The 50,884-nt window shown below is 40.9% G+C and carries 56 protein-coding genes; 12 read left to right on the plus strand and 44 right to left on the minus strand.

The features are described from left to right. Both R2S57_RS25040 and R2S57_RS25045 read left to right on the plus strand, forming a co-directional pair. Window positions 1-255, plus strand: a 255-nt coding sequence (locus R2S57_RS25040; protein ID WP_316847656.1) for a tyrosine-type recombinase/integrase, incomplete at its 5' end; no start/stop codon positions are given. After that, window positions 239-781: an ORF6N domain-containing protein gene (locus R2S57_RS25045; protein ID WP_316847657.1), complete on the plus strand. Its 543-nt coding sequence runs from the start codon at window positions 239-241 to the stop codon at window positions 779-781. The genes R2S57_RS25040 and R2S57_RS25045, both read left to right, overlap by 17 nt. A 230-nt stretch (window positions 782-1,011) precedes the next feature. Here R2S57_RS25045 and R2S57_RS25050 read toward each other — a convergent pair whose 3' ends face one another. The 23 genes from R2S57_RS25050 to R2S57_RS25160 form a co-directional block, all read right to left on the minus strand. After that, the gene (locus R2S57_RS25050; RefSeq protein ID WP_316847658.1) at window positions 1,012-1,716 is read right to left on the minus strand and encodes a nucleotidyl transferase AbiEii/AbiGii toxin family protein; all 705 of its coding nucleotides are present in this window, start codon (window positions 1,714-1,716) and stop codon (window positions 1,012-1,014) included. Further along, entirely contained in the window at window positions 1,674-2,174 is a 501-nt protein-coding gene (locus R2S57_RS25055) for a DUF6922 domain-containing protein (RefSeq protein ID WP_316847659.1), read from the minus strand. Before R2S57_RS25055 ends, R2S57_RS25050 begins: the two co-directional genes overlap by 43 nt. Before the next feature lie 266 nt (window positions 2,175-2,440). Continuing rightward, window positions 2,441-3,415 (minus strand): DUF5712 family protein, encoded by a 975-nt coding sequence (locus tag R2S57_RS25060; protein WP_316847660.1) that lies wholly within the window; start codon window positions 3,413-3,415, stop codon window positions 2,441-2,443. A 1-nt stretch (window position 3,416) separates the two neighbouring features. Beyond that, window positions 3,417-3,965: a BfmA/BtgA family mobilization protein gene (locus tag R2S57_RS25065; protein ID WP_316847661.1), complete on the minus strand. Its 549-nt coding sequence runs from the start codon at window positions 3,963-3,965 to the stop codon at window positions 3,417-3,419. 391 nt (window positions 3,966-4,356) lie between these two features. Beyond that, entirely contained in the window at window positions 4,357-4,545 is a 189-nt protein-coding gene (locus tag R2S57_RS25070) for a hypothetical protein (RefSeq protein ID WP_316847662.1), read from the minus strand. Between the two features lie 107 nt (window positions 4,546-4,652). Continuing rightward, window positions 4,653-4,925: a helix-turn-helix domain-containing protein gene (locus R2S57_RS25075; protein ID WP_316847663.1), complete on the minus strand. Its 273-nt coding sequence runs from the start codon at window positions 4,923-4,925 to the stop codon at window positions 4,653-4,655. Window positions 4,926-5,038: 113 nt separating this feature from the next. Continuing rightward, window positions 5,039-5,785, minus strand: a complete 747-nt coding sequence (locus R2S57_RS25080; protein ID WP_316847664.1) for a hypothetical protein — start codon at window positions 5,783-5,785, stop codon at window positions 5,039-5,041. A 167-nt stretch (window positions 5,786-5,952) separates the two neighbouring features. Next, on the minus strand, window positions 5,953-6,654 hold the full coding sequence (locus R2S57_RS25085; protein ID WP_316847665.1) for a sulfite exporter TauE/SafE family protein: 702 nt from the start codon (window positions 6,652-6,654) through the stop codon (window positions 5,953-5,955). Next, window positions 6,651-7,079: a FixH family protein gene (locus tag R2S57_RS25090; RefSeq protein ID WP_316847666.1), complete on the minus strand. Its 429-nt coding sequence runs from the start codon at window positions 7,077-7,079 to the stop codon at window positions 6,651-6,653. Before R2S57_RS25090 ends, R2S57_RS25085 begins: the two co-directional genes overlap by 4 nt. Window positions 7,080-7,212: 133 nt before the next feature. Then, window positions 7,213-8,586: a cytochrome c oxidase accessory protein CcoG gene (gene ccoG, locus R2S57_RS25095; protein ID WP_316847667.1), complete on the minus strand. Its 1,374-nt coding sequence runs from the start codon at window positions 8,584-8,586 to the stop codon at window positions 7,213-7,215. Next, a complete protein-coding gene (locus R2S57_RS25100) occupies window positions 8,570-9,538 on the minus strand; it encodes a cbb3-type cytochrome c oxidase N-terminal domain-containing protein (protein ID WP_316847668.1) in 969 nt (322 codons plus the stop codon). Before R2S57_RS25100 ends, ccoG begins: the two co-directional genes overlap by 17 nt. Beyond that, window positions 9,525-9,707: a hypothetical protein gene (locus tag R2S57_RS25105; RefSeq protein ID WP_316847669.1), complete on the minus strand. Its 183-nt coding sequence runs from the start codon at window positions 9,705-9,707 to the stop codon at window positions 9,525-9,527. Before R2S57_RS25105 ends, R2S57_RS25100 begins: the two co-directional genes overlap by 14 nt. Window positions 9,708-9,710: 3 nt before the next feature. Next, window positions 9,711-11,852 (minus strand): cytochrome-c oxidase, cbb3-type subunit I, encoded by a 2,142-nt coding sequence (gene ccoN, locus R2S57_RS25110; RefSeq protein ID WP_316847670.1) that lies wholly within the window; start codon window positions 11,850-11,852, stop codon window positions 9,711-9,713. 72 nt (window positions 11,853-11,924) lie between these two features. Further along, on the minus strand, window positions 11,925-12,104 hold the full coding sequence (ccoS, locus tag R2S57_RS25115) for a cbb3-type cytochrome oxidase assembly protein CcoS (RefSeq protein WP_316847671.1): 180 nt from the start codon (window positions 12,102-12,104) through the stop codon (window positions 11,925-11,927). Continuing rightward, window positions 12,101-14,485 carry a heavy metal translocating P-type ATPase gene (locus R2S57_RS25120; RefSeq protein WP_316847672.1) on the minus strand — a complete coding sequence of 795 codons (2,385 nt, stop codon included), beginning with the start codon at window positions 14,483-14,485 and terminating at the stop codon, window positions 12,101-12,103. Before R2S57_RS25120 ends, ccoS begins: the two co-directional genes overlap by 4 nt. Window positions 14,486-14,497: 12 nt before the next feature. Beyond that, window positions 14,498-15,844, minus strand: coding sequence for an oxygen-independent coproporphyrinogen III oxidase (hemN, locus tag R2S57_RS25125; protein ID WP_316847673.1), 1,347 nt, complete (start codon window positions 15,842-15,844; stop codon window positions 14,498-14,500). After that, window positions 15,844-16,272 (minus strand): lactate dehydrogenase, encoded by a 429-nt coding sequence (locus tag R2S57_RS25130; RefSeq protein WP_316847674.1) that lies wholly within the window; start codon window positions 16,270-16,272, stop codon window positions 15,844-15,846. Before R2S57_RS25130 ends, hemN begins: the two co-directional genes overlap by 1 nt. Window positions 16,273-16,600: 328 nt before the next feature. After that, a complete protein-coding gene (locus R2S57_RS25135) occupies window positions 16,601-17,632 on the minus strand; it encodes a response regulator (protein ID WP_316847675.1) in 1,032 nt (343 codons plus the stop codon). A gap of 5 nt (window positions 17,633-17,637) precedes the next feature. Next, window positions 17,638-18,840: a PAS domain-containing sensor histidine kinase gene (locus R2S57_RS25140; protein ID WP_316847676.1), complete on the minus strand. Its 1,203-nt coding sequence runs from the start codon at window positions 18,838-18,840 to the stop codon at window positions 17,638-17,640. Window positions 18,841-18,895: 55 nt separating this feature from the next. After that, window positions 18,896-20,677, minus strand: coding sequence for a hypothetical protein (locus R2S57_RS25145; RefSeq protein WP_316847677.1), 1,782 nt, complete (start codon window positions 20,675-20,677; stop codon window positions 18,896-18,898). 176 nt (window positions 20,678-20,853) lie between these two features. Further along, window positions 20,854-21,309, minus strand: a complete 456-nt coding sequence (locus tag R2S57_RS25150) for a pyridoxamine 5'-phosphate oxidase family protein (protein WP_316847678.1) — start codon at window positions 21,307-21,309, stop codon at window positions 20,854-20,856. A 30-nt stretch (window positions 21,310-21,339) separates the two neighbouring features. Next, window positions 21,340-22,359, minus strand: a complete 1,020-nt coding sequence (gene adhP / locus R2S57_RS25155) for an alcohol dehydrogenase AdhP (protein WP_316847679.1) — start codon at window positions 22,357-22,359, stop codon at window positions 21,340-21,342. 56 nt (window positions 22,360-22,415) lie between these two features. Continuing rightward, on the minus strand, window positions 22,416-23,291 hold the full coding sequence (locus R2S57_RS25160; RefSeq protein ID WP_316847680.1) for a universal stress protein: 876 nt from the start codon (window positions 23,289-23,291) through the stop codon (window positions 22,416-22,418). Window positions 23,292-23,494: 203 nt separating this feature from the next. Between R2S57_RS25160 and R2S57_RS25165 the strand changes: the two genes are divergently transcribed. Further along, a complete protein-coding gene (locus R2S57_RS25165; protein WP_316847681.1) occupies window positions 23,495-23,860 on the plus strand; it encodes a helix-turn-helix domain-containing protein in 366 nt (121 codons plus the stop codon). A 62-nt stretch (window positions 23,861-23,922) separates the two neighbouring features. Here the strand turns inward: R2S57_RS25165 and R2S57_RS25170 are convergent, their stop codons facing one another. From R2S57_RS25170 to R2S57_RS25220, 11 genes are all read right to left on the minus strand, one after another. Beyond that, window positions 23,923-25,134 carry a DUF3570 domain-containing protein gene (locus tag R2S57_RS25170; RefSeq protein WP_316847682.1) on the minus strand — a complete coding sequence of 404 codons (1,212 nt, stop codon included), beginning with the start codon at window positions 25,132-25,134 and terminating at the stop codon, window positions 23,923-23,925. A gap of 14 nt (window positions 25,135-25,148) precedes the next feature. Next, window positions 25,149-25,379 (minus strand): DUF4266 domain-containing protein, encoded by a 231-nt coding sequence (locus R2S57_RS25175; RefSeq protein ID WP_316847683.1) that lies wholly within the window; start codon window positions 25,377-25,379, stop codon window positions 25,149-25,151. Between the two features lie 2 nt (window positions 25,380-25,381). Then, window positions 25,382-26,314 carry an FAD:protein FMN transferase gene (locus R2S57_RS25180; RefSeq protein WP_316847684.1) on the minus strand — a complete coding sequence of 311 codons (933 nt, stop codon included), beginning with the start codon at window positions 26,312-26,314 and terminating at the stop codon, window positions 25,382-25,384. Between the two features lie 6 nt (window positions 26,315-26,320). Continuing rightward, entirely contained in the window at window positions 26,321-26,749 is a 429-nt protein-coding gene (locus R2S57_RS25185) for a thioredoxin family protein (protein ID WP_316847685.1), read from the minus strand. A 6-nt stretch (window positions 26,750-26,755) separates the two neighbouring features. Then, on the minus strand, window positions 26,756-27,181 hold the full coding sequence (locus R2S57_RS25190) for a ubiquinol-cytochrome c reductase iron-sulfur subunit (RefSeq protein WP_316847686.1): 426 nt from the start codon (window positions 27,179-27,181) through the stop codon (window positions 26,756-26,758). Window positions 27,182-27,473: 292 nt separating this feature from the next. After that, window positions 27,474-28,145, minus strand: a complete 672-nt coding sequence (locus R2S57_RS25195; RefSeq protein ID WP_316847687.1) for a cytochrome b/b6 domain-containing protein — start codon at window positions 28,143-28,145, stop codon at window positions 27,474-27,476. Between the two features lie 8 nt (window positions 28,146-28,153). Continuing rightward, window positions 28,154-29,407 (minus strand): sensor histidine kinase, encoded by a 1,254-nt coding sequence (locus tag R2S57_RS25200; RefSeq protein ID WP_316847688.1) that lies wholly within the window; start codon window positions 29,405-29,407, stop codon window positions 28,154-28,156. After that, window positions 29,404-30,081, minus strand: a complete 678-nt coding sequence (locus tag R2S57_RS25205; protein ID WP_316847689.1) for a response regulator transcription factor — start codon at window positions 30,079-30,081, stop codon at window positions 29,404-29,406. Before R2S57_RS25205 ends, R2S57_RS25200 begins: the two co-directional genes overlap by 4 nt. A gap of 241 nt (window positions 30,082-30,322) precedes the next feature. Then, window positions 30,323-30,910 (minus strand): YceI family protein, encoded by a 588-nt coding sequence (locus tag R2S57_RS25210; RefSeq protein ID WP_316847690.1) that lies wholly within the window; start codon window positions 30,908-30,910, stop codon window positions 30,323-30,325. A gap of 58 nt (window positions 30,911-30,968) precedes the next feature. Beyond that, window positions 30,969-32,285, minus strand: a complete 1,317-nt coding sequence (locus tag R2S57_RS25215; RefSeq protein WP_316847691.1) for a hypothetical protein — start codon at window positions 32,283-32,285, stop codon at window positions 30,969-30,971. Window positions 32,286-32,308: 23 nt separating this feature from the next. Further along, window positions 32,309-32,926, minus strand: coding sequence for a YceI family protein (locus R2S57_RS25220; protein WP_316847692.1), 618 nt, complete (start codon window positions 32,924-32,926; stop codon window positions 32,309-32,311). A 520-nt stretch (window positions 32,927-33,446) separates the two neighbouring features. Between R2S57_RS25220 and R2S57_RS25225 the strand changes: the two genes are divergently transcribed. The 3 genes from R2S57_RS25225 (at window position 33,447) to R2S57_RS25235 (ending at window position 36,749) form a co-directional block, all read left to right on the plus strand. Beyond that, window positions 33,447-35,381 (plus strand): hypothetical protein, encoded by a 1,935-nt coding sequence (locus tag R2S57_RS25225; protein ID WP_316847693.1) that lies wholly within the window; start codon window positions 33,447-33,449, stop codon window positions 35,379-35,381. 333 nt (window positions 35,382-35,714) lie between these two features. Beyond that, window positions 35,715-35,960 carry a hypothetical protein gene (locus tag R2S57_RS25230; protein WP_316847694.1) on the plus strand — a complete coding sequence of 82 codons (246 nt, stop codon included), beginning with the start codon at window positions 35,715-35,717 and terminating at the stop codon, window positions 35,958-35,960. A gap of 57 nt (window positions 35,961-36,017) precedes the next feature. Next, a complete protein-coding gene (locus R2S57_RS25235; protein WP_316847695.1) occupies window positions 36,018-36,749 on the plus strand; it encodes a DUF6261 family protein in 732 nt (243 codons plus the stop codon). A 461-nt stretch (window positions 36,750-37,210) separates the two neighbouring features. Here the strand turns inward: R2S57_RS25235 and R2S57_RS25240 are convergent, their stop codons facing one another. From R2S57_RS25240 to R2S57_RS25250, 3 genes are all read right to left on the minus strand, one after another. Next, window positions 37,211-37,984: a carbonic anhydrase family protein gene (locus R2S57_RS25240; RefSeq protein WP_316847696.1), complete on the minus strand. Its 774-nt coding sequence runs from the start codon at window positions 37,982-37,984 to the stop codon at window positions 37,211-37,213. A gap of 521 nt (window positions 37,985-38,505) precedes the next feature. Beyond that, entirely contained in the window at window positions 38,506-38,949 is a 444-nt protein-coding gene (locus R2S57_RS25245) for an SRPBCC domain-containing protein (protein ID WP_316847697.1), read from the minus strand. 71 nt (window positions 38,950-39,020) lie between these two features. Continuing rightward, window positions 39,021-39,515, minus strand: coding sequence for an SRPBCC domain-containing protein (locus R2S57_RS25250; protein WP_316847698.1), 495 nt, complete (start codon window positions 39,513-39,515; stop codon window positions 39,021-39,023). 276 nt (window positions 39,516-39,791) lie between these two features. Here R2S57_RS25250 and R2S57_RS25255 point away from each other — a divergent pair, with 276 nt between their 5' ends. Next, window positions 39,792-40,784 (plus strand): GlxA family transcriptional regulator, encoded by a 993-nt coding sequence (locus tag R2S57_RS25255; protein ID WP_316847699.1) that lies wholly within the window; start codon window positions 39,792-39,794, stop codon window positions 40,782-40,784. 262 nt (window positions 40,785-41,046) lie between these two features. Here the strand turns inward: R2S57_RS25255 and R2S57_RS25260 are convergent, their stop codons facing one another. Both R2S57_RS25260 and R2S57_RS25265 read right to left on the minus strand, forming a co-directional pair. Next, on the minus strand, window positions 41,047-41,739 hold the full coding sequence (locus tag R2S57_RS25260; RefSeq protein ID WP_316847700.1) for a response regulator transcription factor: 693 nt from the start codon (window positions 41,737-41,739) through the stop codon (window positions 41,047-41,049). After that, entirely contained in the window at window positions 41,726-43,180 is a 1,455-nt protein-coding gene (locus tag R2S57_RS25265) for a HAMP domain-containing sensor histidine kinase (RefSeq protein WP_316847701.1), read from the minus strand. The genes R2S57_RS25260 and R2S57_RS25265 overlap by 14 nt, the downstream gene beginning before the upstream one ends. Window positions 43,181-43,289: 109 nt before the next feature. On the opposite strand from R2S57_RS25265, the gene R2S57_RS25270 reads away from it, so the two are divergent. Continuing rightward, window positions 43,290-45,674 carry a TonB-dependent receptor gene (locus R2S57_RS25270; RefSeq protein ID WP_316847702.1) on the plus strand — a complete coding sequence of 795 codons (2,385 nt, stop codon included), beginning with the start codon at window positions 43,290-43,292 and terminating at the stop codon, window positions 45,672-45,674. Window positions 45,675-45,709: 35 nt separating this feature from the next. On the opposite strand, the gene R2S57_RS25275 is transcribed toward R2S57_RS25270, so the two are convergent. Both R2S57_RS25275 and R2S57_RS25280 read right to left on the minus strand, forming a co-directional pair. Beyond that, window positions 45,710-45,898 (minus strand): hypothetical protein, encoded by a 189-nt coding sequence (locus tag R2S57_RS25275; protein WP_316847703.1) that lies wholly within the window; start codon window positions 45,896-45,898, stop codon window positions 45,710-45,712. 193 nt (window positions 45,899-46,091) lie between these two features. Beyond that, window positions 46,092-46,409: an LCP family protein gene (locus tag R2S57_RS25280; protein ID WP_316847704.1), complete on the minus strand. Its 318-nt coding sequence runs from the start codon at window positions 46,407-46,409 to the stop codon at window positions 46,092-46,094. Between the two features lie 291 nt (window positions 46,410-46,700). On the opposite strand from R2S57_RS25280, the gene R2S57_RS25285 reads away from it, so the two are divergent. The 3 genes from R2S57_RS25285 (at window position 46,701) to R2S57_RS25295 (ending at window position 47,901) form a co-directional block, all read left to right on the plus strand. Further along, window positions 46,701-47,192, plus strand: a complete 492-nt coding sequence (locus R2S57_RS25285; protein ID WP_316847705.1) for a glycosyltransferase — start codon at window positions 46,701-46,703, stop codon at window positions 47,190-47,192. Between the two features lie 15 nt (window positions 47,193-47,207). After that, entirely contained in the window at window positions 47,208-47,384 is a 177-nt protein-coding gene (locus tag R2S57_RS25290) for a hypothetical protein (protein ID WP_316847706.1), read from the plus strand. A 271-nt stretch (window positions 47,385-47,655) separates the two neighbouring features. Further along, window positions 47,656-47,901: a hypothetical protein gene (locus R2S57_RS25295; RefSeq protein WP_316847707.1), complete on the plus strand. Its 246-nt coding sequence runs from the start codon at window positions 47,656-47,658 to the stop codon at window positions 47,899-47,901. A 361-nt stretch (window positions 47,902-48,262) separates the two neighbouring features. On the opposite strand, the gene R2S57_RS25300 is transcribed toward R2S57_RS25295, so the two are convergent. From R2S57_RS25300 to R2S57_RS25305, 3 genes are all read right to left on the minus strand, one after another. After that, the gene (locus tag R2S57_RS25300; protein ID WP_316847708.1) at window positions 48,263-48,469 is read right to left on the minus strand and encodes a hypothetical protein; all 207 of its coding nucleotides are present in this window, start codon (window positions 48,467-48,469) and stop codon (window positions 48,263-48,265) included. Window positions 48,470-48,848: 379 nt separating this feature from the next. Beyond that, window positions 48,849-49,130, minus strand: a complete 282-nt coding sequence (locus R2S57_RS30605) for a helix-turn-helix domain-containing protein (protein ID WP_410479112.1) — start codon at window positions 49,128-49,130, stop codon at window positions 48,849-48,851. Between the two features lie 48 nt (window positions 49,131-49,178). Beyond that, entirely contained in the window at window positions 49,179-49,487 is a 309-nt protein-coding gene (locus R2S57_RS25305; RefSeq protein WP_316847709.1) for a hypothetical protein, read from the minus strand. 324 nt (window positions 49,488-49,811) lie between these two features. On the opposite strand from R2S57_RS25305, the gene R2S57_RS25310 reads away from it, so the two are divergent. Further along, on the plus strand, window positions 49,812-50,825 hold the full coding sequence (locus tag R2S57_RS25310; protein ID WP_316847710.1) for a zinc-binding alcohol dehydrogenase family protein: 1,014 nt from the start codon (window positions 49,812-49,814) through the stop codon (window positions 50,823-50,825). Window positions 50,826-50,884: the final 59 nt, after the last annotated feature.

Consider the following 50,884-nt stretch of genomic DNA (forward strand, 5'->3'; position numbering starts at 1 on the left):
TTATCCAAACGTTTGGATAACGCCAGACATACTTTCGCAACAACCGTTACAATGTTAAAGGGAGTACCCATAGAAACCGTATCAAAGATGCTCGGTCATACCAATATCCGAACTACACAGCACTATGCCAAGATCTTAGACATCAAAGTGGGCGCCGATATGGCCAAGTTGAAAGCAGAGACCGAATATGAGCCGATCAACTTCAACCAAAAGATTGTTCGGACCAAATTACATGGCCATGAAAGACAGTTATAATAAGATCAATATAGCTGATGAACTGATCATCAATCAGATCTATATCATCAAGGGTCAGAAGGTGATGCTGGATGAAGACCTCGCAGAACTCTACATGGTAACTACAGGAAATTTGAATAAGGCAGTAGCCAGGAACATAAAAAGGTTCTCGGAGAATTTTATGTTCAGGCTGAATGAAGATGAATTCAAGAACTTGCTCTTCCAAAATGGAACAGCAAGCTGGGGAGGAAGGCGCCAGGCACCAAATGTTTTTACGGAAGCAGGTGTCGCAATGCTTTCAGGTATCCTTTCCAGTGATCTGGCCATTAATGTAAACATCCAGATCATGCGAATTTTCACCAGAATGCGCCAATTGCTTTCTGACAACATGGAGTTTCGCATAGAAGTGGAAAAAATCAAGAAAAAGATTGACAATAAGGATAAAAACATGGAAATCGTGTTTCGCTACCTCGACGAGTTGCTGGACAACAAAGGAAAACCCAATCCTCCGAGAAAGCGTATTGGATTTAAATCGGATGACCTATAAGTCATTTCTTCTAAGAATTCAAGGTGCTATAACGGCACCTTGAATTCTTAAGTAAAAACAAAATATTCAGTTTTGACAAATAAAATCCTAAAATTACGGGGTCTTAAGGTCGGGGGATTTCATTTACAATACGACACCCTGAAAATTATTGCGTATATGCGAGAAGCGGGAACAGCTAGGGATTCGAGCGCTGGGGTTCCGCAGGCCGCAATGCGCGATGGGATTTCTCATTAGCGACCCATTCCACGGCCACGGTCATTTTCCTTTTTATTTTTTGCTTCCCTTAATTTACTAAAAAGTTCTCTGCTCTCCAGCAACCGGCCATGGTCTTCAACAGCTTTCAGTATACCCTGTTTAACCTCCTGCCATTTTAACTTTCCATCGGTCAACATTACCGGGACATTAAAGTCGATATCCTGATGATACAAAAGCGAAGATTTTGCTGTTTTGTGATCAACATTGGGATACTTCTGGCTATAATAATTTAGGATCTTATCAAGTGACATTTCCTTCAATAGGTAATGTATATCAATAAAATCTTTGATCCGTTGTCCACTATTGACAATCGCATTGATCTTCATAGCAGAAATATCCTCATTCGACATCATCCTTATCCCATCAATGGTTTCAATTGGTTTTATAGATGGGTATTTGTGCGATATGAAGTCAAAATCTACTTCACCGATGCTACCACTTGTATAGTTACTTTTGTGACGCTTTACATCTGCATCGTAATTATTTCTTAAATGAGCGGCAAGATTGTCGCCATCAAAATCAGAAGAATTGAATAGATCAATATCGATCGATTGCCTGTGACCAATCCTTAGGGATAATGCCGTTCCACCTACGAGGTAAAAGGAATTAAGTCGCTGATCGCTCATCAGCTTTTTGATCAAATCCAGTGTCCCTTCTTTAACTGTTTCTTTGTATAACATTTGAGTTCTTCTTTACCAAACTGAAAATATTTGCAAACGGCATCCATGGTCATGTCAGAAAGATAAGTAATTTCATTCCTAAGCGCAGATATTACATTTTCCCTTCCGTAAAATCTGATCATTTCATCCCAATCCTTGGAAGCTCCCTTATCAAAAACCCTTTCCATTATAGTCCTGTAGCTCCTGCCCCAATCTATTTTATCAAAATCAAAATCCCAGAACAATACCCTGGGTAGGTCGGGTCTGCGAACCTTGTGTATTAGCGGTTGGCGCTCAATTTTGATTTCATCGTTTTCAAACGGAACTTTTTTTTTGGATAGATAATTGGTCAACGTGTGATAGTTATAGATAGGATAGCTGTCACAAAACCCCTTAAGACTTGAGAACACGTCAATATCCGTTCCTGCAAATCTTTTCCAGTGTACAACTACTACTCTTTTATTGATATGTTTTAACATATACAAATTTAACTAAAACACCAACAAATGCCTAATATTTTAAAATATTTGTCAATTGGTGATAAATAAATTGAGTTACTTAAATTGATTTATTAGATGAATTACTTCATCCAAATCGGTAATATTTTCAAAATCCGAGTGTTTTCACAGGGGGAGCTCGTGATTCCTGCGCCCTAAATTTTTCACGCAGGCCCCTCTCGTCTACGTTAATTTGGATAGTCTGTTCTTTTTGCATTTTCATATAATTTATTTCGATAATTTAAACTTTACAGCCCCCTTTGATGTGATTGGGTCTGCTTCTGTCCTTTCTTTTTCTTTCGTCTTGGTTCATCCGGCGCTAATGATATTGCTGGCCCATAAGTAGGTTCAAGCATGATGTCCAAAAAACTTCCAACTGTTGAGCCTATTTTTACAAGCATATCTGAACTTGTTCGAAACAGCCCCTTGGAGATATCCTGTGCGAGTTCTAAAATGATCCCTTTTTGTGATTGACCAAGTTTAATTCCCTCATCTAAAGTATCCAGCTGCTTTCTTTGCTCTAGTGTGCCGTTACTCTTGATGTGAGAATAGGCTAAGGTATCTCTTAGTCCACGGTCAAAACTGAACTGCCTGTCGAAAAGAGTTTCCCCACACTGCTTGAAAGCCAGGCGGTCAAACTGTCCCATTTTTTTTGAATGTTCGATATTCTTGCCCCGGGAGCTATTCATCGGACTTAACTTGATCTTATTGGTAAGATCTTTTCTACTTACAATGACCTGAATATGCCGCTGGTCTCCCTGCTTCAATTCTCCACGCTTTTTCAGTCCATCCTTCACCTCCCTGTCATGGTGGGTGTAATATCTATGATTTTCAACCTTTGCGAACCAGACCAGATCCCGGCTGCTGATAACTCCTGCTCTATTAAAGTTTCTGGCATATCCATCCATAATCTTGACTGCATATTCTTTCAACCTCAGGGGGATTTGTTGCTCACCATAAATTTCATTCAAGTGTTTGAGCTCCTTTTGGCTGGGACTGATATTGATCAGGAAAAATTTAGCATCATCTTTTCCGAGTTTCGCAATATTGCCATCAATGGTGGTCCGAACCTCATACGGCTCATAGGACTGACCTAAATGGTTGAACCATTTTTCGGGTTCCTGAGCAGGATTTAACCTATTTTCCTTTTCGAGATAGTTCACCAATTGCCCACTACTCCTCTTGTTGTCAGCGGTTTTGCTGTCAGTTATATTGATATACATATTACAATAACATTATCTGGTTCCTTGTAGCAGCCAGCAACTGCAACTTATCTTTCTTTGATCCAATGGCAGGAAGATTGTCCCTGGCAATAGCGAATCCATCAAGGATATTCAGAAAGAGCTGCTTGAAGCTTTGCTTATCCTGTAGCTTTGCAAAAATCAATTTATAGTCTTTTTCAAGCTGATATAAAAAATGGGTCTGTTTTTCCATCAACACAGGCACCATTTCGTTTTGTTTTAAAAGTCCGTTAAAGCCTGTGATCAACCTTTTTTGTGCTTCAGACAACTGTGCAACCTCCCGCTTGGTCGGAATAAGCAGATCATTTTCCTGGGTTTTGATAAATCCGATGTAGTCTTTGTGGTTACGGACCATGGTGGTTTTTAGCAGGTCATCATTGATGTCCAGCGGATCTTTTTTCGTTCTGTAGAAATACTCTGTCATCTGAAGGAAAACCAGCCGCTTTGATCTCCCCAGCTTTAGGGCTATCTTATCTAACTTAATACCTTCTGCCTCTGAATATTTAATCGATCTTAATACTTCATTCTTCATCCATTTTTTGTTTTTAAAAGAATATTAATTAATGGGATATATCTCAATATATAAGCAGCTATATGTATAGCTAACCTGATTACCAGATCTCTATATATCGAGGTATATTGCACCCCTGATAGGGTGCCGATTTCCTAACCTATTGCTTCTTATTGAGATCAAAGCACCCCTGGAGGGTGCTTCAAACCCCAATAGCGATAGCTTGGGGCGAGAAAGGTAGGGCTTTGCCCAACCTCCGCTCGCTCCTTTTTCTGGAAATGAAAAAGGACCTTTCTGCATAGCGTATAACCTTTCCATTGCCTCACAGAAAAATAAAATCGGGAACACAAAAGGAAAAATATCCGATCCAATTGTCATGATGGCTGTACGGCTATTTTAATTAAATTGTTAACTATATCGGCGGAGATGGATTAAAACTCACCTGGCTTGCAATAACCGTATTGTAGCTTGGCCTGTAATCAATCCAGCCCTCCTCGACCAGTTGCCTTAAACATTTGTGATAAGTATTGAAGGAACGGATTGCAGACAGCCTCATCAGATCCTTACGGGTCACCCTAAAAGGTACTTTCTGACCTTGCATTTCACAGCAGATTATTAAAGCTGCAAAAAGACTGATGTGGCTTGGTAGAATATTTCTTCTGGTTCCCGATAATTTTAGAAAATCGCGTTGAATCTTCGAAGTATCGATCATATCTCTCCCCCTTGTCCCATCAGTTTTGAGATGTCGGCGTAAGCATAATAGAAAATACTTCCAACCTTCTTGAACGGCAGCGTCCCATTGACGCGCAGGTTCTGGAGTGTACCTGCAGAGATATTTAGTAGCTGCCGGACCTCGGCACTACGCAACCATTTTCGTTGATCGAAAATAGCTGAACTACCTACATTCATTTTTTTTAGTTCATCGAAAAGTTCTGTTTTAAACTTTTGAAGATCTGCCTCTGTTAAGATTTCTAACTGCATAAATTGCCTCCATTTTAATTTATCTTAGGCAAAGATCTGAAGTCAAAAAGGCAATACGATGACCAGCGGACTGCTCTGGTCATGTCCAAAATATGTATACGAGGCGATTTCCTCTATTTTTTCCCTATTATCTCAAATAGCTGTTGGTCTGGATAAATAGAGGTTCCCTTTGTTGGGATGTCACCATCTTTTTCAACGAAATAGTTTCGGACAGTTTCTACCGGAATATCCTTTTCGCCGTGGCTAAAATATTTCGAAATCATTTTTGCGTAGGTTATCTTGTGGTCGCACCTGAGTAGTAGTCTATCAGATGGCAGTCTCAGATTGCGCATCTGCTGCATTAGGTCGATAAAAGTTGGCAAATGCTCATCTTCAATGCTGATTTTTTGCTTCACTTCGTATTGAGTCAACTGAATTATCTGCTGCTTTAATTTCTCAATCTCATTGATATATTGCTGTATAATTTTATCTTTTTCTTCGATAACTAACAGCGCCGGCCTAGCATTCCATCTATCGACTCCCATTAGAAACTTTTGAAATTGTTTTAGTTTCTCAATTCTAATTAAATTTTGCTCGTGGTCACTTCCATGGGGATTCTTATTCCGAAAGTGTTTGATTCTGGTTTCTATGAGTTCCCACAACTGTTTGAAAAACTCTTCTTCTGGGCTGATTTTATTTTTTAGCGTATGGTTAAGGTGATGCGCGTAATAATCCTGGTACTCTCGCGCATCTAATTTATAGAGTTTTAACACAAAGTGACTATCCGCATTTCGTTTCCAAGGACCGAAAAGATTGCCGATGTCATAAGGGTGTGGAAAGAAGTCAAAGCGTTTACGTGCTTTAAAAAAATCAGCTTTCATAGGCGTAATTAATCAAGTGAATCTCAAAGAGTTTAGATAAATTTAAGATGAAAAAATTACATGCCTTCTTATTTTCTCAATTCTATTTGGACAATCACGATCCTTATGCTTCAAAACTAAAACAAACTACACAAGGCTAATCTAAACAAAGCATATCATAGATATTTTTACCGACAATCTAAAATATGTCCATAAGCACTCGTATTTCTTGGCGATATAAAGGGAATCCCTAAATCTGCAGCGCGCAAGATGAGCAAAGCGCCCATAAAAAACATAAACCATGGGATAAGTTTATTGGTATTAAATCGGATGTATTTTTTGAGGAAGATCCCACCTAGCGAAATCATGAGCATCAGCGGCGTGGTACCCAGTCCGAACAGAAACATAAACATTCCGCCAGATTGTATGCTTCCACTATTCAAAGCAGTTGCGAGGGCCAGGTAAACCATTCCGCAGGGAATAATGCCATTCAGCATCCCGGCAAATAATCCCCAAAAGGGCAAATTGAATACTTTTCCCATCAACCTGCTTATAGGATTAAGTAGCCATGACTGAAACCTGGAAAACCTATTTCTATAAGCAGTATTAAACTGTAGTGCTGTAAATAAAACCAGTATTAAACCAATAAAGATACTCAGCGTTTTTTGATCGCTAAATGTGCGGATACTGCTTCCTAAGGTCCCTACTAATAAACCCAAAACAGTATATACCGCAATTCTGCCAAATTGGTAGAGCAAAAGCGGAAATGCGCTTTGCAAGAAATCCTGTTTTCTAAATGGCATGCCCAACATGATTGGTCCGCACATTACCGCACAGTGGAGGCTACCGAATAGCCCCATCAAAAATGCAAGTGGTAAAAAGTCCATCATAGAGTGATATTATTTTTAAATAAATAATTTTTACCAGACGAACGCCAGCTGAGATTTAAAAACCACATTCCACTCGGCATTTTAGTTTTATCAACCAAAATAAGATTGGAAGTTCCTGAAGTGTTTCCTTTTAATTTAACATCATCATCGCTGTTGGCAGGCCGCAATAAAACCAGTTCGTATGCTGCAGGGTCTTTTATCTGGATGATGATCTGGGTTTTGGTAACGGTAATTTTGGGCTTCGCATGATCATTAAGCACGTTCTGTTTGGCATCGTATTCTGCATTGTAATTAATTCCTTTTTCGTAATAATTTTCTTCGATCAGGGCATCCCTTCCGTGTACATGAAACATGTAAAACACCATACACACGATAAACATCATGAATGTTAGCATCCCAAGCACTATTTTTGTTCCCCAGTTCATATTTATTTTTTAATTATGAATGAATTTTGAATGAATGAATGACCAATCTCTCTTTTTTAATTTTGAATGAGTGAATGTTTAAAGGCAAATCGCAGATTCATTTATTCCCTAACTCTATCCTTCCCTCATTCAATCATTCAACTCCCTCCGGTTGTGCGAAAAAACTTGTATTTGCTGTACTTAAAACCTCACCATCGGCAATAATTTCGAAAACAGCATCGGTTTTATACTTCTTAATGGTATTATTTTTTCTAATGAGAAAAAAAGTAAGGTGTACAGCGCCCTCTTTTGGTAAAACATCAGCTTTTTGGATAAAATCAATCTCATCACCATTATTTTGCGACCTGAACTTAAATTTTACCACTTTATTGGTTTTATTGATTAATTCTGCATTATAAAGATTGCTGGTTTTATCTGTTCCCTTGCTTTGGTACAAGGTACCGCTAGCCCGCAAAACTGTAGTTTGAATATCTTCTCTTTTGTAGATCAGAGAAGAAAAAACCAGCAATACCACAAACAGCACCGCGGCATAACCGTAGGATTTTAAGTTAATTGTATAAGGCTTGCGCTCATTAATAAAATCCTGATTAAAAAAACCGATCAGATTTCTGGGCTTATTTATTTTAAGCATCACCTCGTTACACGAATCGATACAGGCAGTACAGTTTACGCACTCTAGCTGTGTTCCTTCGCGGATATCGATACCCGTAGGGCAAACCTGTACGCAAAGGCCACAATTGATGCAGTCGCCGGTTTTTAATGTTGTAGTACTTTTTTGAAGACGGCCACGTGGTTCGCCCCTTGTAAAATCATAGGCCACAACCAAACTCTGGTTATCCAACAACACACCTTGAAGCCTGCCGTAGGGACAAATGACCGTACACACCACTTCGCGTGCATAGGCAAAAACACCATAGAAAATAAAGGTAAAAAGCCAGATGGAAATAAAACCCGATACATGCCCTTTAATAGGTTCGGTTATAATTTTAAGCAATACATCCGAGCCGATCATGTAGGCCAGAAAGGTGTTGGCAATGGCAAAAGAAATGAGCAGAAAAATGAAATGTTTACTGGTTTTTTTGAAAATTTTCTCTGCGTTCCAGCCGCTCTGGTCCAATTTCTTTTGTTTAGTGGCATCTCCTTCAATCCAGTACTCAATTCTGCGGAAAACCATTTCCATAAAAATCGTCTGTGGACAGGCCCATCCGCACCACAACCTGCCCAATACTACCGTAAAGCATACGATGAACATGATAAAAATGAGCATCGCAAGGGCAAACAGGTAAAAATCCTGCGGCGTAAATATCAACCCAAAGAATACGAATTTTCTTTCTATAAAATTAAGCAGTACCAGCTGTTTGCCATTAAGTTTTAGAAACGGACAGGAGAACAAAAATAAAAGCAGTACATAACTTACCCATTTCCGGTAGTTATATAACCTGCCTGATGGCTGTTTAGGATAGATAAAATCCCTGCCCTTACTTCCGGTTTTATTTTTTTGTAACATCGGCTTTGCTCACACTGTCTTTCGGCGTTTTCATTTCATTGTCTTTTACATCTTTCGCTTCATATTTTTCACCCTGAGGCGACTTAGCACCTGCAGGATTTGTCCCTTTTAACGACAGGATAAAATTGGCAACCGCACTAATCTGTTTGGGGTTCAGGTTTTTCTCCCAACTGATCATTCCTTTTTCGGGAACACCATATTTAATGGTTTTGAATACATTGTTGATGCCTTCGCCATGCAACCAGTATTCATCGGTTAAATTTGGTCCGATAATCCCTTGGCCCTTATCGCCATGGCATACTACGCAGTTGGTCGTAAAAATAGTCTTGCCGTCTGCCAGCACGGAGGGTGTATTATCAAACTTCACTGAGTTTTCATCAATGGTATTGGCCGATTTTTCGAGATAGGCTGCTTTTTCTACCTGGGCTTTTGCCATCTCTTTTTCGTATTCTGTATCCTGCAGATCGCCATAGCCACCAATGTGGTAATAAAAAAGATAAGCTGCCGCAAAAATCATGGTCCCGAAAAAGAGGAAGTTAAACCATGCCGGAACGGGATTGTTCAGCTCTTTAATGCCATCGTAAGCGTGATCGATAACCAGATCCTTTTCCTCTTCAATTGGCCTTAAACTTAAGAGTTTTGTCCAGATGGAAGGTTTAACCGGCTGTTGTTTTAACCAGGCATCGTAATCCAAAACCGGCTCTTTTACAGGTTTGGTGCAGGGCGTAGGATTTAGCTGCTCCTGATACATTACCTTAAATGCATTTAGCAGCGTTAATGCGACAAAAAGCAGTACGGTTACAAAAAGCAAAAGCAATACGATAAGCAATTCCGACTGGCTAAGCCCCAACCCAGGCTGGGATGGTGTTACCACCTCTGCAGTTTTTTCATCTGCAGCAAATGCTGTAATGGATAAAAGCAGCGACAATAACAATAGATTAATCTTCTTCATAAACATTAGGTTGATTTTCTTGTAATGGGATTTCGCTCATCACTTCAATATGTTTTTTGCTTAATTTGAGCAGGTAAATGCCCACGATTACAAAAAACACCATAAACATGAGCAGAGAGGTGATGAGGTATATTTCGCCACCGGCTAAATCTTTGATCTGGTTGAACATATTTTATTGATTTGAAGGAATACTTTCTTTATTGGCTTTAATATCGGTACCCAGTCGTTGCAGGTAAGCAATGATGGCCACTATTTCCCTGTCGCTTTTAACCCTGATATTATTCTGTTTAAGATCTGAGGCGATTTTTTCTGCCTGAATTTTTAAATCTTCATTGGCACGTTTATCATAACCTTCGGGATAAGGCACACCCAATGTTTGCATGGCCCTGATTTTACTCGCCGTAATGGTGATATCCAGTTTCTGTTCGATCAGCCAGGTATAAGGTGGCATAATACTTCCGGGCGACATAGAAGTAGGATCCATTAAGTGGTTATAGTGCCAGGCATCAGAATATTTTCCACCTATGCGGTGAAGATCAGGCCCGGTACGCTTACTGCCCCATAAAAAAGGGTGATCGTATACAAATTCCCCTGCCTTGCTGTACTCTCCATAACGTTCGGTTTCTGAACGGAAAGGCCTTACTGTTTGCGAGTGGCAGTTTACACAGCCCTCTCTGATGTAAAGGTCTCTTCCCTGAAGTTCGAGTGCCGAATACGGTTTTACACTGGCAATGGTTGGCACATTAGATTGTATGGTAAAGGTTGGCATCATTTCAACCATGCCCCCAATAAGGATAATGATGAGTGATAACACCATAAATTTCATTGGCTTGCGCTCTAAAACCCTGTGCCATGCTTTATCAGCCGGAGAAGTTTCTACAATAATTTTGGCTAAAGGCATGGCCTCGGCCGGTTCGTTGGCAACCAGTTTAGCACCTAACATGGTTTTGGCAAGGTTATAAGTCATGGCAATAACCCCTGTTAAATAAAGCGCCCCACCAATTGAGCGTAAAATGTGCATCGGGATAATCTGTAGCGTGGTGGCTAAGAAATTAGGGTATTTCAATAAACCTTCAGGCGTAAATTCTTTCCACATCAATCCCTGGGTAAAACCTGCCCAATACATGGGTACGGCATAAAATAGTATACCCAAAGTACCTACCCAGAAGTGAAAACCAGCCAGTTTTTTAGAGTATAATTGTGTTTTGTAAATACGGGGGATTAACCAGTACAATACACCAAATGTTAAAAATCCGTTCCAGCCCAAAGCACCAACATGTACGTGTGCAACAATCCAATCGGTAAAGTGGGCTACACCGTTAATCTGCTTTAACGATAATAAAGGCCCTTCGAAAGTGGCCATACCGTAAGCGGTAAGGGCAACCACCATAAATTTCAGGGTTACGTCCTCTCTTACTTTATCCCAGGCGCCACGCAAGGTTAACAAGCCGTTGATCATACCCCCCCAGCTTGGTGCGATGAGCATGATTGAAAAGGCAACACCCAATGATTGTGCCCAGCCTGGCAATGAAGTGTACAATAAATGGTGAGGTCCTGCCCAGATGTAGATAAAAATAAGCGACCAAAAATGCAGAATACTCAATTTATAGGAGTAAACCGGTCGTCCGGCCATCTTTGGCAAAAAGTAGTACATCATGCCCAGGTAAGGTGTGGTTAGAAAAAATGCCACCGCATTATGCCCGTACCACCATTGTACCAGTGCATCCTGAACACCAGCATACACATAATAGCTTTTCATAAATGAAATAGGCAATTCGAAGGAGTTTACGATGTGTAATACTGCTATGGTAACGAATGTGGCTATGTAAAACCAGATGGCCACATATAAATGGCGTTCTCTTCTTTTAAAAATAGTACCGAACATGTTTACACCGAAAACCACCCATATCATGGTGATGGCGATATCAATAGGCCATTCGAGTTCCGCATATTCATGTGAGGTGGTAAAACCAAGAGGAAGCGTAATTACCGCCGATACAATGATCAGCTGCCAGCCCCAGAAGTGTATTTTGCTTAGCAAATCGCTAAACATCCTTGCTTTTAATAAACGCTGAAGCGAATAATACACACCCATAAAAATGGCATTGCCCACGAAGGCGAAAATTACCGCGTTGGTATGCAAGGGCCTGATCCGCCCAAAGGTGGTATATTGGCTGCCCATGTTCATTGCAGGTTTGAACAACTGCATTGCTGCGAGCAAGCCAACCGTCATTCCTATAATTCCCCAAACCAGGGTGGCAATTCCAAAGTTCCGGACAATCTTGTTATCGTAAGTAAATTTTTCTAACTGCATAATAGAAGCTGAATTTTGTATGTTTTGTGTACCAAAGGTATTCTGACCTGGGCAGGTAAAGGATGATGGCGGTTAGCTGGAAAAGTGATCTTCTTCACTTTTTCCGGTAATATCCTCATCATCGAAAAGCATGCGGATTCCTGGCGTATGTACATCATCGTTCTGACCGGTTTTATACGCCCAGAAGAAAGCAGCCAGAAAAATGAGTGCCATTACAACACTGCAGCCAACCAAAAAGTAAAGGATGTTCATATCAGTTTATTTTTACGGGCAAACCATCTGGTAGCCAGCGTGGTAAAGGAGATAATGGTAACGGTGCTGATGGGCATCAGCACGGCCGCCACCAAGGGATAAAGTGTACCCTGCACGGCAAAATAAATACCTATGCAGTTATACGCGATGGCAATAGCAAAGCTTGTTTTGATGATCTTCAGTCCGTCTTTACCCAACTGGATAAAGTTTGGCAGCAGATTTATGGCACTGCCTTTCAGAATGGCATCGCAACCCGGTGTAAAATTGTTGATGTTATCGGTTATCGCGATTCCAAAATTGCTTTGTTTAAGGGCACCGGCATCGTTTAGTCCATCGCCTAACATCATTACTTTATTTCCCTGATGTTGAAGTTGTAGGACAGCATCGAGCTTTTGATGCGGGCTCTGGCGAAACCTGATCGTTGTATTTTTCGTAAAGATGGTATCCAGCATCCACCGGTCATTATCGGTATCACCAGATAAAACCTGCAGTTTAAATTTGGAGAGTTTCGAAACGAGCTGTACCAGTCCGGGCCGCCATTGCTGTTTGATATCAAAACAACCTTTATAAGTATGGTCGATCACAATATTCACACCGGTTTCACCAACCGATTTAATGGTTATGGGCAACATAGACAAATGCCCGGCATAGATAGTTTGATTATTGATTTGTGCGTATAAACCTTTGCCCAACAACTCTTTATAATCGTTAAGCGAATAAAAACTTTCAACGTTTAAAGCCTTTAATATATGCCGGCTTAAGGGATGGATAGAGTTTCGCAGCAATGATGCCACTATAATTTTTTCTTCGCCTGTTAGAGATCCGTTAAAATCAATTTCTGCATTTTCATTGCTGGTTAGCGTACCTGTTTTATCAAAAATGAGGGTATCAGATTTGGCAAGCTCTTCAACGGCATCGGTATTTTTCACATAAAAACCTTTCTTATCAAAAACCGATAAGATTGCTGATAAGGTAAATGGCGTACTCAAAGCCAGTACGCATGGACAGGCCACGATAATTACCGCTGTGAATGCAGACCATGCTTTGTGGCTATCGTTTTGAAGCAACCAATAAGTGGTAGCTGCAAATGCGATCAGGAAAACACCCAGGCTGAAATATTTGGCCACAGTATCGTTAAAATTCTGTTTTTCGGTATCATTTTTATAATTATCCTTGTTCCATAAACCGGTTAAATAACTCTGAGAAACAGGTTTGATTACTTCGAGCTCAATGGCTTCACTGGTTTGCCTGCCACCCGCATAAATAATTTCGCCCAAAACTTTATGTACAGGCGCTGATTCTCCGGTTACAAAACTCATGTCCATCCAGGCATCGCCCTTCATCAAAATCGCATCTGCCGGAACCAGCTCTCCACTCCTGATCCACAACCGATCGCCTATTTTGATTTCATTTATAGAAACAGGTTTTTCTTTGCCGTTTTTCAGTGTAGTTACCGCTATTGGAAAATATGAACGGTAATCGCGATCGAAAGAAATGTGATGATAGGTACGCTGCTTAAGCCATTTGCCCATCAAGAGTAAAAACACCAATCCTGTTAGGGTATCGGCAAAACCTGGTCCAATGCTAAAAATGATTTCAAAAGCAGTCCTAAGAAACAATACCGCAATAATCAATGCCAAAGGGGTATCCAGATTGATGTGTTTATGCCTGATGCTCGTAATTGCGGAGATAAAATAATCGTGCCCACAATAGAAAGCAGCTGGAATGGAAAAAGCAAGATTTAGCCAGCCAAAAAGCGATTGAAACTGTTTCTCGAAACCTGAAAGACCAAAGTACTCAGGGAAACTAAAGAGCATAACATTGCCCATTAAAAACCCTGATACAGCGATTTTCAGTACTAATGCTTTGTCTACAGAACTGCTGTGTGCTTTTACCACATCCTGCAGGCTGATTAGCGGTTCGTAACCGATCTGGTTTAAAGTTTCTACCAGTTGCCTTAACGAGATTTCCTCGTGATTGAAGCTTATGGTCACTTGTTTTTTAAGGAAATCGATCCTTGAGCTAAATATAGCGGGATTGATTTTGTATAGGTGCTCTAACAACCAGATGCAGGAGCTGCAATGGATGGCGGGAATGTAAAAGGTAATGATACTCGAACTTTCGTGTTTGTAATCGAGCAGTTGATCAATAATTTTGGGCTCCTCAAGGTATTCTAAATGACCATCATTTTTAAACCGCTGGCCTGGAGTACTATTGTACACATAATAATTGCAAAGGTTGTTTTCTGAAAGGATCTTGAAAACAGCCATACAGCCCGCACAGCAAAAACCTTTATCGTCCAGCTGATATTTTACCTTGGGCAGATCTTCGCCGCAGTGGTAGCAGACTGCCTGGGTTGCGGTTTCCTTTTGATCCTCCATTGTTATCCTTTTTTAAATTGATGAACTGAATAATTCGGTTTTTGGCTGTTTAAGCCACAGTTTCTCATCGAAGGCCATACAGATATTCCGGAGAAAAGATTTCCCTTTTGTGGTGATCCTGATTTCTTTTTCGTTTACCCATACCAGCTTATCGCGCAACAAGGGCAATAGCCTGCCATATACCCCTTCTGGGATTCCTTCATTGTAAAAAGTATTTTCCCTGCACATGATGTTGAGGATATGTTTTCTCACTTCCAGATCTTCACCGCTAAGGAAATGTCCTTTTTCTACAGGCAATATTCCCTGTTCTATCTGATCCAGATAATCTTCAACCGTTTTTGGGTTTTGCGCAAAAGCTGTCCAGCTATCGCTAATTGAAGAAACGCCCAGCCCGATCAGTAAATGGGTATGTTGATTGGTGTAACCCATAAAATTGCGGTGAAGCTTCTGATCGGTCAGCGCCTGGAACAAAGAATCGCTTTTTAGCGCAAAATGATCCATACCAACGTCTTTATAACCGGCTTCTTCGAGTAATTGCCTGCCCAGCTGGTATAGGGCAAACTTTTCATCACCAATGGGAATATCTTTTTCATCATAATGCCTCTGCCCGGGCTTTAACCATGGCACATGTGCATAACTGTAAAAGGCAATGCGATCTGGCTGCATAATGATCACCTCATTTATGGTATCTGTTAATCCATTAATAGTTTGTCCGGGCAGGCCATAAATCAGGTCGAAATTAACAGAGGTATAACCTATTCCCCTTGCCCTTGCGGTAACTTCGGCTACCTGCCCGGGCGTTTGATAACGGTTGATTAGGAACTGTACTTTAGGATCAAAATCCTGGATACCTAAACTTAACCTTCTAAAACCGAGACTATACAGGGTAGTTAAGTGCATACTGGTGGTATTGGCAGGATGAGCCTCAAAAGAAAGCTCTGTTTCTGAGGTGAGGCTTGCATACTTCATAATGCCATTTAGGAGAAATTTGAGGTTTTCTGCGCTAAAAAAAGTAGGTGTTCCTCCACCCAGGTGCAGTTCTTTTAGTTTGGGTTTCTCCCTCAAAGCATCTACATACATTTTCCATTCCGCCAGTACAGCATTGATATAGGGTACCTCTACGTCATGGTTTTTGGTAATCCTGGTATTGCAGCCGCAATAAGTACACAGGCTTTCGCAAAATGGAAGGTGGATATACAAACTAATCCCTTCATCTTTATGGCTTGCATAGGTATTAGCTACGCTTGCCAACCAGCCATTTGTGTTGAAATTTTCAATGTCCCAGTAAGGTACGGTTGGATAACTGGTATACCTGGGTGTGGCGACATTGTATTTTTTAAGGAGTGCAGCAGTTTCCATTATTTAAGCGCTTTTATGGTAGAACATTCGTTTTGACAGCAGCATGCACTGCCTACGCATTTACCTGCAGTCCACTGATCGAGGTTCTTGATTACCTGTTCCATCCGTCCTTTAGCACTGGAATCGCCGGATGCCAAAGGAACGTTTGCCACTTTAACGCCTGCAGAACCGGCAGCTTTTAAATCAAGATGGTCTGTTTGGAAGGATGAGGTTGCGATATATTTTATACCCAGGGCTTTTAGCCCCAGAATCATCGCTTCACTTAGCTCATCATTATTAAAAACCAATAGGGCTTCCTTTCCTGTTGCAAATGAAAGCGTATCGGCTGTTAAACTGTTTGCAATTATGGTAATGTCGTGTTTTTTATAATTGGCCAGTACCAACCATTCCTTTTCATCGGGTTTGATGTTGTAAGCTATAGCTTTCATATACAGAGTTTATATATACAAAACTATGGCCCATGGCAGATGCAAGAGATGAGAATGCTTAGAGAAAAAAGTGATTTTAGTTACTTTTGGTGCTTTGGCGGTTGGAGTTGGGCGTTTGGAGCCAAAGAACCGATTAGATTAGTCCAGAGTCTGAACTCTTAGACAGATACATTCCCTAATAATTGTGTACAGTAATTATTAGTATTAAGATCCCTGCCTGCGCAAGGATGACGACGCAAGAAGAGAAGGCTGTCAAATATAAAACAGTTGGCAATTTACTGTTAACCGATTTAAACAGTTAACCGATTAACCCAACTTCATAACCATTTTACTGTTTAATATTCCTGAGTTTTTCGATCGAGAGGATATTTATAGCATTGCCTGTTTTATCGATCAGTTTTTCATCTTTAAAATCAGCAAGCATCCTGCTTACGGTTTCGCTGGCTGTACCTACCAATGCGGCAAGGTCATCGCGCGAAATCCGGATGGTACAACTGTCGGAAATACCATCGCCAAATTTTGCTGCAACCTGCAGCAATGCTTCTGCCACACGCTTTCTTACCGAGGAATAGGCGAGCTGAAGCATTTGTTTCCCTTTATCCCGTATATTGCCCGACAACAAACCGATAAAAGTTTTTGAAACCGTTTGGTGATTGAGCAGGTATTCCATAAAATCTACCTTTGGAATATGGATAATATCCGATTCAATTAAGGTTGCCGCATTGTCTGTATAAACCCCGCCATTGCAGAGGCTTTCGTATCCAAAAAAATCACCATCCCGATAGAGATTAGATGAAAGCTCCCTACCATCTTTAAAACGTTTGTAGGTTTTAACCTGGCCCTTAACCACATAATAAAGATGGGTTGGTTCATCTCCTTCGATATAAATAATCTGTTTATTGGCTATTGGTTTAGATTTGCCCTTCTTACGAAGCTCTTCCATCACCGTTTCGCTATTGCCTGATGCCGGATTGAAACCTGCCGATTGCTGTTTTTTCTTAAACCTGCTTTCTATCGCCTTAAAAAGTTCGATATCATCAAATGGTTTGGTCAGGTAATCATCGGCCCCCATTTCCATACCCCGCCGCATATCTGCCCGTTCGGTTTTGGCAGTGATAAAAATAAAAGGAATATTGGCCGTTTTCTGGTTTTTGTTCAACAGATACAGTACACCATAACCATCCAGTTCCGGCATCATGATATCGCAGAGAATCACATCGGGCAAATGGTTTAAAGCCATTTCTACACCCAGCTTACCATGTTTAGCGGTAAAGGTTTCATAACCGGCCAGATCAAGCACTTCGGCCGTACTTTCCCTGATGTCGTCATTGTCTTCGATAATCAAAACTTTCTTGTTCATGGGGCTTAGTTTATGATATTATTTCCAAAGGAAAAGGTGAGCGTAAAAACCGTACCTGAATTTTGTTCGCTCTGGCAGCTTACTGTGCCAGCCATCAGGCCAACATATCTTTTTACAATGTTGAGGCCTAAACCTGTTCCGGGAATATCGCCTGTATTGTGCGCCCTGAAAAATGGCTCGAAAAGGTTGCTTTGGTCTACCTGAGGAATGCCGATCCCGTTATCTTTTACCTCCAAAATGAGTTCATCATCTTTCAAAATGGAATTAAACTGGATCAGCGTATCTTCACCTGAGTATTTTATTGAATTGGAAATCAGGTTAATCACACAGTTTTTCAACAGGTTAGGATCGAGGTAAACTTCGGCGGTTGTACCGGTATGTTCGTAAATAATGTGCTGATTCTGTTTGGTCATCATTTGCATTTCTTCAGCAATTTCTTCAGCAAAACTGATGATATTGAAAGATTGAGCAGATGCTTCAACTTTTCCTGCCTCGAGTTTTTCTAATGACAGGAAATCATTCAGGATCGTAGTGAGGTTATTGATCGAATTTTTGATTTTTAAGGTATGTTTCTCTACACTGGCTACATCCTGTTTGCTGGTGTATTTATCGATTAAAGAGGCTGATAACTGAATGGAGCTTAACGGCGTCCTAAACTCGTGCGAAGCCATAGATACAAACCTCGTTTTGAGCTGATTGAGTTCCTTTTCCTTTTGAAAAAGAGCCTGCATATTCTCTTTGGCCATCTCTAGTTCTGATACCAGTTTAACCAGATCGTGCGTACGTTCTTTGATCTTAACCTCTAATTTTTCGGTATAACTTCTGATCTGCTCTTCATTGGCCTTTTCTTTACTCAGATCGTGGATAAAACCGGTGTAAATTTTCCGGTCGCTAAATTTGATTTCGCTTACGCCCAGCCGAAACGGGAAAACAGAACCGTCTTTGCGTTTGCCAGAAACTTCTCTCCCGGTTCCGATGATGTGTTTCTCGCCGGTGTGTTCATACCTGGATAGGTATCCGTCATGGCGGGAATGATCGGGCTCTGGCATTAAAACCGATACATTTTTGCCTACCAGCTCTTCCCTGCTATAGCCAAAAAGCTCCAGCGCAGCCGGATTTAAATGTTCTATAATCCCCCTATCATCAATGGTAATAATCCCATCAATGGCATTTTCAATAATCGCATCCAAAAATTTCGACCTGTCCATTTCGCATCAAGTATATCTTGGTAAATATAGAAAAGTTATTCCCGATCTTTTTTTATTATCCTACGATCAACCTATCCATTTTGTCTTTCGAGTTTGCCAACTGTTCATAAATCCCCTTCAACTCCCCTGATGCCTGATCGGTAACTTCGCTGAATAGTTTTTTGTAATAATTAATCCCTTCTGTCAACTGTGATTTAAACCCGTTTAACTGTTTTATTTTTTTATCGCTGAAGTTTTGCAACTGCTGTTTAATGTCTTCCTGCAGATAATCGATATAAAGATTAAGCTCTTTGATAAACAGATGTGGCCTTTCTACCTGTGCCAACAGGTTAATTTTTCCATAGATATGGCCAACCATTTCGTCAAATGAATAGACATCAGAAAAATAAGCGAGGTTTGGCCCCGGACAAATGGCTACCGCTGTACTTTCTTTTGGTTTAGCGATGTTGTATTTTAAATAGGTGGAGGCACATAAGCCCTCGCAAAGGCAAATTTTTTCGGTTATCAGCTTAAACTGTTTTTGATATTCATCGGTAGATAATCCTGCTGTTTTTAAGCTTTTGATCTTTAAGTGCTGGTATTCGCGCGATGCCGTACAGATGGCCTGCTCGGTAAACTCTGTGTTATTACAAAGATATTTTTTGGTACATGGGCTCCCCGGACGACCCTTTTCGATCCGCTCGATACGCTGGTGATCTATTGTACTGTTTTTAAAATTATTAAACCGGATACCCAGCGGGGAAGCGCCACTCAGATAAAAGTCGCTTTCTGTAGAACCAGCCAATTGCGCCAGTGTTCCGGCATCTACATTGGTTACCTCGGGCACCAACAGGAAAGGGCTCCCCCATCCCGTGGCATCGAGATTATAATACCGCAGGAGGAACTCGTGTTCTGCCGCGGTACCGATACCACCCTGAACACTGATCCGTTGTTTAGGCTGTTTTTGTGTTTGGATCCCCTTTTGTGCCAAAGCAGATTGGTACATGGTAAAAAGTTCCATACACATATCTTTTCTTTTGAGCTTAAATTCTTCTAAAATCGGTCCCAATAAATACCCTTCTGTTGCAAATGCATGACCGCCACAGTTCAGCCCCGATTCTATCCTGAACTCCGATACCCATAATCCTTTTTTTGCCAGAAATTTAGCCTGGATCAATGCCGATCTGAAGTCGCTGACCTTTAAAGTGATTTTCTTTTTAAGGTTCTCACTTGCATCTGGAAAAAAATCTTCAAAATTTTCTATATAGCTGTATAATTTAGGGTTCATACCGGCAGAGAGTATAACGGAGGCATTCAGTTTACTTTCGGCAAAACCACGTAAGGCTGATAAGGCATCGGTATTGAAATCGCCAGAGTATTCTCTATCTATAAAGTTCATTTTATCTACCTTGGCCATGATATTCACATCAATAGCCCCCATCCGCATCGCATTTTTCAAAAGCGATCCAAAGGTCTGTTTGGTTTCACCTTCGGGATATTCCAACATCAGGTCGTAACCATGTTTTAATTTAGAAGTATCAGGCAGTAAATCGAAATAGCGACAAATATCACTTCCGATTGTAAAATCCTGCAGCTTTAAGGCTTTAAAATCTTCGGTTATGGTTTCCTGCAAAAAGTTAAGGTAGGCGGTGATGCGTTGGCTCCGGCTGTTTGTTGCTTCTTTTGGAATCGCTACGAAAGGAACAGCGCGTTTCGCTGAGTGATAAGCGCGCATGCGCTCGATCAGTTCGTCATCAACAATAGAAAGCACGGAGGAAATGCCATACCTGGCAACTTTTAAAGGGGTGTCGATAGAATAGCCTAAGCCCAATACAGGGATATGGAATGAATGTGGCATCGTATTTCGTTATATATGAGTATGACCTTTCGTAACGAAAGGTCAAATAATTTCGAAAGCAAAACTATTGTAATTAGCGTATCCCAGTGATGATGCCTGTCAACACAAAAAATGAGTTCTATCATTTTTCGAGGCAATGATGACCGATTAGAATATTGAAATCATGATTAAATTTATCAATTACTGCTATCATTAACCTCAAACCTACCGGTTTTAAGGTGAAGGACAATTTTGAATACAATGATTTCATCATCATAAGCATCGGTTTTTCCAGTGCCATGTGAGGGCTGCTCTGATGGGGTATTGGTTAAAGGCATCATCCGGTGGATAATGCCCTGAAGTGCTCTTTGTTTTTCGCCAGCATCGGTAACTTCCTCAAATTTCCCCCAGCACACCACACTTTTCCAGTTATAGGTATCACGGATCTGGTCAGTCTGAAAGCAGACCTGGGGATTACTTTTCATCATCCTGATTTTCTGGCCCGGAGCAGAATGTGCGTAAACCATGCCGCTGCTGTACACATAATTAATGGGCACAATGTAACTCACACCATGGGCATGACAGGCCAAACGGCCTATATATTGTTCGCTAAGGAGTTTTTCTATCTCCTCTTCTTCTAGTTTTCCTAACATTTTCTTATGATTAAATACTGCTAATAAACACTAATCGCCCGAAATATCCAGCACAATCCTGCCTTCGATCTCACCCTTTTTCATCTGTTCGAATACTTCGTTAATGTCTTCGAGTTTTGCCAGTTTAACCTGCGCCCTTACCTTTCCGTCTACGGCAAACTCAATAGCTTCCTGCATATCTTTTCTGGTGCCCACTATAGAGCCCCTAATGGTGATCCGGTTCAGCACAGTATCGAATATCGGAAGGCCAAAACTACCTGGAGGTAAACCGTTTAGCGCTAAGGTGCCTTTTCTGCGTAATGCCGAAAGCCCTTGACTAAAAGCAACAGGTGTTACGGCAGTAACCAATACACCATGCATGCCACCAGTCTGTTTTTTAAGAAACTCGCCAGGATCCTGCTCAAGCGCGTTCACTACAATGTCGGCACCGAGTTTTCTGGCCATCTCCAGTTTATCGTTTGATATGTCAATTGCAGCAACCTGAAAGCCCATGGCTTTTGCATACTGAACACCAAGATGGCCAAGTCCGCCGATGCCCGATATGGCAACCCACTCTCCCGCTTTAACCTCGGTTTCTTTTAAGCCTTTATAAACGGTAACGCCGGCACAGATAATCGGTGCCATTTCTGCAAAATTTACATGTGAAGGAAAATGAGCAACATATCTCGAATCTGCAATTACATATTCTGCGAAACCTCCGTTAACACTATAGCCAACGTTTTGTTGTTCGTAGCATAATGTTTCCCAGCCTGTTAAACAGAATTCGCAACAGCCGCAGGCACTGTATAACCATGGCACACCAACTACCTCTCCCTCCTTAACACTTTTAACATCATGGCCCATGGCAGCTACCAGTCCGATAGCTTCGTGACCAGGTACCAGGGGCATTTTTGATTTTACGGGCCAGTCGCCATTGCAGGCATGTAAATCGGTATGGCATACGCCACATGAAATTACTTTTACCAGAATCTCATATTGATTGAGTGGTCTAACCGGAAGTTCTTCTATGACCAGTGGTCCTCCATATTCATGGATAACTGCGGCTTTCATTGTTTTAGGATACATTTCTTTTTGTTTAGGAATTGATTTTGTTCATTTACTGGCCACTACATTGGAATCTTGTGTTCTGGCGGTAAAGTCAAAAGGGGGATCTGAATGTGATTAGACAAGTTCAGCGTATGGCTGCCGTTGAGCAAGCGATAAAAAAAGCTATGTTTCCGGTGTACCATGGCCAGGATATCGATCTGACCGTTTTCTACGATCCAATCCAAACCTTCTCTAACTCCTTTGCTGTTTAAATGCCTATGATAAATATGCCTGTAGTTAACCCTGTCGGCAACCCGATTTAAAAAATCTTCGGTGTTTTGTTTAGCATCAATCGGGTTGGATATTGAATCTTCGGTATGCATGATGAGAATATCGGCATCAAAGGGTTTTGCGAACTCGGCAAGCGCACATAAAACAGGGATATCACTATGGCTAAAATCTGTTGCAAAAGCTATTTTTTTAGGTTTTTTAAACCGATATCCCGCAGGTATGAGTAAAACTGGTATTTCCTGCCCAATGATTTTCCTGGCCACACTGCCTATGAGTATTTTGGTGAACTTATCCGCAGGGTTTAGTCCGGCCACAACGAGGTTCATTTTACCCTCAGTAAAATATTTATAAACCTCTTGTTCAACTTCGCCACGAACCGATCGCCCAAAAACTTCTGCTTTAAAACCAAACTCATGATGGGCCTTTTTATATTTTTCTTCAACTCTTTCCACAAGCTTTTCCAGTGCTTTTTTTGCATCATCTTCGATAAGCTGATATTCTTCAATCGGCCATACCAGGGAGGCTGCAACAGGAGAAAACTCCGGAACCTGAAAAACATTTAACAGTTCTACCCTGGCACCAATACCATGGGCCAAATCAGTTGCATAATCGGCTGCGTTCTCCGCTGTTGCAGAGAAATCAACAGGTACCAGGATCTTTTTCATATTAAGCTCTTTTTTGTTGTATATAAAGTTTGGAAAAACCCAAGGTTAAAAATATGAGCCACATCAGTTATTAAAATGATCGTTATCCAATGCATGATGAGTATGACAAAGGGATATTTAGACTAATTATCATTACCACAAAAAAGGCCAGATTCATTATCCTTTCTGTAATTTCAGTCTTTTAAATTATTCCCTTATAGAAAATGAGTGTTCATATAGGCTTAATGATCTGGAAAGAAATGAAGCAGAAAGATATCTCTGTTTCAGACATTGCCACAGCGCTTGAGATCAGCAAAACAAAAGCACAGGAAATACTGAATACCGCAACCATCGATATCCTTACACTAGTGCGCGTCAGCGAAATCCTGAACTATAATTTTTTCAGCTATTACGAAAGTGGAAAGGTGTTCTCGAAGATCGAGTTGCAAGAGAAACATAAGCTCACGGCAGAAGTAGACCGCTTGAAGGCTTTGCTCAATGAGAAGAACAAAGCACTGGAACTTCAGGAAAGGTTAAACAAGATTCAGCTCAGTACGATTTCGCTGTTGGAGAAAGGACAGTTTAGATAAACCAGCCTGATCAATTATTGATCATCACCGATTTATCTAAATGTCAATCCTATTAAACAATCTTATTTAAACTTGAGGTTTAACGATACAATGTTCGAAACCAGACTTGTTGAGCGGGAATAGTGGCCGTATCTTAATTCGAGCATGTTCAACCTTTGCCAGCCAAAAACACCTTTTGGTGGAGCAAACCTAATACCTGCGCCATAAAAATCACTGCTAAGGGTTGATAGGTCATAATCGCTGGTAAAATACTGCTCCGAAGCCTGATGCTGTCCATAGGGCGCAAAATACTTGGTTCCCACCTGGTTATTGTAACGGTAGAAAGGACTGATTGAAAAGAACGAATTGATCTTCACGGGAATTTCGAGTTCTGCCGTATGTGCCCTTATCCCCCAGTTATCCATATAATACCGGTAAAATGTACGTATTACAAAACGGTCGTCCAAAAAGTAATTCATCCGCAAACCTATTGGTAGTTTATAACGCTTATCGGGCAAAGTTTCTGAGCGCATCGAACCATCTGTAAAATAATCACGCTGATATCTAGTGGCCAACAAACCTTTTTGATAGGATGGTTCCAAAATCAGGGAAGCCTGAAATTTTTGGTTGATTACCTGCGAGATGGAGAACGACGCACTAAAGGAATTCCTTGGGGCGGTATCATATTGCTCACCTCCCCTTCCGGTATTGCCCGTCCGAAGTTCTAATGGCAGGATAACCGTCCATTGATCCAGGAAGGCCTGAAGTTTGAAATCAAACTGCGTATTTTTATCTTTTGATAAACGTGTAAGGTTAAAAGCCGCGCCCATCGACTGATAATCGAACTCTGTTGAATAAGATCCTGTAAAACCAAAGGAGTTCCCTGTTTCTTCATTAGAGTGTGTCCAGTTTAAGGAAGGATAAATACGGGTATCAGCAGAAGAGGCCGAAGAAATGGTGCTTGGATCGATTTTATCAGAAGAGGCCGAAGTATAATGATCTACACCAAGCTCAAAAAGGAAAGTGTTTTTTTTACCTCTTTTGTTAAACTTCGACATCTGCAGATCGATGGTATTGGCAAAATCACTCAGTTTTTCGGTACCGATACCACCTGTTACTGCAGAATTATTGCCGTCCTGATGATAATAAGCAGAAACGAGATTAATCTCGTCTATCTTTAACTTTCTCGACTGGTATTTACTGCTGTCTACTTTTGCGGCTTCCGGTCTGGTTTGTGCATAGGTGCTCAATATACCGAAGTACATGAAAAGCACATGAAGATATATTTTTCTCATTTTCTTAGAGCGCGTTAATTACATCCGCAACCGCCACCGCTTTTGCCCCCGTTTGCACCTGAAGCACCCTCCCGGTAAAGCTGAAAACTCTGTTCAAATTTCTGGGCCTTTCGGGCTGAAAGGATCATATCCGCATCGTTAAGTTTACTTTTTTGATAAGGTTTTACACTACTACAGGCGCTCAGCAAGCCGATGATCGAAAATACCGAGATAGACAGGAAAAAAAATGTTCTGGAACTTTTCATATTTATATCACATTAATATTGTTTGAGGTAAAAACCCTGTCATTATCGTCGATAACAATACAGGCCACTTGTTTAATCTGGTTGATCAGCTCGAGGCCAACCTTTACACCCATCACTACCACAGGTGTTGCCAGTGCATCAGCCAGCTCGGCACTTGGGCAGATGATACTCACGCTCTTCACACCACTTACCGGCAGTCCGGTCTTGGGATCTATCGTGTGTGAATAGCGCTTGCCATTTATCGTCACATATTTTTCATAACTGCCCGAAGTGGCAATCGCCATATCACTGATCTTCAGTGCAGAAAATGCTCTGTCGGTTTGTTCAGGATCTGCAATACCTACTGTCCAGGGATGACCATTAGCCTGGGTTCCCCAGGTAACCAGGTCGCCAGCTGCATTTACAATTCCACTTTTAATGCCCAGCTTTTGCAGCACGATCTTCGCCTTATCCGCCGCGTATCCTTTCCCAATCCCGCCAAAGCCGATACGCATGCCCCTATTTTTTAAAAAGACAGTCGATTTATCCTTGTTCAGGATCACATTCCGATAATCGATCAGCCCTACAGAAGCCAATGCAGTTTCTTCATCAGGCAGGCTGGTCATATTGGGATCAAAGTTCCAGAGCCGCTTATCTATAGATCCATAACTGATATCGAATGCGCCATCGGTAATTTCTGATATCCTGATGGAACGTTCGATAAGACTGACCATTTCATCATCTACTTTTACAGGTTTAAGCCCCGCGTTTTCATTGATCAGACTCGTCTGACTAAGATCGCTGAAAGTGGTGAGCAGGTATTCTATCCTTCTCACTTCCGCAATGGCAACATCAATTGCAGCATTGCCCGCCTGCACGTGCTCGGCGATCACCGTAAACTCAAATCGGTTTCCCATGAGCTTCAGTATCCGGTTTACAGAAACAGGTGTAGTCATTTTAACTTATTTTTTTAATTTATCAATTTCGGATACAAAAGCCTGCGGCGTTTCATCAGGAAAGCCGTCCCAGCTTTTCAGCACCTTTCCATTTTCATCTACCAGAACGGTGTAGGGGAACTTGCCGTCCTTATTATAAATTTCTGCAAGTGACTCATTGAGCTTGATCTGCTCTTTGGGCAACTGGTTTTTCTTCTGCCTTGGAAAATCGGCCCTTACGAGCAACAGATTGGCAGCTGCATACTGCTCAAAGCTTTCAGATTCTAAAATTTCTTTGCGCAAACGGATACATGGGCCACACCAATCGGAACCCGAAAAATTGATCAGGATCTGCTTATGCGTTGCTTTGGCCTGTTTCTGCGCTTCCGAAAAATTCCCCGTCCATAATGCGGGAACAGACAATAACCCAAAAAGGGCAACAAAAAGTAGTCTCATATGATTTTAAGAATAAACTTTTAAAGTGGTACCCGTAAGCTGGGTATTGTAAACGGTTAATGAACGTGATGCCGGGCCATTTGTAACGGCCCCGCTCTCTGAAAAGATAGCGCCATGGTTTGGACAATAGAACCGGCTATTTGCCGACTGATAGGTCAATGTGTAGCTTTCATGTGTACATGAACGTTGCACGGCAATGTAAGCCCCGGTTTTGGTTTTTGCTACAATAACCCCATTCGACAGCAAAGATCCGCCATTATTTAGCAGTGCAGCATTGGCAGACAAACTTAAGTCGAGCGTAAAATTTACTCCCGTTGGCCCTGAAGTGTCCGATGAGCTACTGCCATCAGTTTTCTTACAACCTAGGCAAGTAATCAGGGCAAAAGCCGCGGCATTCATCCCGATACTGTTAAGAAAAACTTTTCTGTCCATAAGCTTTATATAGTTAAAATAAGCAATTCAATCAGATACTCAGCCAATGCCCCGGTAGATAAGGGTTTAGTATCGACGAGCAAAGCCTGAAAAATATTTGTAAAATTCTATCTATAAAAAAGCATTAGGGCTCCGTGTACTTTAGCCATCCAATTATCCAGAAATTTGGATACTAGATTGACTTCACGTAACAAAACTATCGACAAAATCTGAAGACATTCTGAAGTTGGTCCAGTAAACGTGTTAAATATTTGTTAAGAGTGTTTTTAAATCAATTGAATTGATCTATAAATTATTTATCATCCCCTCCGTTGATCATATCCGAAACAATTCCTTTTCCACCCTGTCGCTCGGCTAGAAACACCCCTGCCAGATGAAGAACAATAAAGCCCAGTATAAGGTACATACAAAAGCCGTGGAATTCCTTTATGCTGTGGTTGAGGTTTTCCGGGATGTTCGTATAATCTTCAAAAGCCAATAGCAAACCGGTAACAACCATCGTTAACAGCAACAAATAAAAGATGAGATATAAGCCCTTTACCACCAGTTCGTGCTTCGCCATTTCCCTTTCCTTTTTTAAGATAAAATAAGCGCGGTAAGCTTTTTTGAGTTTGTGCAATAGTTTTTGTCCAGCAGGCAGGAAGAATTCGGCGATTAGCCTGAAAAGAAAAAGTGCAGCTAAGGCATAACCGAAATAAATGTGTATCCCCCATACCTGATCTTCTAGGCCATGGGTTACCGCGGCAGCCTGTTTATCGTTCACAGTAGCACCTGCATTCATTAGTTCTACTTTTACAAAAGTACGCTGTGTACGGTCGAAAAGTAAGGAGTTGATGAGCACGGTGAGGAGTGATCCTGCCATCACAATGAAATTTATCCAATGCCAGAAACGTGCAGTTGATGCATATTTTTTTTCTTTTTTGATCTCTCCGATTTCCTGATTTAAAGGTGCGATAATGGCCATAAAAAAAATTAATCATTAAATACAATCGTAAACGTGTGCAGGTCCTGACGATAGAAATAATCAAGCAGATACTGTTGCCGGTTACAGATCTGCTTGAGAATGGCAAGCCCCAAACCTGTACCTTCAGAAGCATGGTCCTTATAAAACCGATCGAATATTTTATCAGGATCGAGTGCCGGATTATGGCCAGTGTTGGCAAATACAATTTTTTCTGCATCAAGGCTGATCTCAATTTTCCCTCCATCGTAATTGTGCCTGATGACATTGCTAAATAAGTTGTTGATCAATATTTCCAGCAGTTGCCGGCTTGCAGATGTGGTTATGTCTGCTAACATCATATCGAGGGTTATATACCGTTCAGAGATAAGTTCATGAAAATAAACAGCCTTTTCTTCTATCAGTAATTTCAGGTTAATCTGTTCCTTATCCTGGAGTAAATTGTTGTCAATTTTAACCAAAAGCAAAAGCGATTGATTAAGCTTGGTCAAACGTGAAGTAGCCTTATATAATTCAACCAGGGTTTCGCCATCTTCTTTGCCCAGAACATTTGATTGGAGCATATTATCAAGTTTCGAATTGATTACGGCTAACGGCGTCATCATCTCGTGCGATGCATTTTCGGTAAATAGCTTGATCTCATTATAATCAGATTTCACTTTTCCCGAAAGTTCCACCAATACCCTGTTAAGCTGCCTGAATTCTTCAACAGGCATATCAACTGGGTCATAAGGTTGGTCATGGTTGATGTTAAATGAAGTAATATTCTTCAAAAGCTGCTCAAAAGGTGTCCAGATCTTTTTGAGCAAAATTCTGTTAACCATAAGAACCAGCGCAAAAAGTAACATAACAGGTATCACGATAATCAGACAGACATTCCTGATCTGTTCCTGCCGTTCAAATTTTGAGGCAATAACCAAAATCTGGTAAGGTTGCCCAACAAGCTCCAGTTCTGTTTTAAGATATCTTGCGGTCTCTGTACGGTGCTTTACCGGATTGTAAAATACCGTATCTGCGTAACTGCTGGAAGGATAAGCTTTTGTTATCTTTTTATACTGAACAATCAGGTCCTCAAATTCGTGCGGCTGATAAAAGTTCCCCTCTGCTGAATATTCCTTCACCTCCATAATCTCCTCTACCAAGTCGTGGTCGATCTGCTGATCAAGATAGTATGCGAGCATCCGATAAAAAAGAAAGCCGATGAGCAGCAGCCCAAAAAGACTGATGATCATCAGGATCCGGTTATATCGCGTGAAGAGCTTCATAAGTTTATAAATTTATATCCGACACCATACACTGATTGAAAATAATCTTTGCTTCCTCCATCAATCAGCTTTTTTCTGATGTTCTTGATGTGGGTATATATAAAATCAAAGCTATCTGCCATATCAGAATCATCACCCCAGATATGCTCTACAGCGGCAGATTTCGAGATCACCTTACCTTTATTGGAAACAAAATAAAGCAAAAGATCGAATTCTTTTTTTGTCATGTATACCACTTTGCCTTTCACAAGCACCTCATTAGCATCAAGATCTATCCTGATCTCATTAAATTCGATATGGCGGTAGCCCTGCGCACTCTTTCTGCGCACTACTGCAAGGATTCGGGCATTCAGCTCAGAGAGGTGAAAGGGTTTGATCAGATAATCATCCGCACCACTGCTTAAGCCTTCTATTTTTTGATCAATGGAATTTCTTGCCGAGATAATAATCACCCCTTCGGGCCTGTTCATTCTTTTAAGATAATTCAATATCTGAAGGCCTTCCCCGTCGGGAAGGGTCAGGTCCAGTAGCACACAGTCGTACTCATACACGCTAAGCCGTTCAAGGGCCTCGGCATAGGTTGAAGCCATACTGCAGAGATTACCCTCAGCCATAAGGTATTGGGCTATACTGCGCTGCAGGCCAGGCTCGTCTTCAATAATGAGGATCTTCATGATTGGCAAATATGCTATAAGATACTGAAGACATTTTGAAGTTTGAAAAAAAACAGCAAACCGGCATATATATCCTGCCAAATTTAAATGTTATTCCCATTAGTCGCTGCAATGGGTTATTCGGGGTGTAAGTACTTGTAGAGTATGCCAACCTGATTTGTTGACACAAAGATTTACGAGAATCTATTTTTGATAAAGATATAAAATACTTTATAATCCATACCGGGTTTATCAATCTAAACTACCCTACCTGTTCCATTTTCAAGAAAAAAATCACCACAAGCTGGTCTTTTGCCTGGATGAGCCTACCCATTTTCTTTGGAGGGATCAGATTAAAATCTGAAAAATTGATTGGCTGTTGTCCAGTTAGCTCCATTAAGCCCTGTTTAACATTTACCTGATAACAGATTTCAAATCTCTTTAATATCCCTGAAAGGGTAATCTCGACATCACCTTTGAGAAAATTACGCTGACCTACCGAAGGGATTTCTTTTAAAGAAAGGAATTTGATCTTAAGGGTTGGAAATTTATTCTGCTGCAGGGTGTTCAATAACTGTTTAGTCATCATTGTACTGTTGCATTCAAAATTCTTCACCTCAAGATTTAAGGTCCCGGAGAGCATAATATGATCTGTTTTATCCTTTGCAACTAGAACCGTATCGGTTTTGGGATAACGCAGGACTGTACAGGAAAACCGGTTTATATTGGTGGTTCCATTAACGGTGAGCATACTGTTTTCGCTCACTACCCATCTAGAGGTACTTTTGATTTTTCCTGCTGGCCTCAAGCTGGCCAATAGAAAAAAAAGGATGGTTAAAAGTGGCTTCATCAAGATTTTTTTTTTAAAAAAGGTAGGAACAGATCGCTCCTACCCAATGGCTTATTGGTTAGAACCCTACAACGGCCTGGATCACATAACCTTTGAATTTTCCACCGCTACGAAAATCTGTGAGTGGAAAATCTTTATACTTCTGGCTTACGTACTCGCCTTTTAACAATATATTTTTGGTCATAAACCAGCCGGCGGCAAAAGCAATACGGTCTATTTTTACATCACCGCTGTAAACGATTGCAGGAGTTGTTCCTGCTGCCGCTACATCTGCCATTGCAACCTTAACCACATTATATTTTGCCCCGATAAAAAAATTTTCTGTCTTGCCGAACCTATATACGCCATCTATGGCCATCTGCTCCGCTCCCCTGCTATCAGTCTCAGTTTTTGATCTGCCCTTCGCGTTTTCATAGGTTGCAAAAAGTTCCAGTCCCTGTAGTTTTATAAATCCGTTTAGCTGAAAGGCATTTACTTTTTTGGTAAAACCAGGATTAAAACGGCCTGAAAAAGCGTTCGTGGTACTAACAGCGCCAACTTTTTCCAATACCATAAAATAGTTTGAACCCGTACGGTCGCCACCATATAGCGTTTGGCCGCCCGAACTATTATTGCTGTAATAAGAAGCGGCTAAACGTACCCTCAAGTCGCTGTTCAATTGTTTATCAAAACCACCCTTTATGTAAACGGCTGGCGATTTATGCACGTTTGCATCCTGCGAGGTTGCGATCAGACTGTCGATGTTACCTTTGATCATCCCATTGGAAACGCCGATTAAACCAAACAGCGCATTTTTGCTCACTAAAACTTCTCCACCAATCTCAGTGGTAAAGCCATCCATGATGTAATTTTCAATAAAAGGATTATAGAGTGTTTGTCCGCCATCAGACCTGCGGAAATGCTGATCGCCATAATTGATTTCCATATGTCCGATCTTGATAGTAGTTACCGACATGATATCCTCCCAGATTTTACCCTTAAATGGCAGCTTATCAAACTGGATGTATCCACCCTTAACCCAGGTTTCGTTGTGGTGACGGGAAGAAAGATAACTTGTGAGGTTAAGCCTGATCCCATCAGCGAGTTGCACGTCCATAAAAAGATTGGCATTTGCGGTATTGAAACCTGGCGTAATTTTATAGAGTCCACCCGATAGATTTTCGTGCTTCAGCCCCTGAAACGATTGTGTAAAGCCTGCACCAAACTGAACCTTTATTTTATTGAATACGGCATTGCTATCTTTGGGTGCTTCAAACACATTAATACCGGATTTGTCATACGGCCTCAGATTAGCAACCTGTGCATGCACCTTAATTCCATATAAGCTTGCAATTGCGGCAATAAGTACCGAAACCAGGGTAAATTTATTTTTCATGATCTTCTGTTTATTGATGGGTATTATTTTGCTGACGAAACTTTAGCATAATCGAGTTCAAAATGGATAACGAGGTTATTCCCCACTTTCATGGCACCTAGCATAAAACTTGGTGGTTCAATGCCATAATCGGTGAGCATTAATTTCTCACTGCCGTGGCAACTGATCGAACCATCGGCATTTACCAAAGCCATTACCTTCATCGAAAGGCTCTGTGTTTTACCCGCAATGGACAGTATCCCCGTAGTTTGGATCGAATACCGGTTTGCCTGCACCATAGTAACTGTCGCGAAGGTGAGCCGATAGCTTATTTTAGGAAATTCCTTTTCATTCAGCGTCTTGTAAGTACGTTCGTCCATACCAGATTTCCCGCTTTTGAGACTCTTGGTCGCCAGGGTAAATTTTAGTGCAGTTACATCGGTCATTTCACCAAGGGAATTGAAGTTAAAAGTACCCGTACTCTCGAACTGTTTGGATATCATCGACCAATCATGCACATTGGATGTACCTGTTACCTTTACTGAACTGCTATTTGATTGCGTAAGCTGATAGGCCGTTTGCGCTACTGTTGCCAGCGGCGAGAACATCAACAATAGTAGAATAGGCTTGATTTTTTTCTGGAATATTTTGATTGTTTTCATAGCAGGGTTATTGGGTCAAACTGTTGGTCAAACCTACCCCGTTCTACGTCCAATTTTTGTGAGGAGCGACAGAGGGAAAACTGATACTCATTACTTTTTGATAAATCAAACAAACTGATTATCAATACCATAAATCAACAGCATAGCAATAGCATTATTCCAAGCTTACTTATGCGGCAATGGGTAGTCATTTCGACAAAAATGATTCTTATCTATTAAATTGGTACTTTGAATTTAAACATTAAATACCTAACTTTAGTGGATAGCATTTGCAGTAAGAAAGTACTGGTGAGTGATTCGGTGAGTCAATTACCATAAGTGTCTTTTAAACCACATAGAGCAAGATTTTAAGCTGGGGTTCAGTTCCCCCACTCTCCGCCGAGGTATCAAAACCTAGATCAAGCCTGAAACCGAAAGATTTCAGGCTTTTTTCATTTCTAAAACTTTCATTCTCTGAACACTTCTTATACGCTTATAGATTATATTCGCTAAAATATTTAAACCGAAACGCCTCATTTTTATGAAAACACCTGTAACTTTTCTTATCCTGTCGCTCCTGATGATGGCAGATATTGATGCACAAACAACCATCACTTTAGATGCAAATGATAAGGGAAGGGTTTTTGAAGGAATTGGTGCCGTGAGTGCAGGTGCTTCTACCCGTAACCTTTTCGATTACCCTCAAAAGCAACGCTCCGAAGTTCTTGACTTTCTATTCAAACCAAAATTTGGTGCTGGTTTTCAGCACCTCAAAGTCGAAATAGGCAGTGGCGAAAATTCTACCTGTGGCAGTGAGCCTTCTCATGCGGTTACACGCGGGGAAATGCTCGACCCTAAACCTCGGGGTTACGAGTTCTGGTTAATGGCGGAAGCGCGCAAACGCAACCCGAAAGTGATATTGGATTGTCTACCATGGGCTTATCCCAACTGGGTTGGCCATCCCTTTTCCCAGGAGTCTGCAGACTGGATGGTTTCATTTTTGGACGTTGCCCGCAAACATTACGGACTGGAAATCAACTGGATGTCTGCGGCCCAAAATGAAAATGGAACGGACCTGAACTGGATCGCCAAAAGTTTAAGACCTACATTAGATGCCCATGGTTTTTCAAAAGTAAAACTGCAGGCTCCTGATGATGACAGTGAATACTGGCAGGTTTTTGACCACTTTGAGAAAAATAGCGAATTTAATAAGCTCATCAGTGCCGTTGGTTATCATTATCTGGATGGCCGCGAGCCCTGGGAAATCGATCAGAAAGGCAGTCATCCTGCCACAGAGAAAGCAAAACAATCGGGCAAACCGCTATGGGCAAGCGAGGAATGGAGCCAGTCGGGGCAGCAATGGGGCGGAAATGGTTCTTTGTACCTGGCCAGGCTAATGAATAAACTCTATACGCGCGACCGCGTCACAAAATTCGAAATCTGGTCTCCCTTAGATGGTATTTACAACCAGATTGACTGGGCGAGTACTGGAGCAATGCAGGCAGATTCGCCATGGAGTGGTCATTATACGGTATGGTCATCGATATGGGCACTGGCGCATACCACACAATTTGCAGAACCTGGCTGGGTATATATGGATCAGGCTTGCGGGCAGTTCAATACCGATACCTGGCGTGGCAGCCATGTGGCCATGCGGGATCCAAAAACCGGAGACTGGTCGGTAGTTTTCGTAACCGGAGAAAAACAAAAGGTGAAGATTGCAATTGCTAAAGGGCTTAAAAGTGGGCCTGTTTATTTGTGGAAATCTACCGAGAAAGAACAGTTTCTACGCCAAAAACCACTAAAGCTACATCAAAACACACTAGAGCTGGAATTAGAAGCTGATGCAATCTATACCATCACGACTACCACCGGACAAACAAAAGGTACATTTGGCACTCCTCCAGAAAACAAACCCTTCCCATTTCCATATACAGAAGATTTCAGCAGTTATAAGCTTGGTGAAACACCACGGTTTTTTTCGGATCAAAAAGGAACTTTCGAGACCTATCAATATCCCAATGGCGGAATGTGTCTTGCACAGATTGTGCCTGCCCAGGGTATCCTCTGGTATGGCAATTGGTTGCTAAAGCCGCACAGCCTGATCGGTGATGTAAACTGGCAGGATTATGGAATTGAAGGCGATGTTCTAATTGATGGCGGTGAAGTGGAGATAGGTGGCCGCTATGCCGACCGAAATAAACTGGGCCTGCGATTGATTCTCGCACGGGATGGCAGATGGCAGCTCAACTGGCAATACAGCACCCTGGCTTCCGGACAGATTGAATACTTTAACCCTGCCAGCTGGCACCACATGCGCCTGGAAATGAAAGGTGACCAGATTACCGGATTTGTGGATGGTATAAAATTAACCACCGTTACAGACAAATCAAATAGCAAGGGAATGGCTTTTATTGCCAGTTCCTACGATCACAATTTGTTTGACAATATCAGCGTGACTCCAGTTTCTCCCTAATAAACCTTCTAGCGCAAGTCTTTGCGCCCAGGCCTAGGCAAAGGCTTGACTTGTGCTTTCATTAAATATACATATTAATCTCTTCAAAAAATCTCAACTAATTAAGTATTAGAAAGCACAAGTCAGCCAGCCCACATCGTCCTGGCTACTAAGACTTGCGCTAGTGAGGGGGATGACGATACTAATTCAAAATATCTCTTGACATAAACTAACCATTTCGTTATTTTAGTCTTATCATATCCCAATTTTACTGAGCAGCAATTTTTTCTCTTGCGCTCCAACCATTTATCCCAAAATGTATTAACGGGTTTTATACCCATAAATTAATTAGCTATGGCAATAAAAGGCCTGATTAGGGCACCTCCGTGTTTGGGAAAAGCTGTAAGGGCAACAGAAAAACATCTGGAAAAGCATCTTTTTTGTTTAAAAAGGGCAAAAGATCAGGAAAGCTCGCTGCAGTGTGCAGTGCTTCAGCATGAGGGTCATGAAAGCTCCCTGCAATGTGCAGCGGCAAATCATGAGTATCATGAAAGCCTACTGCAGCATGAAGCGACAAATCATGAAGGTCATGATGACTAGCCGCAATGTGCAGCTAGAAATCATTATTAAACAATAAAAAACATTAATCAATCTACTATGATTAACAATTTAGCATTACAAACGCTCAGAAATGGAGAGTATATCCAGTTTATAACCGATACCTTAAATATCGTATCGAAAAACAATCCAGAAAAGCTTAACGTTAGTACACAGTACGAAGCCTTGCGTTTAGCAAAAGATAATGTTGAAAAGCTATTTAAAATCAGTCAGGCCAGTTTGGTAACCGAAGAGTTAGAAGCTATGGATAAACGTAGGGATGATGCCATCACCGGCATCAGTTTGCAGGTGCAAAGTTTATCGTACAGTGCCGATGCGGTAGTGAACAAACATGGTAAAACCCTTTCGGCTCATTTGGCGCTTTTCGGCTCCAGCATAGCAAGAGAAAATTACCAGAGCGAAACCACTATTCTGCGCAATATTGCCAACGACTGGAAGAACAAACCTGAACTGCAGGAAGCGGTAAGCGCTTTAAACCTGGGCAGCTGGCTAACCGAGCTCGAAACGGCCAACAATGAATTTAATCTGGCCTATATCAAAAGGAATGAAGAACTGGCCATGGCACCCACCGAAAAATTAAAGGAACTGCGCAATACGGCGAACAGCCTGTACTACAAACTCCGCACACGGATCAATTCTAACCTCGATATTAACGATGGTGCAGAGCCATGGGCAACCACCGTAAACTTGCTGAACCAGAATATTAGCACGTACACGTTATTGCAAACCCGCCGCACCGCTGGCACTGGCGGTACAGAAGTAACGGGGTAATGATTTTGCGTTTTTGGTTAACTGGTTAATTGTTTAACCGGTTAACTGAAAGCTTCTCCCGCAGATTAAACAGATCATCGCAGATTTTAAAGCAAAATTCAAAGGAGATGAAGCAGCTTCTGAGCATCTGTCATTCTGAGCACAGCGAAGAATCTTTCTCCCTCATATAGCGCAAGTCTTAGCGCCCCAGACCCCTCAGGATGATTAAGCTGTTCTGCGTGAATCAAATTAGATCTGCGGGAACAAATTAAACAAAAAAGTTCTCCCGCGGATCACCGCAGATTTTAAAGTACCCACTCTAGCGCAAGTCTTAGAGTCCAGGCCCAAGTAAAGGCCTGACTTGTGCTTTCATTAAATAAACATTTAAAAGTACAAGTCTACCGGCCCACATCGTCCTAACCACTAAGACTTACGCTAGTGAGTGTACTTTTTCCATAGCTATATTCTGCTGATGTGACGCTTTACTTAACAGGCTCAAATATTTCGACTCTCCCTGAGTTCATGTCATAAACTCCCCCCACAATTAATATTTCACCTTTTGATTCCATTTCCTTCAAAATTGCGCTCCTGTTTCTAATTTCCTGAATAGACAGTTTTACATTTTCATCGCAAACGGCTTCTACGAATAATGGATTTGAAGACACAGTTTCGCCTTTAAAGGTGCTTTTGGCGCTGATCACAGCGGGATTAATTTTTTCGAGCAACTTAGTGATGTTACCCAACTTTACGCCATCAATAGCGGATTTAATGGCACCGCAATATTCGTGGCCCAGTACCAGTACAAGCTTGGCCCCGGAAACTTTGCAGGCATATTCCATGCTTCCCAAAATATCATCATTGATAATATTACCCGCTACCCTGGCCACAAAGAGGTTGCCGATTCCACTGTGAAAAACATCTTCTACCGGCACTCTCGAATCCAGGCACGACAATATAACTGCCTTCGGGTATTGCCCAAGCGAAGCTTTTCTTACCCTTTCTGTGGTATTGCGAATGGTTAGGTTGTCTTTCGTAAAATCGATATTGCCCTGCTTTAAGCGGTTTAACACATCAGCAGGTTTAAGTTTTGACTGTTCTTCTTTTGTTAAAACATCTGAAGTCAGAATATCTTCTGTAGCAATGGTTAGCGTATCTTCCTGATCAATTCCATCATGTTTTATGGTCGAATTGTTTTGCTTGCATGCATTTAGGAGGATGGCTGGAATGATTAGGAAAGCGAAAAAAAAGGTTTTCATATGGGCTTGATATAATGATTAAATTTAGAAAAATATTTAAACATTAAAGCGTTTGGAATTTCCTGTTATCAATTTTGGCGCAATTCTTAGCGCCACCGCCCGCCAAGACTTACATTACGTTTTGTCAGTCTGAGCGTAGTCGAAGACCTTTTTCTGATTAAACATTCATTGTTAACCATATCAGAAATATAAGACCATATAAGCTTATATGTTTCTTAAATGGTTTATATGGTAAAATCCTTCGGCTTCTGCGTGAATCAATTTAAATCTGCGGGAACAAATTAACCAAAAAAGTTCTCCCGCAGATCACACAGATTATCGCAGATTTTAAAGCACCCAATCTAACGCAAGTCTCTGCACCTCTGGCTTAAAACAGGGCTGATATTTGTATACATTACGATTTCCGCCTGCGCGGGATCCGATAGCTATCGGATGACGACCACTCTAGCCGAGCCAAAGGATTAAATTACATTCAGGCACCATCACCCAGCCCAAGAAACCAACGCTTTGAAGTTCATCATTTAAAACACCTCTACGCCTTTGCCGGTAAGGATATAACTGAACAGGCTTTTTTCAATTAAGCTTTGCCAGGCGCCGGAGCAGCTGCCATAACATTCGATTGCTGGCACAAGTCCCTGATGGGTGAAAGTTAATCTGGTCTTATCACCTTCCGGGCTGATCTCAAACACGATCTTCGTATCTACCCACTCCTTTTGATCAGATACAAAACTGATTTCGCTATCGGTAACCAGCCATACTACCTTTTTTCCGGGCAGCGATTCGATTACCTTTTGTCTAGAAAAGTGAACCTCGCCCATTTGATAGGTAAATTCATCGCCCAGTTTTTCGGTGTCGCCTTTAATTTCTCCTTGCCACCATCCGCTCACATGATTGATATCGTTAAATACTTCTTCCAATGTTTTATTAACCAGGATTGATGTGCTATAATCTTTTTGTTGTTCCATTTTATTTCAATTAAATGTATAATCGGTTTTTCCCAATGCGGGTTACTAAACGAGAGGCATATGTTTATCCATTATTTATCTGGCAAGCCCCATTTTTTAACGAGTTCGGCGTTAAGGCCACCTTCTTTTCCATTAGGTTTTCCCGTTCCGGTTTCAATGTAGTTTTTCAGGCTACCCTGGATGTAGCTGGTCCAGGCATCCTGGCAAACCTGGTAACATTCGTATTCGGGCACCAAACCCTGATGGGTAAATACGATTTTGGTGTGGTTACCTTCCGGACTTAACTCAAAAATCAGTTTGGTACCTACCCATTCTGTTTTATCTTTCACGAAATTGAACTGGTTATCGATCACCAGGTATACGAGTTTTTGATCGGAAATCTTTTCGATGAGTTTCAGTTTGCACAAATGCACATCCTTATAATGGTAAAAAAAGGATTCGTTAAGTACATCGCTTGTGCCCTGAATTTCTTCCGACCACCAGCCCCTGAAATTTTGGATGGCCTTAAATGCGGTTTTCGGATTTTTGTTTACCACAATCTGTGTGGTGTAGTCTTTGTTTTTCATGGTCGTTTTTTTTATGTTGATTGAATCTGTTAATTCTTGTGGTTGGGCAGGCATTCCTGTCGGGCTTTGGCAGCTGAGTAGTGCGGTTAATAGAAAAGGTACAATCATGATTTTCATTTTTAGGTTTTAAGTGTTTCAGCTGAACCCGAAGGCTCTGTGTTCTTACTGATATACAAAGTAATAGAGAAATTGACAATCCATTAGGGTGTTAAATGGACAATATAGCGGGTTGATTTGGACAACGATATCTCTTATCTTTGGATAAAAATAACGGCCATGAAACACCTGACGATCATAGTACCCAACGGAGAGAACAATTTGAGCAGCATTACAGGAACCTACGAGATTTTTTCGAGGGCAAACTTGTACTGGAAAAATACAGGAAAACAGGAGCTGTTTAGCATCCAACTGGCCGGGGTATCACCACAGGTAGATTTTAATTCTGGTCTGTTTTCGGTTAAACCACACACTACGATTGCTGCAATCGCTAAAACTAACTTAATTATTGTACCCTCACTCAACCACAACTATGAACTTGCGCTGAAGGGAAATGATGCCTTAGTTACCTGGTTGCAGCAACAACATCAACTTGGTGCTGAAATCGCTACCATATGTACTGGTACATTTTTGCTTGCAGCATCGGGCTTGTTAGATGGAAGAGTTTGTTCTACACACTGGTCGGTCGCTGAAAATTTTCGACTGATGTTCCCGAAAGTACATTTGCAAACTGATCTTCTGATTACCGATGAAAAGGGAATTTATACCAATGGCGGTGCTTATTCCTTTTTAAACCTGATCTTATACCTGATCGAAAAATATTACGACCGGCAAACAGCAATCTATTGTTCTAAAGTCTTCCAGATTGAGATAGACCGGAGCACGCAATCGGAGTTCACGATTTTTAACGGTCAGAAAAAACATGAGGACGAAGTTGTAAAACAGGCCCAGAACTATATTGAGAACAACCTGGAAGAAAAAATTACAATTGGCGACCTCTCTTCAAAATTCAATGTTGGCCGCAGGAATTTCGACAGAAGGTTTATCAAGGCCACCGGAAATACCCCTATTGAATATGCGCAGCGGGTTAAAATAGAGATGGCTAAAAAAGCTTTCGAAACGAGCCGTAAAACAATTAATGAAGTGATGTACGAGGTAGGTTATGCAGACATAAAAGCATTTCGTGAAGTATTTAGGAAATATACCGGTTTATCGCCTTTAGATTACAGGGGGAAATATAATAAAGAGAGTAGTTGGTTCATTAGTCATTAGTTCATTGATCCATTGGTTCATTGGTCATTGGTTCACTGGGTTAACTGTTTAAATTGGTTAATCGGTTAACTGAGCCCATTCTAGCGCAAGTCTTAGCGCCATGGCTCAAGCGAAGGCCTGACTTGTGCTTTAAGGTAGTTTCAACCACGAAGACTGGCGCAAGTCTTAGCGCCATGGCTCAAGCGAAGGCCTGACTTGTGCTTTAAAATAGTTTCAACCACGAAGACTGGCTCCAGAAAGCAACTTTTATATCCGAGTAAACTCAACAAATAAGTTTATACCCCACTCCCCTTAAACTGATGATCTGTATTTCAGGTTCGCTTTTTAAGAGTTTGCGCAGGTGTGCCATAAAAACATCCATACTGCGGCCGTTGTAAAAACTGTCTTCTCCCCATATTTTAATCAAAGCATCCTCCCGTTCCAAAATGCTATTGCGGTTTTTTAATAACAATTCGAGCAAAATGGCTTCCTTATAAGAAAGTGAATATTCGCCTGCAGAAGTTTTTAATTTCTGGGCAACCGGATCCAGTTCACAGTTTCTAAACTGGTATTTTCTAATGGCCTCATTCTCCCCTTTGTTGGCCGGGCCAAACCGCTCTAAAAGTGATTCCATCCGCACCAGCAGCTCATCAATACTAAAGGGTTTTTTAAGATAGTCGTTGCCTCCGTTTTTAAATCCCATCACCACATCTTCGGTAAGGGCTTTTGCACTCAAAAAGATAATCGGGATATTGGGATCTGATTTCCGGATTTCAGCTGCCAGGGTATAACCGTCTTTTTCCGGCATCATGATATCGAGCACACAGATATCAGGTTTTTCTGTTACAAATTGTTTCCAGGCAAACTGTCCATCCGCAGCAAGATTCACCGTGTAACCACTGCTGGTTAAACCATCGAGTACAATGCGCGCCAAAAAAGGCTCATCTTCTGCATATAAAACCTTAGTTTTCTTCATACAATGGCAAAATGATCATAAAATTACTTCCTTTACCCACTTTACTCTGCAGCGCAACCCGCCCGCCGTGGAGTTCTACCACCTGCTTTACATAATGAAGCCCCAACCCCGAGCCTTTTACATTGTGGATATTATCCTGGTTAAAAATCCTGAAAAAGCGTTCAAAAACCTGTTGCTGGTAAATCTCTTTAATTCCCTGTCCATTATCTTTAAAGCTGATAGTTAATTCGTGGTTAGCAATGCTGCACGATACCTCAATTTTAGATTGCGCTGGCGAATATTTCAATGCATTATCGATCAGGTTGTAACATACGTTAGCGATATGCATCGCATCACCTTTGATAAAATAGGGTTCGTCATTAGGTATAAGTATCAACTGTGAATTTTTCTCGCGCACCTGAATATCCATAGAAAGCATTACCTGTTTTAGTACGGATTGAATATCGAAGAGACTCAACTGCAATTTTGTCTTTCCCAGATCCATCTGTTCCTGCTTAAGCACCTTTTCAATCATCGCCTGCAAACGTTGCAATTCGTGACGGCTTATATTAACGTAATTCTCCAGCTTTTCAGGCTCATCAATTAAATGATACTTGCTGATCGATTCGAGGGCAACAGCAATCGTGGAGATCGGGGTTTGCAGTTCATGCGTCATATTGCTGGTAAAGCTCATTCTCGCCTGTGCATAAAGCTGTTGGTTTTTCATCAGCCTGATGAGCAGGTAGAATGCCGCAGCGGTAAGCCCCAGCATCAGGAACGACGAAATGAGGTAATACCGCATCTGATAGACGATTAACCAGGTAACCGTTGGGATCACGAGCTGATACCTGTTCTGAAACTTTAGGTTATAGGTATATTTCCCACTAAGGAAAGCAGATGAGGATTTAGCAACTGCTTTTCCCTGGACCAGTTTTCCATCAGAATAGTCGTAAAGCAGATAATTTCTAGCGATATGCAAACCAAGGCGATCCAGCCCTCGGTTCACCAAACTATCCATTACTTTCAGGTCGCGCTGATCTTGCAGTGAAACTTCGCGCTGCGATTTTCCATCGGTAACAGCCGTAGAGCTATGGTTGATTTTCTTTTTTGGATCGTTCAGGAACGACATTCTCATTTCCACCACCGAACTGTCATTGGTAATTCCATAATGAAACTGGCTCCGCAGGTTATCCACTTTTAATTCATCAAATGCCTGCCTCAGCGATAGCCACTCTGGCGAAAGGAAAAACTGCTGAAAACGGATGCTCTTCTCATGTCCTTTCGCAATGCTCTGATAGGTGATGCGCCGCGAAGCATCACTCACGATAGATTCGAGTGCTATAGCAACAGATTTCTTTTGTGCCAGATACAATTGCCTTATCCATGCACACTGCAGGCATAAGCTAATGATCAGTGTGATCACCGCCAGGGGAAGTACATATCTGGAGCTAAGCCATTTCATCCCTCTAAATTGAGCAAATCATTTTGTCTATGAAAGTTTAGGCAAAAGATTTAACCCTATTTAACCGAGCTTAACTTTGCTTTACATGCAAAGCATTTAGTTTTGAAACATGAAAAAGTTAATCCTACTCCTTCTTTTCTGTTCGCCATTAATCACTTTAGCGCAATTGCGTAAAGGTTTGGTAACTGATAAAACCGGCCAACCCATTGATGGCGTAAGCATTAGTCTGCACCATGCCGACTCGACCTTAACCTCCCAGAATTCAAAAAACGGACTGTTCAGTTTCCAGCAGCCTTTCAAAGGCCATTACCTTTTAAAGGCTACTGCTGTTGGATTTCAAAGCACGACTAAAGGAGTAGATCTTCCAATGGATTCAATTGTGATCGTAATGATCAGTGATGAAAAAACCCTGGATCAGGTAACGGTATCGGCCTCAAAACCGCTGATCGTGAGGAAAATCGACAGGGTAATTTTCAATGTCGAAAATAGCATTGTTGCCAGTGGTGCAACGGTTTGGGATGCATTGGGTAAAGCACCAGGTGTACAAACACGTTTTGATGGCGGGGTAACGGCAAACAATAAGGGAGTGGTGATTTATATGGACGATAAACCCATCAGGTTATCGGGAGAAGACCTGGCCGCTTACCTCCGTAGTTTACCTTCGGATAATATTGCCAAAATAGAAATTATTGCCAATCCCACTGCGCGATATGATGCCCAGGGCGGTGCAGTAATCAATATTATTTCTAAAAAACCAAAAGGTGATGGCTTTAATATGGTACTTTCTGGTGCTTATACCCAATCTACCTATGGCAGTTACAATCCAAGTATGGTATTCAATTACCGGAAAGACAAATTGAATGTATATGGCAGTTATGGTTACAGCAGACGTAAAAAAGACCACACGGAAAGTGAATACGTCATTTTCGATTCGCCTGGAAACTATGCCGACTGGAGGAATGATAAATCAGGATTACGCTCGGGGAATGCCAATAGCTATAAAATCGGCGCAGATTACAACCTGACCGATAAACAGGTAATCGGTATTTTGGTAAACGGCTACAATGGCAATAACAGCAGGCCGAATAAGGTGATAACCACCATCGTGAATAACCATGCGTTATTACCGGATTCTATCCTCCACACCCAAAATCTTTCTAGCGGAAGTGCATATCAATATAGCTTTAACCTGAATTACAAAATCAAACTGGATACTAGTGGCAGGAATATTAACATCGATATGGATTATGTGCCCTACCAGAACAAAAACAGTCAGCAGGTAGATACTTACGGCACATTGAGCAACGGGAGTTTACTTCCCGACAATTACAACATCTTTACTCCATCTAACCAGAATATTGATATTTACTCAGGCAAACTGGATTATACCGATAAGTTCTGGAAGAAATGGACATTTGAATCGGGTCTAAAGTACAGCAGTATCCGTACAAGCAACAGTTTTGATTTTTATAATCATCCGGCTACCGGTATCGAATTTGTAGCCAACCGCAGCGACCGCTTTGAATATGCCGAAAATATAACGGCCGCTTATGCCAGTATTACTGGCGATGTTGGCAAATGGAGTTTTGAAGGTGGCTTGCGTGCCGAATATACCCGAACCAATGGCCAGTCGATGGTGTTAAACACCAACAATCAAAACAACTATTTCAAACTTTTTCCAACGCTTTTTGTGCTTTATAAAATGAATAAAGACAATGAAATAAATTTCACTTATAATTCAAGGATCAACAGACCTGAGTACTGGAGGCTTAACCCTTTTAAATCTTACACCAGCCCCTACACATACCTGGAAGGAAACCCGGCATTACAGCCTGCCTTTATATATAATGGCGAACTGGGCTATACCTATAAACAACAATACAATATTTCATTCTATTTAAGACGGGTGGTTAACTATTTCAGCAATATCTCTGTACAAGAAAATACGTCAAAACTCTTTTATGATACCCAAAGAAATCTCGATTTAAGTCAGGAATTGGGTTTCTCAGCTTCCTTTCCTATCAAGCCAGCTTCGTGGTGGGAGATCAATAATTACGCACAGGGCTCTTATCGCCAGGAAAAGTCGGGATATTTACAGGCCCGTTATGATTATCATGTTTTGGGCATTTACCTCAGTTCGAACCATGCGTTTACCCTGAACAAAACACATGGACTGAAAGCAGAAATTAGCGCATGGTACTCTTCCCCTACCATACAGGGTATTTATAAACTTGCACAGCTTTATGATGTAAGCGCTGGTGCGAGCAAGAGTTTGTTTAAAGGCAAAGGCACTTTAAGGTTGGCGGTAAACGATATATTTTACGGAAATGCCTACCGCATTGATGTTGATTATGAAAATCAACGTAATGGATTTTACGAGAAAAACGATACACGCAGTGCAACGCTAAGTTTCTCGTATCGGTTAGGCGGTAATCCAACAGCAGCCAGAAAAAGAACTTCGGCCAGTGAGGAGGAAAAGAAACGCACGCAATAGGCGCTAATTTTATTAAGGGCAAAGCGCAGTTCGGCTTACAATACCATAATATCTATCGCCACCAGACCGCAAACACTCATCGCAATCTCGAACAGCACTTCATCGCTAACATCAACCTTTGTATTCAAATTTGTCAAATTAAATATTATTTCCTGCTCGTTCTCATCCTCAATCAGGCCATGTCCGCGGGCTGGATCTACACTCAGTATTTTTCCTTTTCTCATTTATATCATTATCATGTTATCACTATTCATTTAATATTACATCGCAAAAACGATTCATTATTTTATCATATCATTTAAATCATACGATGCCTTCCTGAAATTATTGATTTTGAGCACAAGGCCTACACCATCGATGCGCTCATTGGTGTACAAATTCCCCTTCGGAAATACCTGCGACCTGGGTAAACGTTGTTTAGGTAACGATAGAAGACACCAGTTTGGTTTTAAAATTTGCATTGATGGTGGAAATCAATAATTTTCGCCCGCCCAACCGATATGCGGCATTGATTTTCTGATTGCCATAACCTTTGATGTATACATAGGTATCCCGCAAGATGGAAGTCAACTTAACTTCTTTATTCTTTACAGTGATCACCATAATCAGGTCTGCATTGCCCCTTTTATTTTCCTCTCTCGAATCTGAACCAATCAGCAGAATCTGCTGGGCATAAAGCGAATTTGCACATACAATCAGCAGCAATATCAAGAAACATTTGGATTTGATTTTCATTGCAGTAGTGTATAACATAGGTAGATATATTTAATACTTAGATCGTTAGTAAATAAAGGACAAAACTACCACGAGGCTTTCAGCTTCCATATAGCCTTTTTTCGCTATTCATTAAATTGTGTTTTAACACAATACGCTTCATAAGAGATAATTCGCTGTTATTTACGGATGACCATACTACAGTGATCAGCCTTCGGGTATATTTTTGACCAAGCCTTATCAGTATTGGCTAAAACAAACCACCCAAAAAGGCTATAGATCGATTACGCTGCTTTAGCTAAGTTTGTCGAAATGGCATTAACATCAATTATTACCGTAAACTATAATCAGCCAGGCGTTACCCTGGATATTTTGAATTCCATCAAACAAAATTGCGCTGCCGACGAAATCGAGGTCATCATGATTGATAATGCCAGTGAGGTAGATCATGAAATCCGGTTCAAGGCCAGTTATCCCGGATTAAAATACATCCGTTCGGAAATAAATTTGGGATTCGCAGGCGGCAACAACCTGGGCATACAACAAGCTACCGGCGACTACATTCTGATGATCAACAACGATACTGAACTCATCCCTGGATTTATAGCGCAGCTTATCGCAGAAATGCATGCCCATCCGGAAATCGGCATCCTTTCCCCTTTAATCCTTTATCATGACGATCCGGATATTATCCAATACTCCGGCTATACGCCGATAAATCTGATTACTGCAAGAAATAAAACCATTGGATTGGGAGATTTACATAAAAACCAATATGCAAATACCAGCCATGAAACAGCTTAATGCCATGGCGCTGCAATGATGTGCAGAAAAACAGATATCGATCGTATCGAGATGATGCCAGCGTTATATTTCCTGTATTACGAGGAGTTAGACTGGTGTGAAATGTTTAAGCGTGCGGGTAAAAAAATCTGGTTTACCGGAAAAACACATATCCTCCACAAGGAATCGATGAGTGTAGGTAAGAGAAAATAGCACTGAAGAGCTTAAGCGAAAGATCCGGATTGCCGCAGGTGGAATCCAGTCGATTCTTTGGCTTAAAGTTGCCGCCAACCATTTTCGCTATCCGGTTTTAAACTTTCAGTATCTATCGCACCGGGTATTGAGATGGACCATCACTCCTTTTCTTTAGTGTTGGACCTATTGGCAAATATTTTGGATTGTATCCCAGCAAGGCGATGCATTTTATTCACTCTTGTTGACTGCAAAATGCATCTTTTATACCTTGGCATTACTCGGGCTTCTGATGGAAAGGAAAATCATCAGAATCAAACCACTTTTTATCCCCTATTATTTTTGTATGATGAACTACGCCATTGCGGCAGGGATCGTTAGATATATCAACCAGAACCAGAGCGCGGCATGTGAACGCTCCAGCGAAAAAGTGCCTGATCGGATGCTGGAGACAAAATCTTTTGGTATTAAAGGGCAATTTCTTAAAACTGCCTTGAATCTTATTTTAGTAACAGTTGAAAACAGTTGTATCATTTAAAAATTAAACCCTATTAACCATAAAAAACAGGAAAATTGCAGTTATCAGCACGGGTTGGTATTGTGATAATGCTGATTAACATATTGATTTAATGCCCATAATGCAAATTTTAAACACCATCCTTCATCCGAAAGGTGATGTTTAAAAAAATCGTGCGGTGATTTATGAAGATCATAAAAGTGAAGCACCCACAAATAGTATCATATAGCCCTTTACAGCCATTAGGTGATTGGACTTGAGTTATTTTAAGGCCATAAGTAAAATAATAGGTTTCATATTCTACCTACTAATGATTTTGCACAAAAAATATACAGAAACTAAAAGGTTTTTAGAAAAGTGACCTCTAACAATTAGCCTGAATTTACTCTAGAAAGATTAAAACCAAGATTTGAAGAGATATACTTCTGTTAATTACCCGGAGCACTTCCCAGAAATAATTACCATTTACATCACGCCCACCCATTATGCGGACCTCGTAAGCTTTTCCCGTATAGCTGGTTGAAATTTCGAGAAAGTCGTTCTTTATATCTAAAGGCTTAAGGGCTACCTTCAAGCGCTTTAAAATCATATTTTTAAAAATGTCGATTCAGAATTAGTAAACATAGATTCGTAAGGATAGTTGATTAAAGCTTGTGCTTTTTCAACTTTTATGCGATATACGATATTTAATGTCAATGCAATAAACAAACCGCTATTTTTTTTGACTATTTTTAACTTTGTAATAGTTAAAGCCAATATCAGCTATTTTTTTTACGAAAAACGGAAAAATTAAAAAAAACATCCAAAGACTATATATAACTTAAACTACATAAATTTCCTGGATAAAACTCCCTTCCAAACAGATATTTAGATAGGGCAATCATTTAGAACATAGGCGTCCACGCCTACTCCCCACTACAGGAATGCTTTAGGGTCCTTCTTTCTTTAGCAAATTAAGGCTTATAAGGTCAGCCCGAAACAGCACTTCGAAAAGCTTTAAGACTCACAACTTTCTGAGATTTAAAAAACTTATTCAAATGACTCTCGTCGGTAAAGCTTAATTCTGGCAATTTCATTGATCCGCATGTTACTGAAACTAAATGTGCCTCGATGAGTTTTATCCTCAAGTTGGCAATGTATTGCTGTAATGTTTCATTGGTGTGTTTTTTAAAATACTTATCAAAATAATTTTCAGAAATACCAAATTCATCACTTAATTTTTCAGCCCTTAATTTTTCCGGATGATAAATATTGGCCTATATATAATTTAGCAGTGTCAATGTTTTTTCTTCGGCATCTTATTTTACAGCCACTAGCACATACTTGGCGATATTGCGGGCTACTACTACAATAATCGTATCAATCATTTTAGTGATCAATTCTTTATTGTAAAGATCGTGGTTTAAGTGCTCTGCAAACACTGCTTCAATAAGCGAGTTAATAAAAGGCTTATCTGATTGGTTTTTTAGGATGCAACCTGCTTGGTGACTGGCATTTTGCAGAATATACTCCATACGTTGTGCATCATCAGTACGAAAGTCTTTCGATCGGATATATACATTTCCAAAGCGCAGAAAGGAAAAATTCTGTAGTGGTTTCGATTTCAAATGAATGGCAATCTTCTGGTGTAATCAAAAACATATGCCCCACACGATAATCGAATTTATTTGTTATTGATACATTGTTTCCCTGTACCCGATAAAATATAAACCAGCTCGAAAGACAAATGTTTATGGCCTTCTTTTAAGCATTCATACAGTTTTTGACAAACAATTTCAAAAGGTTCGTATAAAGTTTCTCTATTCATCACGTGTTAAACTGTAGCGCAAATTTACCAATTAAAAGCAAATTTATACTGAATAAACAAACAATATCAGTTTATATTTGCTGTATAAAAATTATAATAACTTTACAGCTAAAAATAAAAACACATGAAAGCCATAGGATTTAAAACATCGCTCCCAATAACAGAAGACGAAAGTTTTATCGAATTTGATACACCTATTCCAACACCGCAGGGCCGGGATATCTTAGTTAAAATAAAAGCCATTAGTGTAAACCCGGTCGACTATAAAATCCGCCAGAACAGTGCTAAAGATACCGTGCTCGAAAGTCCAAAAGTAATCGGTTGGGATGCAAGTGGAACAGTGGAAGCTGTTGGTGAAGCTGTTACGCTTTTCAAAGTAGGCGATGCCGTGTATTATGCTGGCGACCTTACACGAAGTGGTTCAAATACCGAATACCAGTTGATTGATGAACGTATTGTTGGCTTAAAACCAACCAAACTTAGTGATACCGGGGCTGCTGCAATGCCGCTAACCGCACTTACCGCATGGGAATCACTTTATGACCGTATGCGTATAAGCAGTGAGAAAGATGAAGGAAAAAGCATTCTGATTATTGGAGGTGCTGGTGGTGTAGGTTCGATAGCCATACAACTTGCCAAAAAAGTAAGCGGACTAAAGGTAATTACAACGGCTTCGCGTGCCGAAACAAAAGAATGGTGCAAAGCCATGGGTGCTGATGCGGTGGTAGATCATAAAAACCTGATCGAAGAAGTACGGGCGGCAGGTTATCAGGAAGTAGACTTTATTCTGGATTTTGTAGACCTGAATGGCTATTGGGATGCCATAGTAGAATTGATTAAACCACAGGGGCACATTGCTTCCATTACCGGTTCAGCCACACCTATCGCATTGAATAAACTAAAAAATAAAAGCGCTACCTTTTCTTGGGAACTGATGTATACCCGCTCGATGTATCAAACTGATGATATGGAAGAACAACACCGTATTTTAAATAAACTGGCAGCACTATTCGATGATGACACACTTAAAACAACATTAAATACCACATTGAAAGGATTTACGGCTGAAAATTTAAAAGAAGCGCACCGCTTATTGGAAAGTGGTAAAACCATTGGTAAGGTGGTAATCGAATATTAAAAATTTAATGGCGATAATATTCAGCAATGGATATTAAATGATATAATAAAATTATGTTG

The sequence above is a fragment of the Pedobacter psychrodurus genome, assembly GCF_032678585.1.
Taxonomy (GTDB): Bacteria; Bacteroidota; Bacteroidia; order Sphingobacteriales; family Sphingobacteriaceae; genus Pedobacter; species Pedobacter psychrodurus_A.

What these genes read in the sequence shown, in the direction of transcription:
- R2S57_RS25085 (WP_316847665.1), bottom strand. Translation starts at nt 6,654, where the DNA reads ATGATGGACTTTTTACCACTTGCATTTTTGATGGGGCTATTCGGTAGC.
- R2S57_RS25065 (WP_316847661.1), bottom strand. Translation starts at nt 3,965, where the DNA reads ATGAAGAATGAAGTATTAAGATCGATTAAATATTCAGAGGCAGAAGGT.
- R2S57_RS25280 (WP_316847704.1), bottom strand. Translation starts at nt 46,409, where the DNA reads ATGAAAATCAAATCCAAATGTTTCTTGATATTGCTGCTGATTGTATGT.
- R2S57_RS25240 (WP_316847696.1), bottom strand. Translation starts at nt 37,984, where the DNA reads ATGAAAACCTTTTTTTTCGCTTTCCTAATCATTCCAGCCATCCTCCTA.
- R2S57_RS25260 (WP_316847700.1), bottom strand. Translation starts at nt 41,739, where the DNA reads ATGAAGAAAACTAAGGTTTTATATGCAGAAGATGAGCCTTTTTTGGCG.
- R2S57_RS25130 (WP_316847674.1), bottom strand. Translation starts at nt 16,272, where the DNA reads ATGAAAGCTATAGCTTACAACATCAAACCCGATGAAAAGGAATGGTTG.
- R2S57_RS25225 (WP_316847693.1), top strand. Translation starts at nt 33,447, where the DNA reads ATGAAAACACCTGTAACTTTTCTTATCCTGTCGCTCCTGATGATGGCA.
- R2S57_RS25270 (WP_316847702.1), top strand. Translation starts at nt 43,290, where the DNA reads ATGAAAAAGTTAATCCTACTCCTTCTTTTCTGTTCGCCATTAATCACT.
- R2S57_RS25185 (WP_316847685.1), bottom strand. Translation starts at nt 26,749, where the DNA reads ATGAGACTACTTTTTGTTGCCCTTTTTGGGTTATTGTCTGTTCCCGCA.
- R2S57_RS25230 (WP_316847694.1), top strand. Translation starts at nt 35,715, where the DNA reads ATGGCAATAAAAGGCCTGATTAGGGCACCTCCGTGTTTGGGAAAAGCT.
- R2S57_RS25310 (WP_316847710.1), top strand. Translation starts at nt 49,812, where the DNA reads ATGAAAGCCATAGGATTTAAAACATCGCTCCCAATAACAGAAGACGAA.
- R2S57_RS25055 (WP_316847659.1), bottom strand. Translation starts at nt 2,174, where the DNA reads ATGTTAAAACATATCAATAAAAGAGTAGTAGTTGTACACTGGAAAAGA.
- R2S57_RS25170 (WP_316847682.1), bottom strand. Translation starts at nt 25,134, where the DNA reads ATGAGAAAAATATATCTTCATGTGCTTTTCATGTACTTCGGTATATTG.
- R2S57_RS25275 (WP_316847703.1), bottom strand. Translation starts at nt 45,898, where the DNA reads ATGAGAAAAGGAAAAATACTGAGTGTAGATCCAGCCCGCGGACATGGC.
- R2S57_RS25080 (WP_316847664.1), bottom strand. Translation starts at nt 5,785, where the DNA reads ATGAAAGCTGATTTTTTTAAAGCACGTAAACGCTTTGACTTCTTTCCA.
- R2S57_RS25045 (WP_316847657.1), top strand. Translation starts at nt 239, where the DNA reads ATGAAAGACAGTTATAATAAGATCAATATAGCTGATGAACTGATCATC.
- R2S57_RS25250 (WP_316847698.1), bottom strand. Translation starts at nt 39,515, where the DNA reads ATGAAAAACAAAGACTACACCACACAGATTGTGGTAAACAAAAATCCG.
- ccoG (WP_316847667.1), bottom strand. Translation starts at nt 8,586, where the DNA reads ATGTTACAAAAAAATAAAACCGGAAGTAAGGGCAGGGATTTTATCTAT.
- ccoN (WP_316847670.1), bottom strand. Translation starts at nt 11,852, where the DNA reads ATGCAGTTAGAAAAATTTACTTACGATAACAAGATTGTCCGGAACTTT.
- R2S57_RS25135 (WP_316847675.1), bottom strand. Translation starts at nt 17,632, where the DNA reads ATGAACAAGAAAGTTTTGATTATCGAAGACAATGACGACATCAGGGAA.
- R2S57_RS25060 (WP_316847660.1), bottom strand. Translation starts at nt 3,415, where the DNA reads ATGTATATCAATATAACTGACAGCAAAACCGCTGACAACAAGAGGAGT.
- R2S57_RS25190 (WP_316847686.1), bottom strand. Translation starts at nt 27,181, where the DNA reads ATGGACAGAAAAGTTTTTCTTAACAGTATCGGGATGAATGCCGCGGCT.
- R2S57_RS25245 (WP_316847697.1), bottom strand. Translation starts at nt 38,949, where the DNA reads ATGGAACAACAAAAAGATTATAGCACATCAATCCTGGTTAATAAAACA.
- R2S57_RS25140 (WP_316847676.1), bottom strand. Translation starts at nt 18,840, where the DNA reads ATGGACAGGTCGAAATTTTTGGATGCGATTATTGAAAATGCCATTGAT.
- ccoS (WP_316847671.1), bottom strand. Translation starts at nt 12,104, where the DNA reads ATGAACATCCTTTACTTTTTGGTTGGCTGCAGTGTTGTAATGGCACTC.
- R2S57_RS25145 (WP_316847677.1), bottom strand. Translation starts at nt 20,677, where the DNA reads ATGCCACATTCATTCCATATCCCTGTATTGGGCTTAGGCTATTCTATC.
- R2S57_RS25075 (WP_316847663.1), bottom strand. Translation starts at nt 4,925, where the DNA reads ATGCAGTTAGAAATCTTAACAGAGGCAGATCTTCAAAAGTTTAAAACA.
- R2S57_RS25050 (WP_316847658.1), bottom strand. Translation starts at nt 1,716, where the DNA reads ATGTTATACAAAGAAACAGTTAAAGAAGGGACACTGGATTTGATCAAA.
- R2S57_RS25205 (WP_316847689.1), bottom strand. Translation starts at nt 30,081, where the DNA reads ATGAAGATCCTCATTATTGAAGACGAGCCTGGCCTGCAGCGCAGTATA.
- R2S57_RS25175 (WP_316847683.1), bottom strand. Translation starts at nt 25,379, where the DNA reads ATGAAAAGTTCCAGAACATTTTTTTTCCTGTCTATCTCGGTATTTTCG.
- R2S57_RS25210 (WP_316847690.1), bottom strand. Translation starts at nt 30,910, where the DNA reads ATGAAGCCACTTTTAACCATCCTTTTTTTTCTATTGGCCAGCTTGAGG.
- R2S57_RS25105 (WP_316847669.1), bottom strand. Translation starts at nt 9,707, where the DNA reads ATGTTCAACCAGATCAAAGATTTAGCCGGTGGCGAAATATACCTCATC.
- R2S57_RS25285 (WP_316847705.1), top strand. Translation starts at nt 46,701, where the DNA reads ATGGCATTAACATCAATTATTACCGTAAACTATAATCAGCCAGGCGTT.
- R2S57_RS25200 (WP_316847688.1), bottom strand. Translation starts at nt 29,407, where the DNA reads ATGAAGCTCTTCACGCGATATAACCGGATCCTGATGATCATCAGTCTT.
- R2S57_RS25070 (WP_316847662.1), bottom strand. Translation starts at nt 4,545, where the DNA reads ATGCAAGGTCAGAAAGTACCTTTTAGGGTGACCCGTAAGGATCTGATG.
- R2S57_RS25165 (WP_316847681.1), top strand. Translation starts at nt 23,495, where the DNA reads ATGAGTGTTCATATAGGCTTAATGATCTGGAAAGAAATGAAGCAGAAA.
- hemN (WP_316847673.1), bottom strand. Translation starts at nt 15,844, where the DNA reads ATGGAAACTGCTGCACTCCTTAAAAAATACAATGTCGCCACACCCAGG.
- R2S57_RS25100 (WP_316847668.1), bottom strand. Translation starts at nt 9,538, where the DNA reads ATGAAGAAGATTAATCTATTGTTATTGTCGCTGCTTTTATCCATTACA.
- R2S57_RS25290 (WP_316847706.1), top strand. Translation starts at nt 47,208, where the DNA reads ATGATGTGCAGAAAAACAGATATCGATCGTATCGAGATGATGCCAGCG.
- R2S57_RS25265 (WP_316847701.1), bottom strand. Translation starts at nt 43,180, where the DNA reads ATGAAATGGCTTAGCTCCAGATATGTACTTCCCCTGGCGGTGATCACA.
- R2S57_RS25090 (WP_316847666.1), bottom strand. Translation starts at nt 7,079, where the DNA reads ATGAACTGGGGAACAAAAATAGTGCTTGGGATGCTAACATTCATGATG.
- R2S57_RS25255 (WP_316847699.1), top strand. Translation starts at nt 39,792, where the DNA reads ATGAAACACCTGACGATCATAGTACCCAACGGAGAGAACAATTTGAGC.
- adhP (WP_316847679.1), bottom strand. Translation starts at nt 22,359, where the DNA reads ATGAAAGCCGCAGTTATCCATGAATATGGAGGACCACTGGTCATAGAA.
- R2S57_RS25195 (WP_316847687.1), bottom strand. Translation starts at nt 28,145, where the DNA reads ATGGCCATTATCGCACCTTTAAATCAGGAAATCGGAGAGATCAAAAAA.
- R2S57_RS25215 (WP_316847691.1), bottom strand. Translation starts at nt 32,285, where the DNA reads ATGAAAAATAAATTTACCCTGGTTTCGGTACTTATTGCCGCAATTGCA.
- R2S57_RS25295 (WP_316847707.1), top strand. Translation starts at nt 47,656, where the DNA reads ATGGAAAGGAAAATCATCAGAATCAAACCACTTTTTATCCCCTATTAT.
- R2S57_RS25300 (WP_316847708.1), bottom strand. Translation starts at nt 48,469, where the DNA reads ATGATTTTAAAGCGCTTGAAGGTAGCCCTTAAGCCTTTAGATATAAAG.
- R2S57_RS25235 (WP_316847695.1), top strand. Translation starts at nt 36,018, where the DNA reads ATGATTAACAATTTAGCATTACAAACGCTCAGAAATGGAGAGTATATC.
- R2S57_RS25150 (WP_316847678.1), bottom strand. Translation starts at nt 21,309, where the DNA reads ATGTTAGGAAAACTAGAAGAAGAGGAGATAGAAAAACTCCTTAGCGAA.
- R2S57_RS25120 (WP_316847672.1), bottom strand. Translation starts at nt 14,485, where the DNA reads ATGGAGGATCAAAAGGAAACCGCAACCCAGGCAGTCTGCTACCACTGC.
- R2S57_RS25180 (WP_316847684.1), bottom strand. Translation starts at nt 26,314, where the DNA reads ATGACTACACCTGTTTCTGTAAACCGGATACTGAAGCTCATGGGAAAC.
- R2S57_RS25160 (WP_316847680.1), bottom strand. Translation starts at nt 23,291, where the DNA reads ATGAAAAAGATCCTGGTACCTGTTGATTTCTCTGCAACAGCGGAGAAC.
- R2S57_RS25220 (WP_316847692.1), bottom strand. Translation starts at nt 32,926, where the DNA reads ATGAAAACAATCAAAATATTCCAGAAAAAAATCAAGCCTATTCTACTA.